This window comes from Bacillus sp. JJ1566, from assembly GCF_036962685.1.
Taxonomy (GTDB): Bacteria; Bacillota; Bacilli; order Bacillales; family Bacillaceae_L; genus Ferdinandcohnia.
Genome location: NZ_JBALOP010000013.1, coordinates 55,342 through 96,931 on the forward strand (window position 1 = coordinate 55,342; position 41,590 = coordinate 96,931).

Genomic DNA, 41,590 nt, shown 5'->3' on the forward strand with positions numbered 1-41,590 from the left:
TTTCACTGTATCTCGCATAGGATCAAAGACTAAGAACGCCACTTTCTGATGTCTTCGTCTTTTTGACCCACCTCGTGTTGGCCTAAAAAAATCGGCGCAAGTACGCCATGGCGAATTTGATATAATTAATTGTTTCTATTTTTCTCTAAAATTACTATAATAAGGTTACTTGTGAATTCAAGAGGTGAATCATATTGAATATGAAGCAATTTGTCAAACAGCACCGAGATGAATGGAAACAGCTTGAGCAATTGATTTCCACTTTATATAAGCGTAGAAAATCCCGTACTAGTATCGAAATTAATGAGTTTCATAGACTATACCAAAAATGCACTGGACATCTTTCCTATAGTCAAACTTATTTTCCTAACGAGGAGATTACCCCTTATTTAAATGGCCTTGTCTCAAAAGCGCATAATCTTCTATATAAGGACCAGGTTTCAAGTTTCGGTCAAATCAGGTATTTTTTTAGTACGAAATTTATTGGGCTATTACTTGAACAATGGAAATTTGTTGTTATTGCTTTTGTTTTGTTTACACTAGGTGGAGTCGGTAGCTTTTTTTCAGTCCTACAGGATCCCCTCCATATGTTTTCAATTTTACCAGCAGAAATTGCCCAAGGTGTAGATCCAGACTATTTGGGTAGTCAAGATGGTGAAGTTGATTCATCCCTCATGTCAGCTAGCATTATGACAAACAATATTCAAGTTGCCATCCTCGCGTTTGCGAGCGGAATAACCTTCGGACTGTTAACAGTCTATCTTTTAATCTATAACGGCATCATCATTGGTGCATTGGCTGGTTTGTTTTGGCATTATGGCAAGTCTTATGACTTTTGGGCATATATCGTCCCTCACGGAATGATAGAGCTCACAGCTATATTTATTGCAGGTGGTGCTGGTCTGTTAATGGGCTACAAGCTGCTGGTTCCTGGTCCGTACACCAGAGGTTATCAGCTAAAGAATCAGGCAAAACGCTCTGTTCAACTACTTTTAGGAACGATCCCGTTATTTGTCATTGCTGGTATCATCGAAGGCTTTATCACACCTGCTACGATTTCACTCGAAGCTAAATATGCTGTTGCATTCATTACGGTTATCGGCTTAATTCTTTACATTGTGACTGGGAAACTATTTTTAGTGAAAAAAGGATCTACAGCAAATTCCGATTCATAATATCAATATAATAGGAAACAGCTGTGGCTGCTAATTTATCCTCTTTGGCCTCAACCATCATGAGGCCATGGTTTTCCCATTTTCGTTTTCCCCTCTTTTTCACAAGCATTTGCTGCTGTGCCATACTTTTTAGCATGGCTGTTTGAACATTTGTCGGCTTCTCATTAATTCTTTCGTTTAGTGTAGAATCTTCTACACCAATCAATAGAAAATAATGCCGCTGCCGTAATTTTCGTAAATAAACCAACGGACTTTCTTCCCGTACAAAGGTATGTACATCACTGAACAATAATAGTAGGCTCCGCTTTTTTTGCACCGTTTCTAAATAAGATAAAACAGCGCCATAATTGGATTCAACCGCATCTACCTTGAGATTATAAATCGCCTGTAAAATGGTTTGAAGATGTGCGATTCCTTTTCCGGCTGGAACATAAATCTTAACTTCCGTTGAAAAAGCCAGCATAGAAACATAGTCTCCGTTTTGAAGAGCTGCTGTGGCAACGGTCAGGGCAGATTCAATCGCTTTTTCAAGACGATTTCCCTTTTCCAACTCGGCCCCCATCATCCTGCCACAATCAATTAATATCGTAATAAACTTGCCATGCTCTGGTTCAAATTCATTTGTCATGACTTCATGGAGCTTTGCAGTCTGTCTCCAGTTGATAGTACGAGGATCATCACCGGGAACATAGCTTCTAATTTTTGAAAATTCACCTGTACCTTTTTGTTGTTTACGGATTTTCACACCTTCATATAATAAAAATTTCTGTGCATTCTCAAGGTACTGCCTTGTTTCGGAGAGATCGGGTATAACTCTTATTTTGTTGTTTATGGTAAATGTGAGTTGTTTTTCCCATAAACCAAGGAAACTCTTATATCGGAAATATAGTTTGTTAATTTGATAATCACCGCGTTCCATTGCTTCTGTTAAGTAAGTGATTCGGGTAGTCGTTTCACCAGTAATCTTTCCTTTGATCGGAAAAGCTTTGGTAAAAGAAGCTGGAATGCCATCTATGAATCGATATGAAAGACCGTATGTAGAATTGTTGGTTATTTCAATATCAACCGAAGTTGGAAGTCCTCTCTCCATTTCAGACTGTAATTTGCGTGTCGCTACTAAATGCTTTTTTCTTGGCGAAAAAAACAAATCAACCAAACTTCCAAAAAAAACAAATAGATTTAGACCAATGATGATTCCCCATGAAAGTTCCAATAAAGATAATCCCAAAAATCCTATCGAAAGGAATAGTAAAACTAAAATCAAACGCCTTGTTGGAATGATCCCTCTATCTAGGAACAGGAACCGATCCCACAAGCTCTTCAATGATTTCGTCAATGGTGATTCCCTCCAATTCTGCATGTGGAGATAACTGAATTCGATGCCTTAACGCAGGCTTGGAAACCATTTTCACATCATCTGGTGTGACATAATCTCGATCAGCCATAAATGCCCATGCCTGTGCCGCTTTTGAAATTGAGATGGCTGCCCTTGTACTTGCTCCAAATCGAATGGCTTCAGATTCCCTGGTTTTCCGGACAATTTGCATGATGTAATCCAGAACACCGTCACCTAAAATAACGTTTTCAATATCCTTTCGTATCGATAAAAAGGTGTTTAGATCAAGTACAATTGCTGAATCCTGATAACCAAAACTTTGTTCCACCACTTGTTTCACGACATTTTTTTCTTCATCAAAAGCTGGAAACTCAATTTGAAGTTTAAATAAAAAGCGGTCCTGTTGAGCTTCTGGTAATCGATAGGTCCCTTCAAATTCGATTGGGTTTTGTGTGGCAACAACAAAGAATATCTCAGGTAGCTTGTATGTCTCACCTTGAATCGTCACCTGTTTTTCCTCCATTGCTTCTAATAATGCTGCTTGGGTTTTAGCTGGTGTACGGTTAATTTCATCGGCTAAAAGGATATTTGTAAAAACGGGCCCTTTTAATGTTTCAAAGCTGCCTTCCTTCATGTTGTAAATCATACTTCCTGTGATGTCGCTTGGTAATAGATCCGGTGTAAATTGGATACGGTTAAAATCCCCACCAAGTAAGGTAGCCAGAGTACGTACCATTTGTGTTTTTCCAGTTCCCGGAACACCTTCAATCAAGACATGTCCACCTGCTAGAATGGCAGAAAGTAAAAGTCGTAAATTTTTATTCTGGCCCAAAATTCGTTGTTCGTATTTTTCAAGTAAGGATGTTAATTCTGTCCTCATCCTTTTTCCACCTCTTTTCGTAATTCATCTAAGTTCTTTGACCAAACCAAATAATCGTGTTTGGATAGTTTATCAGTTTTTAAGACCTTTGTTAGGTCATGTAAGAATCGTTTTACTTCACTTTCTTTCTTTCCAGACCATCTTTGAACTAACTTTCTCGTAAGGTCCGTCCACTCTCTAGAAACTCGAATTCCCCATTTCTCCTGTAGGAGCTGCTTCACATAATCAGCTTGAATATTTAATGAATCATGGTAGTAACGACCTCTTAAATACCATGCGCTCAAAGCTCGGATACCTTCATCACTAAATCGCACTGTTTCCTCTCGGGGTACAATCACTGGACCAAAACGCTTTCCTTTATACCAAAGCCAAATTAAAACGATTAATCCACCTTGCAAAAGCAAAACTAAAAACCAAGCTGGGTATAATGTTGTGACTGTTGAAGCATTTTTCAGTTTGTGAACATATTCATCAAAATAATAAATGGATGCTTCTTCATTTTCTATCAACGATAATACAAGTGGAATATGATCATAGTCTAAAAGATGATCGTTTAAGATCCATTCTGGGGAAATTGCTGTGATTAATTCACCATCACCCATTTTTCGACTTATTGCAATGACACCAGCCTCATCCTCTAAAAGTACCCTCTCCTCTGTACTTGGAATGATTCGATTTGTTGATTGTAACAATGCATCAAATTTCATTCCATTTTTATTATTTATTGAAGTTGTTTCCTCAAGAAAAGGGTCAATATCTGCAGGTAGGGTTTTAATATCAAACATCCCTCGAGGATTTTCTTTAAACAAAATGATTTTGTTTCCTGCCTTCATAAAATCAAGATATCCACCCACTTCTTCCTGTTCTGGTGTGAAATAAGGCTCCACCATAATTAAAATTTGATTTACATCTTGCTTGTTTAGAAGATTTGGTGCATGTGACCACCTTTTAACTTTATGCTCATCATTTAAATATGTATAAATCGCTTTTACACCGGTTGGAGAAGGAGAATCCGACACATAATGTGGATACGCTTTTGGATTGTATGATTCAATAAAATACGTTAGAAAAAGTAGGAGCGCGATCAGCCCAAATAAGGTGAACCATATTTTACGGTTTTGCATGCTGCTTCTCCTTTCCTCCTTCGGGGTGTTCTAGCCAGCCAAAAGCTTTTTCACGAAATAGGTTGTACTCAACTTTATCAATCTCATACTCCCCATATGCAACCTCATCAAACACTAATGCTAAATCATAAAACTCTTCAGCCCAGGACTGTTTCACTTTACGAAGCTCATCATAATACTCCCAGTTTGTTTTCCATAATTTAGCCTCAAGCCATTCTTTTTCATGAAAAAATAAGAGGAGTGCTAAAAATAGATGTCTAGTCGCAGGTGAATAAAGATGATTTTCTTCATGCTTTAACGCCTCTTGTAAATGCCTTTGATATGTCCAGTTTAATTCTTCAGCCGAATGAAGAGGTTTATGTTTGCTTAAGTTTGCATTTCTTTTTTTATTTCTTACTAGCAAAAAGACCGCAATACCTAAAAGCAGAAGGGCTCCAAGAATGATAAAAACTAGCACCACTTCTGCTGTACCACTTCCCGACTCTATCGTTGGAAATAAACTTTCTAAAAAATCAGTTAGCCATTCTTTTACTTGTGCCCACCATTTCTGAAACACGTTCCTTGATTCATCATAGTAAATTCGATATTCTTTACCGTTCAGAATTTCTTCGATCCGATCCCTTGCATTATTCGTTTGTTCCATTATTGTTCATCACCACTTATCTTGGAGCATTGAACCCCTCAATCATTTCATCCAAATCCTCTGCATCATGTCGAACCCTAGCATCTAGGTACATTACTCCGTAACCTACTGCAAACAATAAGGTTGTAAAAATGGTAGTTAAGTTAACAATTAAAGTTAGTAAAACGCTATTTCCTAAAAAGATGCCAAATGTCCCCTCAACTGCAAAGCTAATCGCACTAATAATCAAAAAGAAAATAATATAAAGTCCGAATAGGACCCACCCTCGTTTTTTTGATAGTTGCCAGCTTCTTGATAATCCAGGAGATTCATAGTCTAATACAACCGAACCAAAATAAAAGCCCCAGCGCGTCAGTAAATAGCCAAGTCCAATAAATAACCCCAACCCTAGTAAAATGACAAAAAGAATGCCAATAAAAGGATTCGCAATAGCCCCAAAGATACCCATTGGCACCAATATTATAAATGCAACAACGAAGAAACCAAGTACAATTAGACCGTATAAAATATTGCTTCCAAGCATTGCCCAAAATCGTGTAAAGGCTTTTTTAATCACCGAACGAATTGAATAAGCTTCATTTTTTCGGATATGGTTTAATGCAATTAGAATGGCAGCCTCAGCGACAGGAAATAAAACCAAACCCATGAGACCGACAAAAATTGTCCCTAATGTTCCTCCTAATCCTATTTCTTCAGCCACGACTGTTTCATCAAAGCTATTCGCAATTTGGGAAATCCAGTCTTCACCAGGACCGACTTCTCTGAAAAAGCTTGTTCCTGATGCTAATAATATGAGTGCCTCGAGTATGTATACGGGTCCCATAAAAATAAGTAAAATCGTAAAAAAGTCCCTAAATCGATTTTTGCTTAAGCTAAATGTGAGATCAAGGATTTCTCCAAACCCTTTTGGTCTTGAAAATTTTGCGTTCAATCTGCCATCCCCCTGCAATATACTGAATAAAATTGATGCTAATAACGCTTATTTTAACATTATTCTGGAAGTTTTACTGTATTATTTTAGAAATATTTTCTAGTTTATAGGTGATAAAAATACAATAGCCAGATCCCCTTAAATCTAGGAATCAGGCATGTATTACTTTACTTTAATGGCTCCTTTGAGGTCATATAGGTTTAAATCAATTTCAAGCGGTAGTCCCATGGAAAGCTTCGCTAATTCACCACCTAGGAATGGTCCAACAGTTAAGCCTGATGCACCAAGTCCGTTTGCGACAAATAGATTTTCATAAACAGGAATAGTGCCAATCACTGGTAAATAATCCGGAGTGAACGGTCGAAAACCTACTCTTGTTTCAAGAACCGTACCTTCCGATAAACCAGGAGCAATACTTAGGGCTTTATTGAAAACTTCATGTAGTCCACCGGCAGTTACTCTATAATCTAATCCTATTTCATTTTCGTGTGTAGCACCAACAACGACTCTTCCACCATCAAATGCTAAGATGTATTGATCATTTGGCGGCATGACAACCGGCCAATTCTCAGTATTTGAATCTACAAGACCTAAATGAACAATTTGGGCTTTCTGAGAGGATACAAGAAAATCGATACCAACTTGCTTTAGTAATTCATTTGCCCAAACTCCAGCTGTTAAGATGATTTTTTCCGCTCTTAAAATTTCATCCTTTATTTTTACTCCAATTACTTTGCCTCCCTCCTTTAATAAAGAAGCACTTCCTTTTTGTTCTTGAGCACCATGTAATTTGGCGGCACGAATCAATGCATTTCGGAGTTCGCGTCCATTTACTCTAGCGGCACCGCTTATATGGACGGCTGAATATTTTTCTGATAATGGTGGAAACAGTTTCATTGTTTCTTCAGAGTTTAATCGTAGAATTTCTCCAATTTCTGGTGCATCCTCCCGACGTAGTGCTGCTCGCTCTTCCATTTTGTCAAGCTTATTTTGATCGACATGAAGACTAATCGCTCCAACCTTTTTATAGCCGGTATCAGTCTCACCCAATGCTTCAAGCTCATTTATTAATGTTGCGTAATATTTTGCACCCGTTTTTGCTAAATTGTACCATGCTTTATTTCGACGCTGAGAAAGCCATGGACAAACAATCCCAGCCGCAGCATCAGTAGCTTGGCCTGGGTCCTCCCTGTCAACAATTGTTACTTGCGCGCCTGCTTTAGCTAGATGATAGGCGGTCGACGCACCAAGAATCCCAGCCCCAATTACAAGATAGGTTGTCATGTTTTCAAAATCCCTTCTATTTGCGTTATGTAGTTAATTTTACTAAAAAAGTATCTTCAAAACATCTTTTTGTCGAAATTTGTATATTTTTCTGTTAGTTCATACATGATATACATGACGCTGTAAAATATAGGAAAAAGATATACATACAATCCAGCGCAATTAGCTTTATTCAGGCGAATAAAGTTAAGGCCTCCGGCGGATGCCACAGATTTTCAATGGAAATTTTTCGAGCAGTAAGATCAAAGACTAAAACCGCCACTTCCTGTGGCAACGTCTTTATGACCCACTTCCTGTGGGCCTAAAAATCTGGGCGCAAATACGCCAGGCGGATTTGATTAATGAAAGGAGGTTTGACAAATGGCGAACAAAAATAAAAATAACCAGCCCCAAGCAGGAGCAAATAGTATGGACACGGAATTTGGTGCAGAGCAAGGCTTGAGTAAAAAGGCAAGAAAAAAAGCTGCTCGAGAAAAACGTAAAAATAAATAACGAATTTTCGTAACGGTACATATTTGACCTGTTCCTTTGAATGAATTTTTGGAACGGGTTTTTCTTTTAATTCGTTGGTTATTGGACAACTAGGGGGGAAAGTATACTTTTTTTAAGGGGTGATTATATTGAAGCAACTTGAGGTTCAATTAATTTTATTTGTTGGAGCGACATTGGTTCATGAGTATTGGTTGCATTGGGGACTTCCCCGAGTATATTTTTGGGATGTAAGACATAGACATTTTAAGAAAATTGAAGATGATTCCGATGAAAAATCTGCATAGAAAAAGGGATAACAATGTTACCCCTATTCCTTAACCTTTAATAATCGTAAGCTATTTAATGTGACAAGCAGCGTAGCGCCCATATCGGCAAAAATCGCAATCCATAGTGTGAGCCAGCCTGGGACAACCAATAGCAAGGCTAAGGCTTTTATTCCTAATGAAAAAGTGATATTTTGTTTAATTATCGATAATGCTTTGCGGCTTAACTTTATCGTATAAGGCAATTTCCGAAGATCATCAGACATCAAAGCAATGTCAGCCGTTTCCAGCGCTGTATCAGTTCCAGCACCGCCCATTGCCACACCGATAGTCGCAGCCGCTAGGGCTGGCGCATCGTTTACTCCATCACCAACCATCGCAACGTTTTGGTGAATTGCTCGAAGTTCTTTAATCGAGTTTAGTTTGTCCTCAGGAAGTAAATCTGCTTTAATCTCGGATACCCCGACTTCTTTTCCAATTGAACTTGCGGTTCGCTGATTATCACCGGTGAGCATCACAGTTTTTTCAATTCCTACATCGTGTAATTTGCGAATAACTTCTTTGGAGGAATCTCTTAACTCATCAGCAATTGCAATTAGTAATAGGATTTTATCCAAGGTGCCGACAATTATCACGGTTTTACCTTCGTCTTGTAATTCAACAATTTTCTCTTGTTTTTCTTTTAAAATATCATTTTGAACTTCTTCAAATAAAGCCGGACTTCCTACATAATAAACAGTTTCATCAATCTTAGCTTTTAAGCCTCTACCCGTAATAGATTGAAAGTCTTCTATCAATACATCCTTATAAGGTAGGCCCTCAGCTTTTTTTAGAATAGCTGAAGCAAGTGGATGTTGTGAACCATTTTCAATGGCGGCAGTAAGTGTCAGCCATTTTTGATCATTTACATCATAAGAAACGATATCTGTGACAGCCGGGATTCCTTTTGTTAAAGTACCCGTTTTATCAAATGCAATAACTTTAAGTGCTCCTGCTTCTTCTAGATAAATACCGCCTTTAATAAGTACACCATGTCGCGCTGCATTACCGATTGCAGTTACAACTGCAACTGGGGTTGATACAACTAAGGCACATGGACATCCTACGACTAAAGCCGCCAACCCTTGATAGATCCATACGTTCCATTCTGCCCCAAAGAATAACGGTGGAATAATTGCTATTAAAATGGCAAGAGCAATTATTGCCGGAGTATAATATTTCGCGAATTTATCAACAAATGCCTGTGAAGGTGCACGTTCAGCTTGAGCTTCTTCGACTAGATGGATGATTTTTGCAATTGTTGTGTCTTCCACACGTTTAGTTACTCTTACTTCAAGGAGTCCTTCTTCATTCAATGTTCCCGCGAAAACCTCATCATCAATTGTTTTACTAACTGGAACACTCTCTCCTGTTATTGAAGCTTGATTGACGGTAGAGATTCCTCTTAAGACGATTCCATCCATTGCAACCTTTTGACCGGGCTTTACAATCATAATGTCTCCAATTCGAATATCTTCAACATGTACCATCATTTCATCTGTACCACGTTGAATTAACGCTTCATTTGGTGCAATATCCATCAAGGATTCAATCGATTTTCGTGCCCTATCCATCGAATAGCGTTCTAAGGCTTCACTTATTGCAAATAAAATTACAACGGTTGCCCCTTCACCCCATTCTCCAATAATAGCAGCACCAATAATAGCCACGGTCATGAGGGTATTCATGTCAAAATTGAATCGAACCAGGTTCTTAAGCCCTTTTTGAAAGAGAGTATAACCACCAATCAGTATGGCGGTCGCATATCCGATTGTTGAAGTAAAATGCCCATCTCCATATTGTTCAGCCAAAAGCCAACTTACTAACAGCAAAACGGCGGAAACATAGACTTTACTATTTTGTTTTTGCTTCCAAAATGGGATTTGCGGTACTGCTTTCTCATGCTCGTCTCGTAGCTTTAGATTTTCAAAGGCACCTGCCCTTTCAAGCTCTTCAATAGTTGTATTTCCTGTAACTGTTATTTTTGAAGCTCCAAAGTTTACATTAGCATCTATAACACCATCCAGGTGTTTCACGTTCGTTTCGAACGTTTTTGCACAGCCTGCTCAGGAAAAGCCTTGAACACGGTAGGTCTTTGTAGCTTGTTCAGACATGATTTTCACCCCCGAAAACGTGTTAACTCTTATAAAAGATTATACACTTATATATTCAAGAGTGACTAGGAAATCGCTTAATATAGGCTGCCCTATTTCATTTCCATACTTCTACTAATGTTTCTCTAAAGAGTTGATCTAGCAGATCTGTTGAATTTGTGTTGTCGGATTCTAGCCTAGTTACATAATGCTCTATATGTTGAATTTCTTTTTCAATAAATTGGTCTATCCCTGGTATTCGTTTTGTCAATTTTTGGCCAGAGGATTTTAATTTTAAAATTTGTTCAATACTTTGCTTTTGTTCGTTCTTTAGTAACAAATCATTAACTAGTTCATTCAAATCAAGGCATAGCATTTTGTGGTGCTTTTCTATGGATTTAGCCATTAATAATGGACGAATGACGTTTAAATATGTTTTTAGCTGCGGTCCTTTATCATGAATGGTTTTGAAGTTACCCTTTGCCATTTTCACATAATGGTACATGCATGGAATGGCTGAAAATATAATAGGTTCTATTTGTTTCATTTTATTGATTAAGGATTCTTCTTCAAAGTAAATAATTTTTGAATGTAACCATTCCAAAAGCGCTGGATTTGATTTGCGAAATAGTCGAAGTGCCTTTGTGAGCTCCCAACCACTCATGTCAACTAAAGGATTAACAGAGATAGGGATTTTATCGTACTTTGGAATTTCAAGCGCATCCCGCTTTTGGTCAATCGAAAGGTACCAATCGGTTTTATGAATATAAATAAAACGGACATCATAATCGCTTTCTTCAGATGAAATCCCCCATGTTCGGCTTCCAGCTTCACAAGCGTACAAAATTTTAACATCGTATTCCTTTTCGATTTGATCAAGAATTTCCAGAATATGATTTTTCAATGAAAAACCCTCCTTTGCATGAGGAAAGGAGATGCTCACCTGCCATCTCCTTTCAGCTAGTATTCACTATTTAAGTATACATAAAACACAGTATCGCATGTGCTGCAAGTCTACTTGTGATATCACGTACATCCTTTGAGGGATCGATTTCAACAATATCCATCGCTTTGACCTTCGGATGTTTTATAGCTACTGAAATACTTGAAAGAAGCTCCCTTGATGTCAAACCACCTGGTCCAATGGCCGGACAGCCTGGCGCAAAGGCTTGATCAACAACATCCATATCTACAGAAAGATAGATAAAATCAACCTCTTGCGCTAATCGTTCCACTTCTTTTTGAATGATGGGAATAATTCCAATACGCTCCACATCATCCATGGTGTACACGGCAACCCCTTTGGTTTTTACATATTCGTGATATACTTCAGCATTTGCATAATCCCGAATTCCAATTTGCGTAAGGTCTTCCCCTCTCAGAAATCCACCTTCTATTAGACTACGAAAAGGTGTTCCGTTCGTTCTTCCACCATCCTCTAAATTCCGGACATCATGATGGGCATCCCATTGAATTACGCCGACACGGCCAATTTGTTCTTGAAATGCTCGAATTGAAGGATAACTGACGCCATGGTCGCCACCAAGTATGATATATCGATTGCATGATTTGGTTTGCAGCATTTCTTTTACACTGATATATAAACGTTCAGTGGTATCTTCAAGATTTGTCGGATGGGTATGAACATCCCCAAAATCTAAAATCGTCGTATCCTTGTAATCGTGATTCCTTTCCCCCGAATAAGTGGAATAAGCGCTCAGCGCGTTTCGAATCGTTTTCGGTGCTTCGGCTGCAAGTGACGGTGAAATGGATGTCTTTGATACAGCAAGACCAATGATTCCGATGTCAGCCTTGGCTCCACTTTGATATGGCTTTATACACTCTGTCACTTTTGTTACATATTGATCTTTAAAAATGGCTGGTTGACCTGGTGTGAGATAACTGAAATCAGATAACATCGTTTCTCTCCCACACTTTTGTTCCGTTTATATAAACACTATTTGTATGGTTAACTCCAAAATGGTAAGGAAGGTACATATAATTTGGAATATCCCATAAAACAAAATTTGCTTTATGTCCTATTGCAAGTATTCCTGCTTCTCCACCCTTGCCAATAGCGAATGCAGCGTTTACAGTAACTGCATTCCAAATTTCTTCAGGTGTCATTTTTAGTTTTAGGGCTGCTAGTGACATAATTAACTGTAAATTTTCAGTTACACAGCTTCCTGGATTAAAATCTGTCGCTAGTGCTACAGCAACACCCTCATCAATCATTTTTCTCGCTCGCGCATAGGAATCTTTGCCAAGATAGAATGTTGTTCCCGGTAATAAGACAGCTACTGTTTCTCCTTCAGAAAGGAAGTCAATTGCTTCATCTGATGCAGCGACTAAGTGATCAGCACTAGTTGCTCTCAGCTTAACTGCTAGTTCAGTTCCACCTAAAGAATCAATTTCATCTGCATGAATTTTTAGGCCGAAGCCCTTTTCCTTTGCTTTTTGTAAAAAGTACTTTGATTGCTTTGTCGTGAAAACACCTGTTTCGCAGAAAATATCGGCGAACTCTGCAAGGTTTTCTTCCTTTACAGTGTCAAGGAGCTGAACCATCTCTTCCAAGAATTCATCTTCTTTCCCTTTGTGGGATGGAGGAATGGCGTGTGGGCCTAAGAATGTCGATACGATTGAAATTGGGAAACTCTCATTTAGTTTTTTAATCACTTTGAGCTGTTTTATTTCCGTTTCGAAATCTAAGCCATATCCGCTTTTTGCCTCTATCGCTGTCACCCCATATGAAATGATGCGATTTAGATGAAAGGAAGCTTTTTCATAAAGTTCTTCCTCAGTTGCATTTCTTGTTGCCTCAACGGTTGATAAAATGCCACCACCTTTTGCAAGAATTTCAAGATAGGCCACACCTGCTTGCTTTAAAGCAAGCTCTTTTTCACGTGAGCCTCCGAACACTAAATGTGTATGTGGATCTACTAAACCGGGCGATACTACTTTTTGCTGTGCATCTAGGCTTTCTATTGTTTGTATGTGATTTGCCTCGTCATTCGCTCCAATCCAGGCTATTTTTTTATCTTTAATGGCAAATGCAGCATTTTCTTTAATGGTAAGCTGCTTCATGTCTTCCCCTTTAAGTGGTTTTGATGTTTCTTTTGGTAAAATCAATTGCCTTATATTATGAATGAGTAAATCGTATTGCATGTTAATGCTCCTTTCTTGGTATATTTTTAGTCTTGTAACATCGGTATATCGACACCCTTTTCCTTCGCCACGTCGATTGCTTTTTCATAGCCGGCATCCGCGTGTCGAACAATACCCATGCCCGGGTCAGTAGTAAGGACCCGGCGTAAGCGTTCTTCTGCTAACTCGGTTCCATCTGCGACAACAACCATTCCCGCATGCAGGGAATAACCCATACCTACACCGCCACCATGATGGACTGAAATCCATGATCCGCCTGCAGCGACATTGATCAGTGCATTTAAAATTGCCCAGTCACCCACGGCATCACTACCATCCTTCATGCTTTCCGTTTCGCGGTTCGGTGAAGCAACAGAGCCGCAGTCTAAGTGGTCACGACCTATTACAATTGGTGCTTTCAAATCACCTTTACGGACCAATTCATTGATGGCGAGCCCCATTTTGACACGTTCCCCGTAACCGAGCCAGCAGATTCGGGCTGGTAGCCCCTGGAACTCTACCTTTTCCTGAGCCATATCGATCCAGCGAAGCAATGCATCATTTTCTGGAAACAATTCTCTTATGAGTGCATCTGTTCGGTAAATGTCTTGTGGGTCTCCAGATAAAGCAGCCCAACGGAATGGTCCCTTACCTTCACAAAATAATGGACGGATATAAGCTGGCACAAAGCCTGGAAAATTAAATGCTATATCGACACCTTCGTCTTTTGCGACTTGGCGAATATTGTTGCCATAATCAAAAGTAACTGTTCCTCTTCGTTGGAATTCAAGCATTGCCCGTACATGCTTTGCCATTGAAGCAGTTGATAATTCAATATATTTTTTTGGATTATTTGCACGTACCTGATCTGCTTCTTCAATGGAATACCCCTCCGGAACATATCCGTTTAACGGGTCGTGGGCGGAAGTTTGGTCAGTCATCACATCAATTTGGATATTCCGATTTAAAATTTCATGGTGCACTTCCGCAGCATTTCCAATCAATCCAATTGATAAGGATTCCCCATTGTGTTTGGCTTCCAATGCCCACTTGATCGCTTCATCCATCGAATCTGTCATTCTATCACAATATTTTGTATCTATCCGTTTTTGGATGCGGGATTTATCCACATCAACCGCAATACAAACGCCGCCATTCATGGTAACAGCAAGTGTCTGTGCACCACCCATTCCACCTAATCCAGCAGTAAGGGTAATTGTTCCTTTCAATGAACCAGCAAAATGCTGGCGTGCAACTTCAGCAAAAGTTTCATAGGTTCCTTGTAAAATACCTTGGGATCCAATGTAAATCCAGCTTCCTGCTGTCATTTGGCCATACATCATTAAGCCCTTTTGATCGAGTTCATGAAAATGCTCCCAATTTGCCCATTTCGGAACTAAAACAGAATTCGAAAGGAGTACACGTGGTGCTGCTTTGTGAGTTTTAAATACCGCGACAGGTTTTCCAGACTGAATTAACATTGTTTCGTCATTTTCTAAGCGTCGAAGGGTATCAACAATCGCATCAAATGCTTCCCAATTTCTTGCAGCTTTACCTATCCCTCCATACACAACCAACTCTTCTGGTTTTTCTGCGACTGCTGAATCCAAATTGTTATACAGCATGCGTAATGCGGCTTCTTGCTCCCATCCTTTACATTCTAGTTCAAGCCCTTTTTTTACCTGAACAACACGATTTTGAATTGACATGATCATTCCCCTTTTCTATGTTAATAGACGATAGGTTCCAGATTGGCTGTCCATACTAGGTTATTTTTTTTAAGCCATTCCGTTACGTTCTCGATATCTTCAGAGAACACTCGGTCCTCCGTAATTGACGGAACTATTTTTCTTGCTTCCTTATAAAATGCATGTGTAGCTGGTGCCATTTTTTGAGTGCCACGGTATTCAATTGCCTGCAACGCACAAATACATTCTATTGCTAAAACACGTCGTACATTTTGAATAATCTGGTAGGCATGCCGTGAGCCGATAGTTCCCATACTTACATGATCCTCTTGGTTAGCTGAAGATGGGATAGAGTCGACACTTGCCGGATGTGCGAGTGTTTTATTTTCAGAAACAAGTGAGGCTGCTACATATTGCATAATCATTGCCCCCGATTGTAAACCAGGCTGTGCACTTAAAAATGGTGGTAAATCATTTAACTGTGGATTTACAAGCCTTTCAATTCGCCGTTCAGAAATACTGGCAAACTCTGCAACTGCAATTTTCATAAAATCCATTGCAATGGCGATTGGCTGCCCATGAAAATTCCCACCTGAAATAACCAAATTCCCATCCTCAAAAATTAGCGGATTATCTGTTGCTGCATTCATTTCAATTTCTAGTTTTTCTTTTACATAATCTAAAGCCTGCCAGGAGGCACCATGCACTTGTGGAATGCATCGTAAGGAGTAAGCATCCTGCACCCGTTTTTCCCCTTGTCTCGTAATTAATTGGCTTCCAGATAGAAGACCACGCATTCTTTTTGCTACATCTATTTGCTGTTGGTATCCTCTTGCTTCATGTATTGCTGGATGAAAGGCATCAATAATTCCTTCGAGTCCTTCAAGTGTGAGGCTGGCAATCATTTCACTTTGCAGGGCAAGTTCGGATGCTTCTAACCAGTTAATAACACCCATTGCGGTCATTGCTTGTGTGCCATTTATTAACGCAAGTCCTTCTTTTGCCTGTAAGACAACAGCCTGAATGCCTTCTTTGTTAAAAACTTCTTGAGTGGGGTAAATATTACCCTTGTAATGCACCTTACCTTCTCCAAGGAGTACAAGAGCTAAATGGGAAAGAGGCGCTAAATCTCCGGATGCACCTAGTGAACCCTGCTGTGGTATAACCGGATGTATTTTCATATTTAATAAAGTTACTAGTCTTTCGGCAATGACTGGGCGAATCCCAGAAAACCCCTTCAATAATGCATTCAAACGAAGTAAAACCATGACGCGTGAAACAACTTCAGGGAAAGGTTCACCAACCCCACAGGCGTGAGAACGAATTAAATTGAGCTGTAAATCATTTACATCGTCATCGGCAATGATGACATCACTGAACTTACCAAAGCCTGTATTTATTCCGTAAATAGTCTTTTTATTAGCCACAATCTTTTCAACAGCTTTACGACTTTGTTCTACCTTGCGAAGTGATTCGCTACTAATTGATACTTTTTCATCGTCATAACAAATAAGTTTAACTTGTTCTAAAGTTAACGAATGTCCTGATAACTCAATCATTAAATCATCCTCCTTATATTTATGTGTCCCGTACTGGTTCTAGAAATGAGTAGTAGAAAACAAAAAGAGACGATAATGGCATAGAGATACCATCATCGCCTCCTAATAACTAAAGGACTATAGGCAATGTTACAAATTATCAAATTCGTTTTGACGAATTTGCGCCCAGATTTTTTCGAGCGTGCTCGAAAAGTTACCTTTGAAAATCTGTGGCATCCGCCGGAGGCTCTAACTTAATTACAGTTGGGGTTAAAACACCGACTGTAATTAAGTTAGTGTTTTAAATATGATTAATTCCAAGACCGATTGTTTCATGCTCCAAACCTTTGATTGGTGCTCCAATTGTACCGTAAAAGGCTACTGCAATCCATTCGCCTTCTTCTTCATTTGTATATGGAAACCCTCGAACGATTGCAAATCGCAGTCCGACTGTTCGGCTAATTTCACCAATCGCAGTTTGCCCTCTCGTCACACCTTCGATTCCTTCAATAATTGCGTGATATAAAGCATGGGTTTCACGGTATTGTGACTCATGAATAAGGCCGTGGCGTTTTGCGGCAGTCTCAACAGCAGCGATTACCTTTTGCATGTTCATAGATCCGACTTTTCCTTGGCAGTATTTAACATCTTGTAACGAATGAGAAAAAAGCTGCATCTCATTATCTGTTAAGGTTGTAAGCAGTACAGCAATTTTACCAATTGAAGTTTTTTGACTCATAAAAAGAACCTCTAATTTCTGAATTTTCCTATTATCTATCAACTAATTATTATTGTATAAGTGAGCCAATCCAATTGTCAATGAATTTGGTAAATTTTAGTATATTACTATAGTAGTAAGCTACTATAGTAAAGTATTGATATAAAACGAAAAACCCATTCGGAAATGGGTCTACGCGTACTTTTTAAAAACAACATTTCCTTTGATTACATCTTTTTCATGCTGATTCACAGCAGAAACATCAAAGGTAAGTTCTTTTCCTTCTATTTTTCTTAACGATGCTTTTAATGTGATTACATCTTCCAAAAACACCATGTTCCGAAACCGAATAGAATAGGTTTTAATAAATCCTTCTTCATAAAAAGGTGTAAACAGCTTTGCAAGGTTCCCCATCGTCCACATTCCATGTGCGATTACTCCAGGTAATCCCGCTTTATGTGCCTCATCATCAATCGTATGGATTGGATTGTAATCGCCTGAAGCACCTGAATATTTGATAAGATCCATTCTTGTAACTGGCGGGAGCTTAACACTTTCTAGTGAAGAACCAATATCAATATTCGCTAGTAAATTCATGTCATTAACCCCTTTCTAACTGCTTCTGTGATGATGACGACAAGCTTAGAAGAAAAAATCAACTTACCATTGGAGTCCTCGCCATTTTCACTAATAGTTAGAAAACCCATTGATCCTGTAGATCCTTTTTTCTCTACGTAGTTTTCTACCTTTGAATAGCAAGAAATTTCTTCCCCAACAAGTAATGGTCTTTCATATTTGTAAATTTGCTCACCATGAATAAGACCCTTCTCAGGTAAAATAAGTCCCTCAATCCTTCCGAATTCTAAAACTCTAGGAAATGTCGGTGGTGCAATATTCGTTTTATATATAGAAGCTTTACCAAACCCTTCATCTATGAAAATTGGATGTGCGTCACCAATTGCCTCTGCAAATTTTTTGACTGCTCCTCTTTCAACGACATTTTTTACTTTCGCTGATTGTTTATCGATAAAATCTTTATACACGTACAACACCTCTTTAACCATAATAAATCAGGCTTTATTGAATCATTAATTGGTATAAGTGGAAAGACCTCGGCCGATAACGTTTGCAGAAACAGGCTTTTTTCCAATCTCCCTTGACCAAATTGATAATTGTCCGATATGGTGAATTTCATGTGCAATGATATGCCTCATGATTTCCCCCCAAGTATCCGTCACAGTCTCCCCATTAGGTAAAGTATCGTAAAACAAACGATTTTCCATACTCGATTCCCAGTTGTTTACGAAACTTTCTACTTCTAAATGAAATTCAGCGTCTAATTCTCGGATTTTATTCAAGCTATTGTAATCATTGAAACTCTCTTGAAAATCCGTTTTACCTTGTATAATACGGATCCAGCTCCATTCGACATCAACAATATGGAAGAGAGTATGCAATATACTTCCCATTCCACCCGTACGATTTTGTAGGAGTTCTTCTTCACTTAATTCTTCACACCAGCGATACCAATCTTCTCTTACCTTCCAGTTATATCTAAAAAACATTTGCATAAAGGCCCCCTCCGATTTTAGAAATTTATTAAACTATATATATAAATATTACCAATTCTATAAATATAGCTGAATTCCTTCTTCAACTTTTGTAAACTTTAATTCAAAAAACCACACAGAATAATCCGTGTGGCTTAAATTCTTAATCACTCAAATCCAGTCATATTTGTATCAGGATTTGATCCAATTCGATCGTTTTTATTGAGTGAGCTAATTCTATTCATATCTTCCTGGGTAAGCTCAAAATCAAAGACATCAGCATTTTCTTGGATGCGGTGTTCTTTGATGGATTTTGGAATCGTTATAACGCCGTTTTGAAGATCCCAGCGTAAAATAACCTGTGCAACAGATTTCTTATATTTTTGACTAATTTCTACAAGAGTCGGATCATTTAGTAATTCTCCGCGCTTTAGTGGAGACCATGCCTCTAATTGAATTCCTTCCTTTTTACAGAAATCATGTAATTCTGTTTGTGTAAGATGCGGATGGTATTCGACTTGGTTAACCATTGGTTTAATCTCTGAATTTTTGATGAGATTTTCTAGATGGTGAACATGGAAATTACTTACGCCGATTGCACGTACCCGCCCTTCTTTATATAGTTTTTCAAGTGCATGCCATGTTTCAATGTACTTATCTTTTCCAGGCCAGTGAATAAGGTATAAGTCTAAGTAGTCAAGACCTAGTTTTTGGAGGCTTGTTTCAAATGCTTGTAGTGTTGATTCATAGCCCTGGTCACTGTTCCAAACCTTAGATGTTACAAACAAGTTTTCCCTGTTGATACCAGATTCACGAATTGCTTGTCCAACACCTTCTTCATTTTTATAGACAGCAGCAGTGTCAATGCTTTTATATCCATGCTTGATTGCCCATTTGACAGAATCAATCACTTCTTGTCCGTCTTGTACCTTAAATACGCCAAGGCCAAACCATGGCATTTCTACTCCGTTATGTAATGTTGTTGTATCTTGAAGACGTTTTACCATATGTATCCTCCTCAAAATTGAAAGATTTACCATTAATAGTTTCTCACACGTTTGGCTACTTTTCAAATTATAAGATGACTAAAACAAAAAAGAGAGGTTCATTCCCTCTCCAATACGTATCATTATTTCGACTTTGATTCAGCATCGTCATCATCAAGAATGCCTTTTGTTGCCTTTTTAAACTCACGTAGCGTTGTCCCTGCAGCTTTTCCAAGCTCAGGAAGCTTTTTGGGTCCGAATACAAGTAATGCAAAAAAGATAATTAATAATAATTCTCCGAAACCAAGGTTTCCCATGATCATTCCACCCTAATACGAAATGTATTGCACCCTTATTTTATTCCTTTAATTTTATTTTTTCAATTATATATTTCATGAACTCTCTTATTTAAACCAACCTTTTTCTTTTGACTGTGTGATCGCTTCGATTCGATTCTTTACTTCAAGCTTATCTAAAATAGTAGAAATATAATTTCTGACTGTACCGGTTTTGATTCGAAGTTCATCTGCGATTTCCTTCGTATTTTTTCCAACAGCAACAAGTTCAAGCACCTCACGTTCTCGTTCGGTTAATGGATTTTCATCTCCGTATAAATCATCCATTAATTCAGGTGCATATACGCGTTTGCCACTCATTACACTACGAATTGAATCAGCCAATTCATCACTCGGACTATCTTTTAATAGATAGCCCTTCACACCCGCCTTTAGAGCACGTTGAAAATATCCAGTACGAGCAAAGGTTGTTAAAATGATCACTTTACAATTTGTTTCTTTCAACTCCTCAGCAGCTTCAAGTCCTGTTTTTAATGGCATTTCAATATCCATCATGCAAATATCCGGCTGAAGCTCCTTCACAAGTGAAATTGCTTCTTGCCCGTTATTTGCCATTCCGACTACTTCCATATCATCCTCTAAATTTAAGAGTGAACCTAATGCCCCAAGGACCATTCTTTGGTCTTCTGCAATCACAATTCTAATCATAAAAGTCCCTCCACTTCGTCCTGTTTACGTACATTTGGTATATTGATAATTAAAGTTGTTCCATCATTCGTGATAATTTCTAAGCTTCCATTTACAAATTCTAAACGTTCTCTCATTCCCTGTAATCCATGTCCATCGATCACATCTTTATCTGAATTTGTGCCAATCCCATTGTCCTTTATCATTAATCGGAGTTCTTCTTCCGATTGCGAAATTTCTATTGTACATCGTGTTGCTTGACTATGCTTCACAACATTATTGACCGCCTCTTTTATGATCATGCTAATCATATTTTCGTAGAATAGCGAAATCTCTTTTATTGATTCAGCTTGAATATACTCAAATTCGATTTCAGCTGCACGCAAAATTTCTTTAACCCGGACAATTTCTTCTTTGATTCGGATTCCACGCATTTGAGAGACCATTTTTCGAACTTCATTCAACGCTGTTCTTGCAGTTTGCTGAACATCCTTTAATTCATGGCGCGCTTTTTCCGGATCTTTATGTATCAGCTTCCTCGCCAAATCACTTTTTAGTCCAATCATTGAAAGACTTTGTCCTAATGTATCATGAAGGTCCCTTGCGATTCTTTGGCGTTCTTCTTGTTTCACTAACTCTGCAATTCGTTTATTTGCATCTTCAAGTTGTTCCTCAAGTTTTTCTTGTTTCTTTTTATTAAATATATTAAATGGCAATAGGATAACGCTAATCCAAATGATAATATTGAATGGTAGTTGGGTTAAAAATATCTCTTTTTGTAACACGAGATTGTAATTTATCGAAAAAGTTGTCGCTACCAGGTGTATAATGTATAAAGTTAAAAAAGCAACGCGGTTCTTGATGTTTCCGTTGTAATACGCAATATAGAAAGCAAAATAGATAAATGCAAACAATATTGACATGGTTAATGAAATACCAATTAAGATCGACGTCCATAAATAAACTGGCCATCTTCTCGAGATAAAAGCAAATCTTAATGAAATGAAAAACAAGACAGTTAAGATGAGACCAGTAATGATTTCGGGAGTTGATGACGATTGAAAGATAAAATAAAATGGCAGGATACTCATGACTGCCCAAATATAAGGTGAGACTCCTGACCATTTTTGAAAAATTGTATATTTTTTCATAGGACTTACCCTCATTTTATGCGTGTTTATTTTGTATCATATCATATATAAGGAAAACCCAGCTTATTTTTCTAAGCTGGGGATCTTTTTTATATTCTTTTGATTGGCAACCATTTCCTTTATTTTACCATAGCCTACAAATACTTTTTCTTCTTCATCCCATAGTCGGAATTTTAATGATTTTAAGCTTGTTTTTAAAGTAATGGTCGGTACATGCTGAAGTGGAGCTGTTTGATTATGCACCTCTTCAAGCTTGTAATTCGGAACACGTGGGCTTAAGTGATGAACATGATGATAACCGATATTTCCTGTTAACCATTGTAGTGGTTTTGGAAGCTTATAAAACGAACTGCCCTCTACCGCTGCCTTCACATATTCCCAATTTTCATCTTCCTCAAAATACGAATCTTCGAATGTATGCTGAACATAAAACAACCAGACACCAGCAATCCCAGAAACCATAAAAATCGTTCCTTGTACAATTAAAAATGACTGCCATCCGATTGCCCAACATAAAACTGCCGCCAGGCCAACAATTCCAAGATTGGTTATATATGTGTTGAGACGTTCATTTTTTCTTGCCTTTTTTCGGTTAAAACGATTTTCAATTAAAAATACAAAAATAGGTCCTAAAATAAACATCACAAAAGGATTTCGGTAAATTCTGTAGCAAAGACGCTTCCATGTAGATGCTTCCATGTATTCTTCAACCGTCATTACCCAGATATCACCTGTACCGCGTTTATCTAGATTTGAACTTGTTGCATGGTGGACAGAATGGTCATGTCCCCATTTACTATAAGGAAATAATGTTAAAATCCCAAAAAAGGTACCAGTGACTTTATTCGCCTTACGATTTTTAAAGAATGAATGGTGACAACAGTCATGGAAAATGATAAACATCCGAACAAGAAATCCTGCTGCAATAACACTAATAACAAATGTCAATATATAGGAAATATTTAATGAATAATAGGCAAGAACCCATAATCCAAGATAAGGAATTAATGTGTTGAAAAGCTGAAACAGACTTGCTTTAAAATTTGAATTTTCAAATGGTGCAACTTGTTTTCGTAAGCTTCGTTGATCTAATTTGTTCATTTAATCCATTCCTTTCTTAATTCTCATTTCATATTTTAATCAGATTTTCAAAATTTAATGAGGAATTATATGCTGACAAATCGCCAACAGTTGTCTACATTTTTAATGTTATAGGAGAAAAAAGATTTACACTAGACATAGGTGTCATATGAATTACATGATAAATGTCATATATCGTATTGAAAATTTAAAATACACAAAAAATTAACATTATAAATAGGCTAAAATGAATTTTTTATGCTATACTTAAAAAACAGAATATTTAAACTAGACGAATAAAACTATTTAAAGAAGGAGGAAACTTATGTACAAATTAAAGGATAAAGAGAGGATTTTCATTTATACAGGTCCAGATGGTTCAGGTCGAAAGACATTAGGTAAGATGGTCGCTACAGCATTTGATATGCAAACTGTTCCCTCATTCACAACTCGAAGCCCCCGCCCTTTTGAAAACAACGGAGAAGATTACCACTTTGTAAGTAAAGAAACCTTTCAGCAAATGATGCAGCAAAATGAATTTTTAGAGAGTGTCGAAATCGATGGACATTTTTATGGAATACGTGAAGTTGACATTGTAAATATTTTTAAGAAGCAAAAGGTAGTTTACTTAACGCTAAATCCAGAAGGTGCCGATCTTTTGAAGCAAATGTATGGTGATAAAGCGATCCGAATTTTTGTCTATGCTGATCGTGATACCGTACACGAACGACAGATGGAACGTGGGGATAGTGCTGAGGACATTGAAAGGCATATGAACCATTATGATGAAACAATGGCTTATAAGACTTCCTGTGAGCATGTATATGAAAATTATGACCTGCCCCAGGTTTCATACCAGATTAGTGAAATGATTGAAACCTATTTGGATAGACAGTTAATCGCAGATGATTATTAAAACATAAAGCCCTAAAAAGGATTGACCTTTTTAGGGCATTTCATTTTAGAGGCTATTGAAAGCTTCCGTTAGTACTGGAACTACTTGTTTCTTACGAGAAACAACACCCTTTAATTCCGCTGTTTTGTTTTCAAGTGTTACATTAAATGCTTGTTCCACAGCTTCGGTTTTTGCACCAACTGCAAAGCCGACAGAGTCATTGTTTAAAATGTCTGTAATGACAAGTAAGAATAAATCAAGTCCGTTATCATTGATTTGTTGATTCATTACTTCTTCAAGTTCACTTTTCCTTGCAAGGACATCCTGTGGGTCAACTACGTTAACCTGAGCAATTTGAACTTTGTTACCATTCATTGAGAATTCTTTAGAATCTAAAGAAACTAATTGTACCGCAGACTTGTCACTTACATTTGCACCAGCTTTTAACATTTCAAGTCCGTAGCTATCTGCGTCTACACCAGCAATTTCAGCCAATTCACGAGCAGATTGAACATCTTCCTCAGTACAAGTTGGCGATTTGAATAATAGTGAATCAGAGATGATTGCTGAAAGCATTAAACCAGCAGTTTCTTTTGTGATTTCAACATTGTTTTCTTTATAAAGCTTGTTAAGAATTGTTGCTGTACATCCAACAGGCTCTACACGGAAATACAATGGATCACTCGTTTCAAAGTTTGCAACACGGTGATGGTCGATTACTTCTTTGATTTTAACATTTTCAAGCCCGTCTGCACTTTGTTGACGTTCATTGTGGTCAACTAAAATAACGGACCCGACTTCATTTGCTACATTATCCACTAAACGTGGTGCTTCCGCTTTAAAATAATCCAGGGCATATTGTGTTTCACTGTTTATTTCACCTAAGCGAACTGGTTCAGCATCAACCCCAAGCTTCTTTTTAAGTTCTGCATATGCAATTGCTGAACAAATTGTATCAGTATCTGGGTTCTTATGACCAAAAACAAGTACTTTTTCCATTTTGCATGACTCCTTATTGCTTAATATGTATGATGTACTCTCTCATTTTACACAAACATCCCTTAAGGATAAAGAATTTTGGACCTATTTATTCATTTTCTTCATCTAAATGTGTTTTGCAAAATTCATTAACGGCGATTTCTTCATTTTCCTCAAGTTCAAAATCAAGCACTTTTTTATTATTTTTTTCATAAAAATAATATTGGGCAATTCGCGCACCCTTACTATCAACCGCATAAATTACTTTTAGTTCAATTCCATTTTCAGAATATAATTCATCATCCTCTGGAACCTCGATATCCAAAAAGAACTCGTAGCGGTCACCCTCTAAAATTCCTGTTGGATCCTTTAGTTTTTCAACCGAATATCCGGTAATATTCATTGTTACATTGCCACCCTTCCAATACGATTAACTCCGTAACTATTATACACATTCTTTCCATAAGAGTGAAAAATTTTCCTGTTTTGCGCCCAAATTAAGATTCGTACACTATTTAACTCATAGGACATCCTTTGTTTAAATAAAATAATAATACATCCCAATAAAAAAAGCTTAATGCTTCCGCTTATCGGCAACAAGCATTAAACGAGCGATGACAAAAGGTGCTATATACCTTCCGAAGCGATTGGCTTAGACCAGAGAGCTGCTGGCGCATGGAGCCAAACAATCAAAAAGGAGTTGTGGACAAATGGTAATAATGAATAAAATCGCCTTATTTTTTGTGATAGTATACTCAGGTATTATCTTTATGAATACGTATTTAGGGGAATCTGAACGAGTACAATCGAATGTTGTCATTTTTGTCTTGAATGGATTTGCCTATATTGTATCTGCCATGGACATAGAAAGAGAAAAACAATTGCTTGTTGATAATCAATCAATCGCATGAAAAACGACCGCTTCGTGTTAAAGCGGCCGTTTTTTCATTTATCACGAATGAACGGGCAGTAATACCCCACATTAAAACATTAGTGTATACAATGTAGTTTAGTGGGGATGACTGCCCTAAAAGCCCGATTGGTTCAACTAACAATCAGTGGGGATGCAGACCCCCACTGATTGAAGTTTCACTTTATGAAAGTAATGCACGGTCATTAGTCATTTTTGCGCCTCTGATTCGTTGGAACTCATTTAGCAATTGATCAACAGTCAAATTCGCTTTTTCCTGTTCATCAACCTCTAAAATAATTTGTCCCTTATCCATCATGATTAGCCGGTTTCCTAAATCAAGAGCCTGTTGCATATTGTGAGTGACCATTAAAGTTGTAAGATTGTATTTTTTTACGATATCTTTTGTTAAATTTGTAATCAATTCTGCACGAGCTGGATCAAGTGCTGCCGTATGTTCATCAAGTAACAAAATTGATGGTTCAGTAAAGGTAGCCATAAGAAGTGACAATGCTTGCCGTTCTCCCCCTGATAACAAGCCTACTTTAGCAGATAGCCGATTTTCTAATCCTAGGTTAAGGGATTCTAAAACTTCTCTAAAGTAGTCCTTTCGTCTTTTTGTTACTCCTTTACGTAAACTACGCGTTTTATTACGGGAATATGCCATTGCAAGATTCTCTTCAATCGTCATATTCGGTGCAGTTCCAGCCATTGGATCCTGGAATACACGTCCAATAAGTTTAGCTCGTTTATGTTCAGGTAAAAATGTAACATCCTTCCCTGTAATTTCAACCGAACCTGCATCTGGAATCAACACACCTGAGATCACATTCATTAACGTCGATTTACCGGCACCATTACTACCGATTACTGTAACAAAATCGCCTTCGTTTAATTGCAAATTTGTCCAATCAAGGGCAATTTTTTCATCTGGAGTACCTTCATTGAAGATTTTATGAATTTGATTTAAGTGTAGCACTCGCCTCACCCTTTCTTTCTGAAGGTACGCCGTTCATTTGAACAAGTTGTTTTTGTCGTTTTGCTCGTCTATTTTTCTCTTTTGTTCCTTCAAGAATTTTAGGAAGGACTAGCGCAATTATCACGATGATTGCTGTAATTAATTTCATATCTCCGGGTTGTAGGAACTCAACACGTAATGCAAGTGAAACGACAATCCGATAAATGATTGCTCCACCAATAACGGCAATTGTTGCTCTAGCAATCGTTTTGGCACCAAATATCGCTTCACCGATAATAACAGAAGCTAAGCCAATCACAATCATCCCAATCCCCATACCAACATCGGCAAATCCACCTTGTTGAGCAATAAGAGATCCTGAAAATGCTACAAGTGCATTTGATATACCTAATCCAAGGATTGTCATAAGGTTTGTGTTAGCTGAAAAACTGGAAATCATTTTTTTATTGTCACCAGTTGCTCGAACTGCAAGACCAATTTCTGTTCTTAGGAAAAGATCGATTAATAATTTAATTACAAACGTAACAACAATCATAAAAAGCAGGATGCCCCATGTTTTAGGCAGGCTACCACCTAAGCCAATTGCCGAAACAAAAGAATTGAAAAAGGAATCTATTCCTGATGAAGCAGATACACCAGATACGTTTGTAAATGTTGTATCAATATTTAATAATGAAACATTAGATTTTCCCATAATACGTAGATTGATTGAATAGAGGGCGATCATCATCAAAATACCAGATAGTAATGCATTAATTTTACCAACCGTGTGTAGTAATCCTGTGATACTGCCTGCAATAAATCCGGCAACAAGTGCTAGAAGCGTTGCGATAAAAGGATTTACCCCATTTGTAATCAAAATGGCGGAAACAGCAGCTCCTGTAACGAAGCTGCCGTCAACCGTCAAGTCCGGAAAATCTAGTATACGGAAGGACAGGTACACACCAATTGCCATGATTGCATAGATGATTCCTGATTCAAATGCCCCAAATAACGCTGTAAACATGTTGAATCATCCTTTCTTTTATTCCCCTTCGTAGATGTTAGCAATTTTCTCCCATTCAGGTTTAATTTCGATTCCTTGTTCTTCCGCTGCTTTTTTGTTTATAACAAGCTGTAGGCTATTTGGAAGTTCAACTGGAATTTCAGAAGCTTTCTTCTCACCTTTTAAAATTGCTGCAGCCATAAGCCCTGATTGGTATCCAATATCATAGTATTCAAATCCACTTGCAGCAAATCCACCAGCTTTCATTGAGTCGAGTTCGCCGACGAATAAAGGAATATCCTTTTCATTTGCAACCGCAATGATTGAATCTAATGCTTGAACTGCAGTGTTATCCGTTGGAATATAGATTGCATCTACTCGACCAACTAAGCTTTCCGCTGCTTGCTTTACTTCAGCAGTTGTAGAAACTGAAACTTCAACTAACTCTGCACCATCTTGTTCAGCAAATTCTTTTACTTGCTCAACCTGAACAACTGAGTTTTGTTCACCAGAATTGTAGATTACACCTATCTTTTTCGCTCCCATTTCTTGCGTAATAAAGTTGATTGTTGTTTTTGTAGCATCTGGGTGGTTATCAGTTGTACCTGTAATATTAGCACCTGGTTTATCAAATGCTTCAACTAGTTTAGCACCAACTGGGTCTGTTACAGATGTGAAAATGATTGGAATTTCACTTGTTGCATTGAGTGCAGCCATTGCACTAGGTGTTGCGTTCGCAAAGATTAAGTCAACTTTGTCACCAACCAGTTTTTGTGCAATTGTTGCTGTGTTGCTTTGTTCACCTTGCGCATTTTCTAAGAAAATCTTTAAATTTTCGCCTTCTTTAAAGCCTTGATCTTCTAATGCCTTTTTAAAGCCTTCTGTCGCAGCATCTAATGAAGTATGTGGCGCATATTGTGTAATACCAACTACCACTTGCTCCTTTTCGCTGCTTTTACCAGCATCACCTGAAGTGTTATCTGACGTACCACAACCAGCTAAAGCTAGGAAACCAGCTAATACCACTCCTACAATTTTACTTGAACCCTTCATGATAATCCCCCTTAATATCCTTTACTCTTTTTGCTTATTCTAGTATTTTATTACTTTACTAAAATAATAATTTCCACACGTTTAACTTTAATGCACGAAAGCGAAAAAGCGTTAACGCGTGCCATTGTTTAATCGTAATATTACCATCCTAGGCGCTTTGCGTCAATTATTTTCTGAACATTTTACAATTTCAAGTAATATTTTTTTCATAAAGTAAAATAAGATTTTTTGTTTTCCTGTGATAATACGTTTTAATTTATTTCAGTTAACAAAGAATAAAACAATATGAAGTTTGTAATGGAGGTATTTGATTGAAGCAATCTGAACAATGGTCTTCTAAAATTAGCTTTATTTTAGCGGCAGCAGGATCTGCTATCGGATTAGGGGCAATTTGGAAATTCCCTTATGTGGCAGGGACAAGTGGTGGCGGCATTTTTTTTATCATTTTTCTTTTTTTCACACTGTTAATTGGTTTGCCACTTTTATTAGCTGAATTTGTAATAGGTAGAACGACACAAAAAAACGCAATAAACTCTTTTAAAGAGTTAGCTCCCAATACAAGTTGGCACATCATTGGGCGTCTAGGTTTTTTTACAAATGCAATCTTACTCTCTTTTTATAGTGTCGTGGGCGGCTGGATTTTAATTTATTTGGTAAGCGGAACTATTGGAAAATTGAATGGATTGACTAAACATGAGTATGCTGCGTATTTCGGGGAAACGATTGCAAACCCATTTCTTGTTGTGATAGCACAACTCGTATTTATCTTAATTACTGTTATTGTAGTTGCAAAAGGAGTCCAAGCAGGGATTGAAAAAGCAAATAAATGGATGATGCCTGCCCTTTTCATCATTTTTATAGTAATTATCATTCGCTCGGTTACACTTGAGAACTCACTTGAGGGAATCTTGTTTATTCTAAAGCCAGCCTTTTCATCTTTAACCTCTGACACAATTTTGTTTGCCTTAGGTCAATCCTTTTTCGCACTTAGTGTTGGTGCTTGTACAATGTTAACCTATAGCTCCTATCTCTCGAAAAAGGAAAACCTAGTTCAGTCAGCGTTTTCAATTGTGTTCTTAAATATTCTTGTTACTCTTTTGGCGGGTTTGGCCATTTTTCCGGCTGTTTTTGCATTTGGTTTAGAGCCGGACGTGGGACCTGTCCTCTTATTTAATGTATTACCGACAGTATTTAGCAATATGCCATTTGGAATGGTGTTTTTAGTTGCCTTTCTTGTGTTATTTTTATTTGCTACTCTAACCTCAGCATTTTCGATGCTAGAATTAATAGTGGCAATTTTAACAAAAGGTGATGTACAGAAGCGTAAGTTATACACCTGGCTTTCGGGCTTGGTTATCTTTATCGTGGGAGTACCATCAGCACTTTCTTTTGGGGTATTAAGTGATATTCATTTATTAGAAAAATCGATTTTTGACCTAGCTGATTACCTTGTGAGTAATATTCTTTTACCGGTTGGGGCTTTCTTTATTTCCCTATTTGTTTCGTTTAAATTTCCACGGACAACTCTTTATAAGGAAATGCAAATGGGCAGTAGCTTTCCCATTTCTCTATTAAAGGCATGGTTTTTTTTAATTCGGTATGTAGTGCCAGTAGTGATTGTAATTGTCTTCTTGGATAGTTTGGGGGTCATTTAAAAAAGGGTGTTCCAGTTAATCTCTTGGAACACCCTTTTCCTTTATAATCAGTGTCAATCTTTTTCATCTTCATTTTCTACTGGTGGTGAATGTTTAATCACCTTTATTCTCATAATTCGTTTTTCATCCATTTCTATTACTTTAAATGTATGATTTTTGTAGTCAATTTCGGGATGAATATCTCCAGAAGGTATATATCCAAGTTGACCAATCACAAACCCACTTAATGTATCATATTCATCCGTTGGAAAGTCGATTTTCAAAAGAACTTCTACTTCATATAAATTAATCGTTCCAGCCATGGAGTAAGTATTTTCATCAAGCTGGATGTAATCCTCGTCCTCGATTGTGTACTCATCGTATTCGTCAAAAATATTCCCGACGATTTCTTCGATCAAATCCTCAATTGTGACAATTCCATCCGTTCCACCATATTCATCAATAACAATAGCCATATGGATATTGTTTTTTTGCATTTCCTTAAACAATTCATTTGTATGCTTTGATTCTAAAACAAAATAAGGATCTCTTAGTAGGTCTTTTAAGTTAAAAGAAGTATCACTACAATCATCAACGAATTTAATTAATTCTTTTGAATGTAAGATGCCAACAATCTGGTCAATACTTTCATTATAAACCGGAAAGCGTGTGTATTTTTCTACTTTTACGAGATGAATAATTTCTTTTAATGTGTAGTCAAGTGGGATTGCAATAATATTAGTTCGATGGGTCATAATGTCTGATACAGTTTTATTATCAAATTCAAAAATATTATTAATCATAAATTTTTCTGATTCTTGTATGGTGCCTCTTTCTTTACCTACATCAACCATCATTCGAATTTCTTCTTCTGTTACATTTTCATCATCGGCATTAGGGTCGACGCCAAACAAACGCACAAGTCCGTTCGTTGATAATGTTAGTAGCTTAACAAAAGGTGATGTTACTTTTGAAAGAATAGTTAACGGCCTTGCGGCAATTAATGAGATTTCTTCTGCTTTTTGTAATGCTAGCCTTTTCGGTACTAGTTCCCCTATTACTAATGTGAAATAGGATAAAATAAGCGTAATGATAATCACTGAGATGGAATCAATAATACCCGGTGCAACTGGGACACCTATTTCAATAAGCCAGTTTGTTAAGTAAGTAGCAAAGCTTCCAGCTGCAAAGGCACTGGCTAGAAAACCAGCTAAAGTGATTCCAATTTGAATTGTGGCTAAAAATCTACTGGGATTCGATAGAAGCCTATGTAATAAAATTGCTTTTTTATCTCCACTGTCGGCCATTATTTTTACTTTATTATCATTTAATGAAACCATTGCCATTTCAGAAGCTGCAAAAAATGAATTCAGTAAAATCAAAACGACAAGGATTAAAATCTCAACTACCATGTTGAATACCTCCAATGATCAAAAGAAACGAACATTATTTTATTAAATTCCCCTTCTATTCTATCCATTATGCTTATTTTACTATGAGATATAAAATCATGCGAAATTCATGCTTAAAAATTCTTCTTTTTATGTTGACATTAACAGGAATCGGCTCTATAATTTATCTTAAGATACGATATCTTGAATTTAAGATATACGATATTAAAATAATTTTATGGGGGAATTAAAATGGCAAATACAAAATGGGCAGTAGATGCATCACACAGTAGTATTGATTTTTCAGTAAAACACATGATGATTGCAAAAGTAAAAGGTTCTTTTGAAAATTTTGAAGCAACAATTGAAGCAGATCCAGCGGACTTAACAACTGCTAATATTGAATTCAAAGTAGACCTTACAAGTATTAACACAAAGAATGCAGATCGTGACAACCACCTTCGTTCTGGTGATTTCTTTGATGTCGAAAACCATCCAACAATGACTTTCAAATCAACTTCTATCGTAAAAACAGATGATGGTGAATACGATTTAACTGGTGATTTAACAATTCGTGGTACGACAAAAACAGAAACCTTCAAAGTTGTATTTGAAGGTGCAGGTAAAGATCCTTGGGGAAATGAAAAAGCTGGCTTCAGTGCAACAGGTAGCCTAAATCGTAGTGACTATGGCTTAGTATGGAATGCAGCACTTGAAACTGGTGGCGTTCTCGTTGGAGATCAAGTGAAAATTTCACTTGAAATCGAAGCTGGAAAAGCTGAATAATACAAAGCAAAAAGCAGGCCATAGTGCCTGCTTTTTAATATTGATATAATAATGTAACGATTTTATCTTCGATTGGTTTTCCATGAGCGTCATTCATTAGATTATTTAATAGGATAGAATAGATTAGGTCTTCCCCACTCCTTGTTTTTATATATCCCGATAATGAACTCACAGTTGTAATCGTTCCTGTTTTCGCCTGAATCTTCCCAGCCATTTCTGGATTTTTCAAACGATATCGTAATGACCCACCAATAAGCCGTTCACTGTTTCCTGCAACCGGTAACGAGTGTAAAAACGTCGGAAACCAAGTTTGGTTTTGAGCGGAATAGAGAAGCTTTGAGATGTCGTTAGCAGATACCAGGTTCACGTGTGAAATTCCTGAGCCATCCCTAATCACCATACTACTTGGGTCCACACCGATTTTTCGAAGCTCTTCTTTAACGACATTAATCCCTTTTTCCCAGCTACCATCTCCATAACGGACACGTCCCATCTCCTTTACTAATGTTTCACCATGCCCGTTGTTGCTTAGCTTCATAAACGAAACTAGGAGTTCATTAAGTGGAATGGATGTATCAGTTGTAAGTAATGTAGCGTTATCAGGTGTTTTAGCTATCCCTTCCGTTCCGGTTACATGGATCCCTTGTTTAGCTAATGATTGCTTAAATACATCCAGCGCATAGCCAGTAGGCTCCCAAACAGTCATCCATTCTTGAATAGGTATCGCATTAACCGGGATTGTTCCTTCAATCGTTATGACATTCTCACCATGCTCACGAATGATTTCTATGTCCTTTTTTTCTTCTTTTCGAACTGTTTTAGCATTATTGATGACTTTTACGTAATTGCTGGTTGGTTGCAGAGAAATTTCAGCTTTTTCCCCCGCTTTCTTTCCTGGTGATACTTCCACAATTAATGTGCTGGAATCATAATCCTTATTCGGGGAAAGTGTTAATCCTGAAACAGCCGAACCATAATAATAAGTTTCATCGCTCCATGTTAAATCAATTGAATAGCGCTCTTCGTCATACCAGGTATCATCAGCAATTACATTTCCAAAAATCACCTCGACTCCCGACTGCTTTATTTTTTTTGCGAGTACATCCAAATCTTCCTGAAGCAAAGTGGGATCTCCTTTTCCCTTCAGATAAAGATTTCCTGTTAGTTTATTTCCATCAAGTTTTCCATCAGTAAGTATTTCCGTTGAAAACTGAAAATTTTCACCCAGGGCTGATAAAGCTGTTGCAGCCGTTATAAGCTTTAAATTGGAGGCAGGTCTAAGCCTGACATCTCCAGCGTGTTGATACAGGATTTCCCCGCTTTTTGCTGACCTAACGCTTATTCCGGCAATTGCTCCTTTTAAGTTCGGTTCATTCATGACGAGCTGATTTAGTTGCGCAAACACTTGATTTTGGTTCGAATTTGCATTTGCTTTTTCATGTTGTGGGTGGATGGATGGCATGAATGTAATTACAAACAATAGAATCGCTGCTAGTAAATATTTTCGAGATCGAATAATTGGTCTCCCCCTCTTCTAGTACTTTTGTACAAGTTTGGAACTATTACCATATTTTATACAAAATTGAGCGTAATATGAAGAGCGAATCTAATTTAAGCCAACAAAAAAAGCATCCCAGAAGAGATGCTTTTGCACATTTATAAAATTCCATAGTAAAAGAGAGCAATAACGGCTGCTAGCACGATGCGGTAAATCGCAAAAGGTAATAGCTTGATTTTATCAATTAAGCGTAAGAAGAATCGAATTGAGATTAATGCAAATACAAATGCACTAATGAATCCCGCAATAAATATAGGAAGTGCGTTCATATCAAAATACTCAAGGTTTTTTAGTAGTGAGATTCCACTTGCTCCTGCCATAATCGGTACGGCCATGATAAATGTAAAATCTGCTGCTGCTCTATGGCTTAATCCCACAAGTACACCACCTGAAATGGTTGATCCTGAACGTGAAAATCCTGGCCATAGTGAAAAACATTGAATCAGCCCTACAGTTAATGCTTGTTTGTACGTAATTTCATCCACTGTTTGTGTATTCGGGTGTTTAGCACTATAACGGTCAGCAGCAATCATTAAAAATGCACCAACTACTAAACCGATCAATACGTACTTCGTATCAAATAAATAATTATCAATTGTGTCTTCAAATAACACACCCAAAACACCAGCTGGAATTAATCCAACAATAATGTGAGTCAAACGTAAATGCTTTGCCCCAACTGGAACAATTTTATTTTTTCGATTAAGTCCTAATAAGTCGATAAACCGGTCTTTAAAGACAACAACAACGGCTAAAATAGAGCCAAGTTGGATAACAACCTTAAATGTATTTGCCGGATACTTTCCAAGAAACTCCTCTGTTTTTAGCCACATATCGTCAACAATAATCATATGACCTGTAGAGGAAACTGGCGCAAATTCTGTTAAACCCTCAACCAACCCTAAAATAATCGCTTTTATAATTTCAATAATTTCCATCAGATATAATATACTCCTTTTTTAAAGATGTCTAGCTCCAGGTGCCTGGTCTAAGCCAATAACTTCGGAAGGTAAATGGCACCTTCTGTCAGCAGTCGTCTTATGCTTGACTTGCACAGGACAAGGAAAGCTTCAACAGCATGATCCTCGCACGAAGAAAATGCATAGCATTTTCGAGGAAGTGCTGATATCGACGTTTGCCACAGGACGTGGCGGTAGTTAATCGATGATCCTCAATCCGGGCACCTTGCGCCTCTCTCATTATCTCGTTTTTGATCTTCTTTTGGTAAAAAATACAACAAGAAATCCAATTCCCGCTAATGCAATTAATGCATACGTAATATTGGAGTATATGTCCATGTAATGAACAATTGTATCCCAAGATTCACCAAAAGCAGCTCCTAGCATTACAAGAATCACATTCCAGATTAATGTACCGAGAGTTGTAAATAAAATGAACATCCAAAAATTCATATTGGACATCCCGGCTGGAATGGAGATCAAGCTTCTAATTAAAGGAATCATGCGGCAGAAAAATACAGTCCAATATCCATATTTATCAAACCAAGCATCTGCTTTATGAATATCCTCTTTTGTGATTCTTAAAATGCGCCCAAAACGGTCAACAATTTTCTCCAATCGCTCTACATCAAGTATGCGGCCAATTGCATATAGAATAATCGCTCCTACAACTGAACCCATTGTTGCAGCGATGATGACGCCTGTCACAGTTAAATTTGTTTTAATAGTCATAAAACCACCTGCAGTTAAAATGACCTCAGATGGTATGGGAGGGAATATATTTTCTAATGCAATTAAGAGAAAAATTCCAAAATACCCAAATTGGTCCATAAAGTCTGTTATCCAGTTTTGCATGTTTACCTCCAAATAAGAAGCTATTATTACTATTTCGATAGCATTCTTATTGTAATCTATGTTTGTCCTACTTTAAAGTATTCCTATAAAATTTTCTATTCGTGTAATTCCAAAACGACTGGGCAATGGTCGCTGCCCATTACGTGCGAGTGGATTTGAGAATCTTTTAAGCGTTCTTTCATTTGTTCGGAAACAATAAAATAATCAATTCTCCATCCAATATTCTTTTCACGCACATTTCGCATATAGCTCCACCATGTATATTGATCGGTCACGTCAGAATAAAAATGTCTGAAGGAATCAACGAAACCAGAGCTGAGTAAATCAGTCATCTTCCCACGTTCTTCATCGGTGAAACCAGAATTTCCTCGATTGGATTTTGCATTTTTTAAATCAAGGTCAGTATGAGCGACATTCAAATCACCGCAAAGGATAATTGGTTTTTTCTCATTTAAACGAATAAGATAATCACGCATCCGGTCTTCCCAATCAAGTCGGAAGTCGAGCCGTGCAAGATCTCTTTGTGAATTCGGTGTGTAAACATTGATTAAATAAAACCCATCAAATTCTAATGTAAGAATACGTCCTTCAGCTTCTTCATTCTCATCACCTACACCATAAGAAACTGAAAGAGGTTTATGTTTTGTAAAAACAGCCGTTCCCGAATAGCCCTTCTTAAGCGCATAGTTCCAATATTGATGATAGCCCTTTAGGTCTAGTTCAATTTGACCCTCCTGGAGCTTTGTTTCCTGCACACAAAAGATATCAGCATCGATTTCATGAAAATAATCTAAAAATCCTTTTTTGACACATGCCCTTAATCCATTTACATTCCAAGATACAAGTTTCATAATCTTAAAGCTTCCTCTCTATGTTACTCCTCATATATCATTTTTCTAGTCATGCCGCCGTCAACAACAAGATTAATTCCAGTAACAAAATTATTTTTCGGATCCGTCAAGTACAGACAAGCATTTGCAATATCATCTGGTTTTCCGACTCGTTTTGAAAAATGCTGCCAGTGATCGACTTCACGAAGCTCCTCATAGTTACTAGTTTCAATCCAGCCTGGTGAAATCGCATTTACTGTAATCTGATATTCCGCTAATGATGCTGCAAGAGCATGAGTAATCGCAACGATTCCGCCCTTTGTTGCAGCATAGCCTTCTGAATGGGGTTCAGACATGATCGCCCTTGTTGAGGCAATATTGATAATTGAGCCGCCAGATTTCTTCATATATTTGGCAGTCTCTCTCGAACACAAGAAGACACTACGCAAATTTGTATTTATGACATCATCCCATTCGTCAATGGTTACATCGAATGGTGATTTAAATAGATTTTTACCTGCGTTGTTTATTAAAATATCAATTTTACCATAAGTTTGATAGGTTTGGTTTACCAAATGGAGGATATCCTGTTCGTTTCTTACATCTGTTTTCATAAAAATGGCTTCCGCACCTTGTTCGTTAAGTTTTCTAGAAAGCTCAATTCCAGCTTCAGCATCCATATCTGCCAATACTACTTTTGCCCCCATTTCTGCATAAGCTTTTGCAATACCCTTTCCAATTCCATTTGCTGCTCCAGTTACAATTACCACACGAGTCATTTTCCTCACCAACCTATGATAGTAGTTTAATTCTTCCTTTCCCATTATAATCGACGAAACAAATTTGGCAAAATAAAACAGAGATTCATTGCTTCTAAGAATGATAAAATGACCTATGGGAGTGAGAACACACATGGGAAAAAAGATAATTGTGTTTCTATTATTGTTATGTAATCTTCCGATTTTATTAAGCTTAGATCCAACTACGTATGATCCTTCTTACTATTCGAAATATGAATCTCCAGAGGGGATTCTTTTCTTAAGTTACTCCGAAAACTGGAATAAGCCACAATTAGAAGATTTATATAGAGAATTAATAAAAAATAAACACGGTGAGGAAATTAATCTATTGCAGGAAGTTCGAGTTATGGCTGGTTCATCACCTTCAAATAATATGATTACTGGAATCTATCATCCTTTCATTAGTAGCATTACCCTTTATAAGGGAAACGAACATTCTACTGCAAGAGAATATCGCGACACATTGTCACATGAATATGGACATCATTTTACCTATTATTATTTTCCATCCCACCATTTTCCCTTTTCTAAATGGGCGAAGCTAAGAGGGCTAGATCATATGCCTATTAACTGGAATTCGTTTTTAAATTACTCCATTTCTGCACATGAATGGCATCCACAGGAAATTTTTGCGGATGATTATGTGGTGTTATACGGGGCAGTTGATAAATCAGAGCGAGACGATGTCTATACAAACGAAGCTTTCTATAAGCGGACACAGCATGAAAACCAGAAACTTGATAATGTGCTAGGGAATGAAGAACTACAACAATTTATTGAGCGAGAAACAGGAATAAAAATTGATAGTAACCGGAAACTGAAAACACCTGAACTTACAACTATTACTGACGAAAGTCTGACTTTTTCAGTGGAGAAAAAGAAGGATATTGCTTATCGGTTAAATCTCGGAGACTATGAATTATATGAAATTACCGAGGACCAAAGTGGTCTAATCACTTTTTCAGATATCATTTTCCCTGAAAATGCTGTTGTTTCACTGGATATTCTTGATTTAAATACGTCCATTGGGTATCGGATAGAGGATATCCGACTACATTTGGAGGATTTAATAGAAAATTAACCGCGTTTCATTATATAATAAAATTATGATGTTAAAGCTTATTCTAAAAGAGTGTCTCCAGAATAAACTTCTAGCCTCTGGCGGTTGCCTCAGATTTTTCAAAGGAATTTACCAAGAATATGATCAAAGACTAAGAATGCCACTTCCTGTGGCAACGTCTTTGTGACCCACATCGTGTTGGCCTAAAAAAATCTGGGCGCAAATATGCCATGGCGTAATTGATTGAAAGGCGGTAATGACGATTCCGACACCGAGTATGGAAGATTATTTAGAAAAAATTTATTTATCTATTCAGCAAAAAGGCTACGCTCGAAGCGTAGATATTGCTTCTTCTTTAAATGTCCTCCCTTCTTCCGTCACAAAGATGATGCAAAAATTGGACGAAGAAGGCTTTGGAATATACGAAAAATATAGAGGCTTTGTGCTCACCGACAAAGGTACAACTGTCGCAAAAAAACTAGTTGAAAAGCATGAAATGCTAGAAGACTTTTTAAAAATGATTGGTGTGCAAGATAAAAATATTTATGAAGAAGTAGAAAAACTTGAGCATTATATCAGTAAGGAAACCTCTCTTTGCTTATCGACCTTAATTGACTTTTTTGAAGAGAATCCTTCTGCTAAAAAGGAATACCTGCAATTTCGAAAAGACAAGATGTAAAAAGCTCAGGGGGCTGCCTGGGCTTTTTTATTTTAATTCTAAGTTAATTACTTCATCCAAATAAGTTGTGCTTTGGTACCCGGTTATTTGGAGCCATTCAGGAATAATTTCTTCATCCGAAACTTCATTATGAACCTCGATTACTATTTTCGTGATGTAATGGCGTGGTTTCTCAACTTTAGTTAGATTCGCGAAATAATCATATTCTTCCCGATTATATATTTTTCCATTGCGTTCAACCATTACACCTTCAATATCCATAGCCCCCATTGAAAAAGCTGAAGATTCATTTTGACCGAGGATATCAAACTGGATAGATTCAAATTTTCGTCCTTCACTCATTTCAGCTGACAGTTCGATTCGCGTAGGTTTGCCTAACTCAACATTATCAATTGAAATTTCACTACCCAGATATTCAAAAGTTTGTGGTAGCGGTTGGTTCATATCAATACCTACATTGTAAAAATCATTTTGATAAGATGACATAGAATTTAAACGAACAAGAATCTCTTTTGGATCATCAAAATATAAAGAATCAAAAAAGGAGTTAAACATGTCAAACTCTCCTGTACTGCTAGGTACTGGATAATAATATCCAAATGAAGCTGGTTTTGCTGTTTTATCGTTTGTTTCAATTCCTTCAAAAATTAGTTCATTAATATATTTATCATTCGTATTCGGCTCAAAATGATATTGAAGGGCTGTTAAAGTAGGAGCCAAAATTACCTTCTCAAACACTATTGGCACTCCATCCACTGTAATCTTTCCGCTCACAGGATGCTCAATAGAGACTTGCTTTTTAACTGGAATTTCGAAGTTCCATTCCCCTGAAATTAAATTAGAATCACTATTGTAATCCATCCATAATGGTTTTTCTGGGTCCTCCCCAATTTTTTGAAGTCTTGAAATGTTTAGCTTTAATGTTTGGACTTCTGATTGAACTGGGGATAAACCAAGTGTCCCTTTAAAAACAGAACCATGACCTTCTAAAGGCTGGACTGGTAGTTGGTTGATTGGGAAGGCTTGTTGTTCGAAGGTTTTAATTTCATCCTCAAATGAAATACCTTCCCAAAAATTAATACCATATTGCTCTACTTCTTCAAGATTCTCAACCTCATAATAAATCAAGGTTTGAAATTCATCAGCAATCGCACTTTTTATCGTTATTTTTATTCCATTGGATTCTTGAACAAGATTAAGCGGTTCTCCAATGCCACTTTTTAAAAACGCGAGTAACTGCTCATCCTCTTTGTCTTGCCAATCTAGCCAGGAATAATATAAATAATTAAAGCCATTTGTGACATATCCTATTAATAGTAGTAAAAAGAGTGAAGTAGCGACTCCAACACCAATGGTAGTTCGTTTCTTCTTCTTTTTTCTTTTTTCCTCCTCTATTTTCTTTAATTTTGTGATTACTTCATTCAAAAACGCTTCCGGAACTTCGGTTGCTTCGGTATCATCGATGAGAGAGTATATCGTATTCTGAAAGGCTGCTAGACTATTTTGGCAGCTTCTACATGTATGTAAATGTATTTCAAGTTCAATTTTTTCTTGTCGATTTAATGTTCGATTTAAATAATCAATAAATGTTTCCAGGTAGTGACCTTCATTAACTCCACTTAAACTCTGAATTCCTTTATGCAAACGTGATTTTACTATTTCAACTGTGATTTCAAGAATTTCGGCAACCTCTTGCTGCGAAAATCCTAATCCATAGGATAAAATGAGAGCATCATCTAAATCTTCTTGAACTCTTTTGTTTTTACATTCCTGTATGAAAAGAGAAATTACCCATTTTTCAAAGTTAGCAATCTTTTTTTGTCTTCCAATGTCAGCTTGAACAGTCAGCATGACTTCGAAAAAAACATCTTGGATTTCTTCAGTATTTTTCAAATATGCCCATGCAAGTTTATATAAACTCTCTTTCCGTTGATCAAACCAATTGATAATGGCCCCAATGTTTTTTTCTCGTACCATTTTTATTAAAACGGGCTCAGTCTCCGCTATTATCACAATGTATGTCTCTCCTCTAAATCAAATATGCCTTGGCATATTTGTGCCCCATTTTTAGGCCCACAGGAGTGGGTCATAAAGACGTTGCCACAGGAAGTGGCGCATTAGTCTTTGAACTTACTGCTCG

At 37.3% G+C, this 41,590-nt stretch carries 42 protein-coding genes; 9 read left to right on the forward strand and 33 right to left on the reverse strand.

What is annotated here, in order from left to right; translation table 11 throughout:
- Positions 1 to 194: 194 nt before the first annotated feature.
- A complete protein-coding gene (locus V7112_RS06660; protein WP_335416983.1) occupies positions 195 to 1,175 on the forward strand; it encodes a stage II sporulation protein M in 981 nt (326 codons plus the stop codon).
- Here the strand turns inward: V7112_RS06660 and V7112_RS06665 are convergent.
- From V7112_RS06665 to V7112_RS06690, 6 genes are all read right to left on the reverse strand, one after another.
- Positions 1,153 to 2,511 (reverse strand): DUF58 domain-containing protein, encoded by a 1,359-nt coding sequence (locus V7112_RS06665; protein WP_335416985.1) that lies wholly within the window; start codon positions 2,509 to 2,511, stop codon positions 1,153 to 1,155. The genes V7112_RS06660 and V7112_RS06665 overlap by 23 nt on opposite strands.
- Positions 2,462 to 3,391, reverse strand: coding sequence for an AAA family ATPase (locus V7112_RS06670; RefSeq protein ID WP_335416987.1), 930 nt, complete (start codon positions 3,389 to 3,391; stop codon positions 2,462 to 2,464). The genes V7112_RS06665 and V7112_RS06670 overlap by 50 nt, the downstream gene beginning before the upstream one ends.
- The gene (locus V7112_RS06675; protein ID WP_335416989.1) at positions 3,388 to 4,515 is read right to left on the reverse strand and encodes a DUF4350 domain-containing protein; all 1,128 of its coding nucleotides are present in this window, start codon (positions 4,513 to 4,515) and stop codon (positions 3,388 to 3,390) included. The genes V7112_RS06670 and V7112_RS06675 overlap by 4 nt, the downstream gene beginning before the upstream one ends.
- Positions 4,502 to 5,158, reverse strand: a complete 657-nt coding sequence (locus V7112_RS06680) for a DUF4129 domain-containing protein (protein WP_335416991.1) — start codon at positions 5,156 to 5,158, stop codon at positions 4,502 to 4,504. Before V7112_RS06680 ends, V7112_RS06675 begins: the two co-directional genes overlap by 14 nt.
- A 16-nt stretch (positions 5,159 to 5,174) precedes the next feature.
- Positions 5,175 to 6,089 carry a hypothetical protein gene (locus V7112_RS06685; protein WP_335416993.1) on the reverse strand — a complete coding sequence of 305 codons (915 nt, stop codon included), beginning with the start codon at positions 6,087 to 6,089 and terminating at the stop codon, positions 5,175 to 5,177.
- A gap of 162 nt (positions 6,090 to 6,251) precedes the next feature.
- Entirely contained in the window at positions 6,252 to 7,373 is a 1,122-nt protein-coding gene (locus tag V7112_RS06690; protein WP_335416994.1) for an NAD(P)/FAD-dependent oxidoreductase, read from the reverse strand.
- Positions 7,374 to 7,733: 360 nt separating this feature from the next.
- Here V7112_RS06690 and V7112_RS06695 point away from each other — a divergent pair, with 360 nt between their 5' ends.
- Both V7112_RS06695 and V7112_RS06700 read left to right on the forward strand, forming a co-directional pair.
- Positions 7,734 to 7,865, forward strand: a complete 132-nt coding sequence (locus tag V7112_RS06695; protein ID WP_335416997.1) for a hypothetical protein — start codon at positions 7,734 to 7,736, stop codon at positions 7,863 to 7,865.
- Between the two features lie 128 nt (positions 7,866 to 7,993).
- Positions 7,994 to 8,149 carry a hypothetical protein gene (locus V7112_RS06700; protein WP_335417077.1) on the forward strand — a complete coding sequence of 52 codons (156 nt, stop codon included), beginning with the start codon at positions 7,994 to 7,996 and terminating at the stop codon, positions 8,147 to 8,149.
- Positions 8,150 to 8,172: 23 nt separating this feature from the next.
- Here the strand turns inward: V7112_RS06700 and V7112_RS06705 are convergent, their stop codons facing one another.
- The 15 genes from V7112_RS06705 to V7112_RS06775 form a co-directional block, all read right to left on the reverse strand.
- A complete protein-coding gene (locus V7112_RS06705; protein WP_335416999.1) occupies positions 8,173 to 10,281 on the reverse strand; it encodes a heavy metal translocating P-type ATPase in 2,109 nt (702 codons plus the stop codon).
- A 97-nt stretch (positions 10,282 to 10,378) separates the two neighbouring features.
- Positions 10,379 to 11,164 (reverse strand): nucleotidyltransferase domain-containing protein, encoded by a 786-nt coding sequence (locus V7112_RS06710; protein WP_335417001.1) that lies wholly within the window; start codon positions 11,162 to 11,164, stop codon positions 10,379 to 10,381.
- 70 nt (positions 11,165 to 11,234) lie between these two features.
- Positions 11,235 to 12,179 carry a formimidoylglutamase gene (hutG, locus tag V7112_RS06715; protein ID WP_335417003.1) on the reverse strand — a complete coding sequence of 315 codons (945 nt, stop codon included), beginning with the start codon at positions 12,177 to 12,179 and terminating at the stop codon, positions 11,235 to 11,237.
- Positions 12,169 to 13,425, reverse strand: a complete 1,257-nt coding sequence (gene hutI, locus V7112_RS06720) for an imidazolonepropionase (RefSeq protein WP_335417005.1) — start codon at positions 13,423 to 13,425, stop codon at positions 12,169 to 12,171. Before hutI ends, hutG begins: the two co-directional genes overlap by 11 nt.
- Positions 13,426 to 13,451: 26 nt before the next feature.
- Positions 13,452 to 15,113 (reverse strand): urocanate hydratase, encoded by a 1,662-nt coding sequence (gene hutU / locus V7112_RS06725; protein WP_335417007.1) that lies wholly within the window; start codon positions 15,111 to 15,113, stop codon positions 13,452 to 13,454.
- Between the two features lie 20 nt (positions 15,114 to 15,133).
- Complete coding sequence (gene hutH, locus V7112_RS06730) at positions 15,134 to 16,651, reverse strand: histidine ammonia-lyase (protein ID WP_335417009.1); 1,518 nt, start codon at positions 16,649 to 16,651, stop codon at positions 15,134 to 15,136.
- 280 nt (positions 16,652 to 16,931) lie between these two features.
- Positions 16,932 to 17,369, reverse strand: coding sequence for a hut operon transcriptional regulator HutP (hutP, locus tag V7112_RS06735; RefSeq protein ID WP_335417011.1), 438 nt, complete (start codon positions 17,367 to 17,369; stop codon positions 16,932 to 16,934).
- A 171-nt stretch (positions 17,370 to 17,540) separates the two neighbouring features.
- A complete protein-coding gene (locus V7112_RS06740) occupies positions 17,541 to 17,945 on the reverse strand; it encodes a MaoC/PaaZ C-terminal domain-containing protein (RefSeq protein ID WP_335417013.1) in 405 nt (134 codons plus the stop codon).
- On the reverse strand, positions 17,942 to 18,391 hold the full coding sequence (locus tag V7112_RS06745) for a MaoC family dehydratase N-terminal domain-containing protein (RefSeq protein ID WP_335417015.1): 450 nt from the start codon (positions 18,389 to 18,391) through the stop codon (positions 17,942 to 17,944). The genes V7112_RS06740 and V7112_RS06745 overlap by 4 nt, the downstream gene beginning before the upstream one ends.
- Positions 18,392 to 18,436: 45 nt before the next feature.
- Positions 18,437 to 18,919 (reverse strand): DinB family protein, encoded by a 483-nt coding sequence (locus V7112_RS06750; RefSeq protein WP_335417017.1) that lies wholly within the window; start codon positions 18,917 to 18,919, stop codon positions 18,437 to 18,439.
- Between the two features lie 146 nt (positions 18,920 to 19,065).
- Positions 19,066 to 19,905, reverse strand: a complete 840-nt coding sequence (locus V7112_RS06755) for an aldo/keto reductase (protein ID WP_335417019.1) — start codon at positions 19,903 to 19,905, stop codon at positions 19,066 to 19,068.
- A 122-nt stretch (positions 19,906 to 20,027) separates the two neighbouring features.
- Positions 20,028 to 20,201, reverse strand: a complete 174-nt coding sequence (tatA, locus tag V7112_RS06760) for a twin-arginine translocase TatA/TatE family subunit (RefSeq protein ID WP_335417021.1) — start codon at positions 20,199 to 20,201, stop codon at positions 20,028 to 20,030.
- A gap of 87 nt (positions 20,202 to 20,288) precedes the next feature.
- Positions 20,289 to 20,888: a response regulator transcription factor gene (locus tag V7112_RS06765; RefSeq protein ID WP_335417024.1), complete on the reverse strand. Its 600-nt coding sequence runs from the start codon at positions 20,886 to 20,888 to the stop codon at positions 20,289 to 20,291.
- Positions 20,885 to 22,018, reverse strand: coding sequence for a sensor histidine kinase (locus V7112_RS06770; protein WP_335417026.1), 1,134 nt, complete (start codon positions 22,016 to 22,018; stop codon positions 20,885 to 20,887). Before V7112_RS06770 ends, V7112_RS06765 begins: the two co-directional genes overlap by 4 nt.
- A 63-nt stretch (positions 22,019 to 22,081) precedes the next feature.
- Positions 22,082 to 23,119 (reverse strand): fatty acid desaturase, encoded by a 1,038-nt coding sequence (locus tag V7112_RS06775; RefSeq protein WP_335417028.1) that lies wholly within the window; start codon positions 23,117 to 23,119, stop codon positions 22,082 to 22,084.
- A gap of 304 nt (positions 23,120 to 23,423) precedes the next feature.
- Here V7112_RS06775 and V7112_RS06780 point away from each other — a divergent pair, with 304 nt between their 5' ends.
- Positions 23,424 to 24,014: a guanylate kinase gene (locus tag V7112_RS06780; protein ID WP_335417029.1), complete on the forward strand. Its 591-nt coding sequence runs from the start codon at positions 23,424 to 23,426 to the stop codon at positions 24,012 to 24,014.
- A 45-nt stretch (positions 24,015 to 24,059) separates the two neighbouring features.
- Here V7112_RS06780 and V7112_RS06785 read toward each other — a convergent pair whose 3' ends face one another.
- Both V7112_RS06785 and V7112_RS06790 read right to left on the reverse strand, forming a co-directional pair.
- Positions 24,060 to 24,992, reverse strand: coding sequence for a manganese-dependent inorganic pyrophosphatase (locus V7112_RS06785; protein ID WP_335417032.1), 933 nt, complete (start codon positions 24,990 to 24,992; stop codon positions 24,060 to 24,062).
- Positions 24,993 to 25,080: 88 nt separating this feature from the next.
- Positions 25,081 to 25,374: a DUF6509 family protein gene (locus tag V7112_RS06790; RefSeq protein ID WP_335417034.1), complete on the reverse strand. Its 294-nt coding sequence runs from the start codon at positions 25,372 to 25,374 to the stop codon at positions 25,081 to 25,083.
- A gap of 307 nt (positions 25,375 to 25,681) precedes the next feature.
- On the opposite strand from V7112_RS06790, the gene V7112_RS06795 reads away from it, so the two are divergent.
- On the forward strand, positions 25,682 to 25,882 hold the full coding sequence (locus V7112_RS06795; RefSeq protein ID WP_335417036.1) for a hypothetical protein: 201 nt from the start codon (positions 25,682 to 25,684) through the stop codon (positions 25,880 to 25,882).
- A 183-nt stretch (positions 25,883 to 26,065) separates the two neighbouring features.
- Here V7112_RS06795 and V7112_RS06800 read toward each other — a convergent pair whose 3' ends face one another.
- The 3 genes from V7112_RS06800 to V7112_RS06810 are packed head-to-tail and all read right to left on the reverse strand — an operon-like array spanning position 26,066 to position 28,898.
- Positions 26,066 to 26,860, reverse strand: coding sequence for an ABC transporter ATP-binding protein (locus V7112_RS06800; protein ID WP_335417038.1), 795 nt, complete (start codon positions 26,858 to 26,860; stop codon positions 26,066 to 26,068).
- Positions 26,835 to 27,866 (reverse strand): ABC transporter permease, encoded by a 1,032-nt coding sequence (locus V7112_RS06805; protein ID WP_335417040.1) that lies wholly within the window; start codon positions 27,864 to 27,866, stop codon positions 26,835 to 26,837. Before V7112_RS06805 ends, V7112_RS06800 begins: the two co-directional genes overlap by 26 nt.
- 18 nt (positions 27,867 to 27,884) lie before the next feature.
- A complete protein-coding gene (locus V7112_RS06810) occupies positions 27,885 to 28,898 on the reverse strand; it encodes an ABC transporter substrate-binding protein (RefSeq protein WP_335417042.1) in 1,014 nt (337 codons plus the stop codon).
- 311 nt (positions 28,899 to 29,209) lie between these two features.
- Between V7112_RS06810 and V7112_RS06815 the strand changes: the two genes are divergently transcribed.
- Positions 29,210 to 30,553 (forward strand): sodium-dependent transporter, encoded by a 1,344-nt coding sequence (locus V7112_RS06815; protein ID WP_335417044.1) that lies wholly within the window; start codon positions 29,210 to 29,212, stop codon positions 30,551 to 30,553.
- Positions 30,554 to 30,606: 53 nt separating this feature from the next.
- On the opposite strand, the gene V7112_RS06820 is transcribed toward V7112_RS06815, so the two are convergent.
- A complete protein-coding gene (locus V7112_RS06820; protein WP_335417046.1) occupies positions 30,607 to 31,944 on the reverse strand; it encodes a hemolysin family protein in 1,338 nt (445 codons plus the stop codon).
- Between the two features lie 231 nt (positions 31,945 to 32,175).
- Between V7112_RS06820 and V7112_RS06825 the strand changes: the two genes are divergently transcribed.
- Positions 32,176 to 32,709: a YceI family protein gene (locus V7112_RS06825; RefSeq protein ID WP_335417048.1), complete on the forward strand. Its 534-nt coding sequence runs from the start codon at positions 32,176 to 32,178 to the stop codon at positions 32,707 to 32,709.
- Positions 32,710 to 32,743: 34 nt separating this feature from the next.
- On the opposite strand, the gene dacB is transcribed toward V7112_RS06825, so the two are convergent.
- The 5 genes from dacB to V7112_RS06850 form a co-directional block, all read right to left on the reverse strand.
- Positions 32,744 to 34,171 carry a D-alanyl-D-alanine carboxypeptidase/D-alanyl-D-alanine endopeptidase gene (dacB, locus tag V7112_RS06830; RefSeq protein WP_438823870.1) on the reverse strand — a complete coding sequence of 476 codons (1,428 nt, stop codon included), beginning with the start codon at positions 34,169 to 34,171 and terminating at the stop codon, positions 32,744 to 32,746.
- Between the two features lie 194 nt (positions 34,172 to 34,365).
- The gene (locus V7112_RS06835; RefSeq protein ID WP_335417050.1) at positions 34,366 to 35,205 is read right to left on the reverse strand and encodes an undecaprenyl-diphosphate phosphatase; all 840 of its coding nucleotides are present in this window, start codon (positions 35,203 to 35,205) and stop codon (positions 34,366 to 34,368) included.
- 261 nt (positions 35,206 to 35,466) lie between these two features.
- Positions 35,467 to 36,081 carry a DedA family protein gene (locus tag V7112_RS06840; RefSeq protein ID WP_335417052.1) on the reverse strand — a complete coding sequence of 205 codons (615 nt, stop codon included), beginning with the start codon at positions 36,079 to 36,081 and terminating at the stop codon, positions 35,467 to 35,469.
- A 95-nt stretch (positions 36,082 to 36,176) separates the two neighbouring features.
- On the reverse strand, positions 36,177 to 36,932 hold the full coding sequence (locus V7112_RS06845) for an exodeoxyribonuclease III (RefSeq protein WP_335417054.1): 756 nt from the start codon (positions 36,930 to 36,932) through the stop codon (positions 36,177 to 36,179).
- Between the two features lie 23 nt (positions 36,933 to 36,955).
- Positions 36,956 to 37,690, reverse strand: coding sequence for a glucose 1-dehydrogenase (locus V7112_RS06850; RefSeq protein ID WP_335417056.1), 735 nt, complete (start codon positions 37,688 to 37,690; stop codon positions 36,956 to 36,958).
- Positions 37,691 to 37,823: 133 nt separating this feature from the next.
- Between V7112_RS06850 and V7112_RS06855 the strand changes: the two genes are divergently transcribed.
- Positions 37,824 to 38,792, forward strand: coding sequence for a hypothetical protein (locus tag V7112_RS06855; RefSeq protein WP_335417059.1), 969 nt, complete (start codon positions 37,824 to 37,826; stop codon positions 38,790 to 38,792).
- A gap of 235 nt (positions 38,793 to 39,027) precedes the next feature.
- On the forward strand, positions 39,028 to 39,450 hold the full coding sequence (mntR, locus tag V7112_RS06860; protein ID WP_438823869.1) for a transcriptional regulator MntR: 423 nt from the start codon (positions 39,028 to 39,030) through the stop codon (positions 39,448 to 39,450).
- Between the two features lie 27 nt (positions 39,451 to 39,477).
- On the opposite strand, the gene V7112_RS06865 is transcribed toward mntR, so the two are convergent.
- Positions 39,478 to 41,463, reverse strand: coding sequence for a DUF4179 domain-containing protein (locus V7112_RS06865; RefSeq protein ID WP_335417061.1), 1,986 nt, complete (start codon positions 41,461 to 41,463; stop codon positions 39,478 to 39,480).
- Between the last annotated feature and the right edge of the window lie 127 nt (positions 41,464 to 41,590).

Bases quoted from the DNA above. Each gene is read 5' to 3' on its own strand.
- V7112_RS06670 (WP_335416987.1), bottom strand. From the start codon at position 3,391: ATGAGGACAGAATTAACATCCTTACTTGAAAAATACGAACAACGAATT.
- V7112_RS06675 (WP_335416989.1), bottom strand. From the start codon at position 4,515: ATGCAAAACCGTAAAATATGGTTCACCTTATTTGGGCTGATCGCGCTC.
- V7112_RS06680 (WP_335416991.1), bottom strand. From the start codon at position 5,158: ATGGAACAAACGAATAATGCAAGGGATCGGATCGAAGAAATTCTGAAC.
- V7112_RS06690 (WP_335416994.1), bottom strand. From the start codon at position 7,373: ATGACAACCTATCTTGTAATTGGGGCTGGGATTCTTGGTGCGTCGACC.
- V7112_RS06695 (WP_335416997.1), top strand. From the start codon at position 7,734: ATGGCGAACAAAAATAAAAATAACCAGCCCCAAGCAGGAGCAAATAGT.
- hutG (WP_335417003.1), bottom strand. From the start codon at position 12,179: ATGTTATCTGATTTCAGTTATCTCACACCAGGTCAACCAGCCATTTTT.
- hutI (WP_335417005.1), bottom strand. From the start codon at position 13,425: ATGCAATACGATTTACTCATTCATAATATAAGGCAATTGATTTTACCA.
- hutU (WP_335417007.1), bottom strand. From the start codon at position 15,113: ATGTCAATTCAAAATCGTGTTGTTCAGGTAAAAAAAGGGCTTGAACTA.
- hutH (WP_335417009.1), bottom strand. From the start codon at position 16,651: ATGATTGAGTTATCAGGACATTCGTTAACTTTAGAACAAGTTAAACTT.
- hutP (WP_335417011.1), bottom strand. From the start codon at position 17,369: ATGAGTCAAAAAACTTCAATTGGTAAAATTGCTGTACTGCTTACAACC.
- V7112_RS06740 (WP_335417013.1), bottom strand. From the start codon at position 17,945: ATGAATTTACTAGCGAATATTGATATTGGTTCTTCACTAGAAAGTGTT.
- V7112_RS06750 (WP_335417017.1), bottom strand. From the start codon at position 18,919: ATGCAAATGTTTTTTAGATATAACTGGAAGGTAAGAGAAGATTGGTAT.
- V7112_RS06755 (WP_335417019.1), bottom strand. From the start codon at position 19,905: ATGGTAAAACGTCTTCAAGATACAACAACATTACATAACGGAGTAGAA.
- tatA (WP_335417021.1), bottom strand. From the start codon at position 20,201: ATGGGAAACCTTGGTTTCGGAGAATTATTATTAATTATCTTTTTTGCA.
- V7112_RS06765 (WP_335417024.1), bottom strand. From the start codon at position 20,888: ATGATTAGAATTGTGATTGCAGAAGACCAAAGAATGGTCCTTGGGGCA.
- V7112_RS06770 (WP_335417026.1), bottom strand. From the start codon at position 22,018: ATGAAAAAATATACAATTTTTCAAAAATGGTCAGGAGTCTCACCTTAT.
- V7112_RS06775 (WP_335417028.1), bottom strand. From the start codon at position 23,119: ATGAACAAATTAGATCAACGAAGCTTACGAAAACAAGTTGCACCATTT.
- V7112_RS06780 (WP_335417029.1), top strand. From the start codon at position 23,424: ATGTACAAATTAAAGGATAAAGAGAGGATTTTCATTTATACAGGTCCA.
- V7112_RS06785 (WP_335417032.1), bottom strand. From the start codon at position 24,992: ATGGAAAAAGTACTTGTTTTTGGTCATAAGAACCCAGATACTGATACA.
- V7112_RS06790 (WP_335417034.1), bottom strand. From the start codon at position 25,374: ATGAATATTACCGGATATTCGGTTGAAAAACTAAAGGATCCAACAGGA.
- V7112_RS06795 (WP_335417036.1), top strand. From the start codon at position 25,682: ATGGTAATAATGAATAAAATCGCCTTATTTTTTGTGATAGTATACTCA.
- V7112_RS06805 (WP_335417040.1), bottom strand. From the start codon at position 27,866: ATGTTTACAGCGTTATTTGGGGCATTTGAATCAGGAATCATCTATGCA.
- V7112_RS06810 (WP_335417042.1), bottom strand. From the start codon at position 28,898: ATGAAGGGTTCAAGTAAAATTGTAGGAGTGGTATTAGCTGGTTTCCTA.
- V7112_RS06820 (WP_335417046.1), bottom strand. From the start codon at position 31,944: ATGGTAGTTGAGATTTTAATCCTTGTCGTTTTGATTTTACTGAATTCA.
- V7112_RS06825 (WP_335417048.1), top strand. From the start codon at position 32,176: ATGGCAAATACAAAATGGGCAGTAGATGCATCACACAGTAGTATTGAT.
- dacB (WP_438823870.1), bottom strand. From the start codon at position 34,171: ATGCCATCCATCCACCCACAACATGAAAAAGCAAATGCAAATTCGAAC.
- V7112_RS06835 (WP_335417050.1), bottom strand. From the start codon at position 35,205: ATGGAAATTATTGAAATTATAAAAGCGATTATTTTAGGGTTGGTTGAG.
- V7112_RS06840 (WP_335417052.1), bottom strand. From the start codon at position 36,081: ATGCAAAACTGGATAACAGACTTTATGGACCAATTTGGGTATTTTGGA.
- V7112_RS06845 (WP_335417054.1), bottom strand. From the start codon at position 36,932: ATGAAACTTGTATCTTGGAATGTAAATGGATTAAGGGCATGTGTCAAA.
- V7112_RS06850 (WP_335417056.1), bottom strand. From the start codon at position 37,690: ATGACTCGTGTGGTAATTGTAACTGGAGCAGCAAATGGAATTGGAAAG.
- V7112_RS06855 (WP_335417059.1), top strand. From the start codon at position 37,824: ATGGGAAAAAAGATAATTGTGTTTCTATTATTGTTATGTAATCTTCCG.
- mntR (WP_438823869.1), top strand. From the start codon at position 39,028: ATGACGATTCCGACACCGAGTATGGAAGATTATTTAGAAAAAATTTAT.